Origin of the sequence: Hydrogenophaga sp., from assembly GCF_030656115.1 — a bacterium.
Classification (GTDB): Bacteria; Pseudomonadota; Gammaproteobacteria; order Burkholderiales; family Burkholderiaceae_C; genus Hydrogenophaga.
Map to the genome: position 1 here is coordinate 1 of NZ_JAUSOO010000133.1, position 56503 is coordinate 56503.

Annotated in this window: 48 protein-coding genes, 2 tRNA genes, 3 pseudogenes and 1 riboswitch (1 of these 54 cut by a window edge); of the genes and pseudogenes, 35 read left to right on the forward strand and 18 right to left on the reverse strand. The window is 61.7% G+C overall.

Features of this window, described 5'->3' with window-relative positions; genetic code table 11:
- Positions 1–88 precede the first annotated feature (88 nt).
- Entirely contained in the window at positions 89–1333 is a 1245-nt protein-coding gene (glyA, locus tag Q7J58_RS17075; protein ID WP_304830616.1) for a serine hydroxymethyltransferase, read from the reverse strand.
- 47 nt (positions 1334–1380) lie between these two features.
- A riboswitch (ZMP/ZTP riboswitch) is annotated at positions 1381–1557 on the reverse strand.
- Positions 1558–1639: 82 nt separating this feature from the next.
- Entirely contained in the window at positions 1640–2551 is a 912-nt protein-coding gene (locus Q7J58_RS17080) for a lytic transglycosylase domain-containing protein (RefSeq protein WP_304830618.1), read from the reverse strand.
- 728 nt (positions 2552–3279) lie between these two features.
- Here Q7J58_RS17080 and Q7J58_RS17085 point away from each other — a divergent pair.
- Both Q7J58_RS17085 and Q7J58_RS17090 read left to right on the forward strand, forming a co-directional pair.
- Positions 3280–3550 (forward strand): annotated as a pseudogene (locus Q7J58_RS17085) (reverse transcriptase domain-containing protein); the annotation flags it as partial.
- Positions 3551–4182: 632 nt separating this feature from the next.
- Complete coding sequence (locus tag Q7J58_RS17090; RefSeq protein ID WP_304830620.1) at positions 4183–6927, forward strand: DUF349 domain-containing protein; 2745 nt, start codon at positions 4183–4185, stop codon at positions 6925–6927.
- Between the two features lie 57 nt (positions 6928–6984).
- On the opposite strand, the gene Q7J58_RS17095 is transcribed toward Q7J58_RS17090, so the two are convergent.
- The 6 genes from Q7J58_RS17095 to Q7J58_RS17120 all read right to left on the reverse strand — a co-directional run bounded on the left by Q7J58_RS17095 (position 6985) and on the right by Q7J58_RS17120 (position 12495).
- Positions 6985–7863 carry a M90 family metallopeptidase gene (locus Q7J58_RS17095; RefSeq protein WP_304830622.1) on the reverse strand — a complete coding sequence of 293 codons (879 nt, stop codon included), beginning with the start codon at positions 7861–7863 and terminating at the stop codon, positions 6985–6987.
- Between the two features lie 12 nt (positions 7864–7875).
- Positions 7876–8706 (reverse strand): UDP-2,3-diacylglucosamine diphosphatase, encoded by an 831-nt coding sequence (locus Q7J58_RS17100; protein ID WP_304830624.1) that lies wholly within the window; start codon positions 8704–8706, stop codon positions 7876–7878.
- Positions 8707–8748: 42 nt separating this feature from the next.
- Positions 8749–9255, reverse strand: coding sequence for a peptidylprolyl isomerase (locus tag Q7J58_RS17105; RefSeq protein ID WP_304830626.1), 507 nt, complete (start codon positions 9253–9255; stop codon positions 8749–8751).
- Between the two features lie 2 nt (positions 9256–9257).
- Positions 9258–9887, reverse strand: coding sequence for a peptidylprolyl isomerase (locus Q7J58_RS17110; protein ID WP_304830927.1), 630 nt, complete (start codon positions 9885–9887; stop codon positions 9258–9260).
- 77 nt (positions 9888–9964) lie between these two features.
- Complete coding sequence (locus Q7J58_RS17115) at positions 9965–11287, reverse strand: L,D-transpeptidase (RefSeq protein WP_304830628.1); 1323 nt, start codon at positions 11285–11287, stop codon at positions 9965–9967.
- A gap of 167 nt (positions 11288–11454) precedes the next feature.
- Positions 11455–12495, reverse strand: a complete 1041-nt coding sequence (locus tag Q7J58_RS17120) for a tetratricopeptide repeat protein (protein WP_304830630.1) — start codon at positions 12493–12495, stop codon at positions 11455–11457.
- 276 nt (positions 12496–12771) lie between these two features.
- Here Q7J58_RS17120 and cysS point away from each other — a divergent pair, with 276 nt between their 5' ends.
- From cysS to Q7J58_RS17160, 8 genes and pseudogenes are all read left to right on the forward strand, one after another.
- Positions 12772–14160 carry a cysteine--tRNA ligase gene (cysS, locus tag Q7J58_RS17125; protein ID WP_304830632.1) on the forward strand — a complete coding sequence of 463 codons (1389 nt, stop codon included), beginning with the start codon at positions 12772–12774 and terminating at the stop codon, positions 14158–14160.
- On the forward strand, positions 14160–14810 hold the full coding sequence (locus Q7J58_RS17130; protein WP_304830634.1) for a DNA-3-methyladenine glycosylase 2 family protein: 651 nt from the start codon (positions 14160–14162) through the stop codon (positions 14808–14810). Before cysS ends, Q7J58_RS17130 begins: the two co-directional genes overlap by 1 nt.
- A 148-nt stretch (positions 14811–14958) precedes the next feature.
- Positions 14959–15948 (forward strand): acetyl-CoA carboxylase carboxyltransferase subunit alpha, encoded by a 990-nt coding sequence (locus tag Q7J58_RS17135; RefSeq protein WP_304830636.1) that lies wholly within the window; start codon positions 14959–14961, stop codon positions 15946–15948.
- A 106-nt stretch (positions 15949–16054) separates the two neighbouring features.
- Positions 16055–16951 carry a tRNA lysidine(34) synthetase TilS gene (gene tilS, locus Q7J58_RS17140; RefSeq protein WP_304830638.1) on the forward strand — a complete coding sequence of 299 codons (897 nt, stop codon included), beginning with the start codon at positions 16055–16057 and terminating at the stop codon, positions 16949–16951.
- A gap of 91 nt (positions 16952–17042) precedes the next feature.
- Positions 17043–18323 carry an aspartate kinase gene (locus Q7J58_RS17145; protein ID WP_304830640.1) on the forward strand — a complete coding sequence of 427 codons (1281 nt, stop codon included), beginning with the start codon at positions 17043–17045 and terminating at the stop codon, positions 18321–18323.
- A gap of 108 nt (positions 18324–18431) precedes the next feature.
- Entirely contained in the window at positions 18432–19553 is a 1122-nt protein-coding gene (locus Q7J58_RS17150; RefSeq protein ID WP_304830642.1) for an ISAs1 family transposase, read from the forward strand.
- A 131-nt stretch (positions 19554–19684) separates the two neighbouring features.
- Positions 19685–20881 (forward strand): annotated as a pseudogene (locus Q7J58_RS17155) (transposase); the annotation flags it as partial.
- A gap of 172 nt (positions 20882–21053) precedes the next feature.
- A tRNA-Ser gene (locus Q7J58_RS17160) sits at positions 21054–21146 on the forward strand.
- Between the two features lie 57 nt (positions 21147–21203).
- Here Q7J58_RS17160 and Q7J58_RS17165 read toward each other — a convergent pair.
- Entirely contained in the window at positions 21204–22502 is a 1299-nt protein-coding gene (locus Q7J58_RS17165; RefSeq protein ID WP_304830644.1) for a GGDEF domain-containing protein, read from the reverse strand.
- A gap of 393 nt (positions 22503–22895) precedes the next feature.
- On the opposite strand from Q7J58_RS17165, the gene Q7J58_RS17170 reads away from it, so the two are divergent.
- From Q7J58_RS17170 to Q7J58_RS17185, 4 genes are all read left to right on the forward strand, one after another.
- The gene (locus Q7J58_RS17170) at positions 22896–23756 is read left to right on the forward strand and encodes a GNAT family N-acyltransferase (RefSeq protein ID WP_304830646.1); all 861 of its coding nucleotides are present in this window, start codon (positions 22896–22898) and stop codon (positions 23754–23756) included.
- Positions 23757–23829: 73 nt separating this feature from the next.
- Positions 23830–24954 (forward strand): glycosyltransferase family 1 protein, encoded by a 1125-nt coding sequence (locus tag Q7J58_RS17175; RefSeq protein ID WP_304830648.1) that lies wholly within the window; start codon positions 23830–23832, stop codon positions 24952–24954.
- A 69-nt stretch (positions 24955–25023) separates the two neighbouring features.
- A complete protein-coding gene (ppk1, locus tag Q7J58_RS17180) occupies positions 25024–27102 on the forward strand; it encodes a polyphosphate kinase 1 (RefSeq protein WP_304830650.1) in 2079 nt (692 codons plus the stop codon).
- Positions 27103–27120: 18 nt separating this feature from the next.
- A complete protein-coding gene (locus tag Q7J58_RS17185) occupies positions 27121–27603 on the forward strand; it encodes a histidine phosphatase family protein (RefSeq protein ID WP_304830652.1) in 483 nt (160 codons plus the stop codon).
- Between the two features lie 211 nt (positions 27604–27814).
- Here the strand turns inward: Q7J58_RS17185 and Q7J58_RS17190 are convergent, their stop codons facing one another.
- Positions 27815–28405: a hypothetical protein gene (locus tag Q7J58_RS17190; RefSeq protein ID WP_304830654.1), complete on the reverse strand. Its 591-nt coding sequence runs from the start codon at positions 28403–28405 to the stop codon at positions 27815–27817.
- 654 nt (positions 28406–29059) lie between these two features.
- On the opposite strand from Q7J58_RS17190, the gene Q7J58_RS17195 reads away from it, so the two are divergent.
- Positions 29060–30067, forward strand: a complete 1008-nt coding sequence (locus tag Q7J58_RS17195) for a D-2-hydroxyacid dehydrogenase family protein (protein WP_304830656.1) — start codon at positions 29060–29062, stop codon at positions 30065–30067.
- A 214-nt stretch (positions 30068–30281) separates the two neighbouring features.
- On the opposite strand, the gene Q7J58_RS17200 is transcribed toward Q7J58_RS17195, so the two are convergent.
- On the reverse strand, positions 30282–30623 hold the full coding sequence (locus tag Q7J58_RS17200) for an IS4 family transposase (RefSeq protein ID WP_304830658.1): 342 nt from the start codon (positions 30621–30623) through the stop codon (positions 30282–30284).
- 350 nt (positions 30624–30973) lie between these two features.
- On the opposite strand from Q7J58_RS17200, the pseudogene Q7J58_RS17205 reads away from it, so the two are divergent.
- Positions 30974–31337: pseudogene (locus Q7J58_RS17205) on the forward strand (transposase); the annotation flags it as partial.
- Between the two features lie 102 nt (positions 31338–31439).
- Here Q7J58_RS17205 and Q7J58_RS17210 read toward each other — a convergent pair.
- Together Q7J58_RS17210 and Q7J58_RS17215 are read right to left on the reverse strand one after the other, a co-directional pair.
- Positions 31440–31516, reverse strand: a tRNA-Pro gene (locus tag Q7J58_RS17210).
- Between the two features lie 36 nt (positions 31517–31552).
- Positions 31553–32026 carry a MerR family transcriptional regulator gene (locus tag Q7J58_RS17215; RefSeq protein WP_304830660.1) on the reverse strand — a complete coding sequence of 158 codons (474 nt, stop codon included), beginning with the start codon at positions 32024–32026 and terminating at the stop codon, positions 31553–31555.
- Between the two features lie 225 nt (positions 32027–32251).
- Here Q7J58_RS17215 and Q7J58_RS17220 point away from each other — a divergent pair, with 225 nt between their 5' ends.
- Complete coding sequence (locus Q7J58_RS17220) at positions 32252–32533, forward strand: hypothetical protein (protein ID WP_304830662.1); 282 nt, start codon at positions 32252–32254, stop codon at positions 32531–32533.
- A 371-nt stretch (positions 32534–32904) separates the two neighbouring features.
- On the opposite strand, the gene phaP is transcribed toward Q7J58_RS17220, so the two are convergent.
- Entirely contained in the window at positions 32905–33447 is a 543-nt protein-coding gene (gene phaP / locus Q7J58_RS17225) for a TIGR01841 family phasin (RefSeq protein ID WP_304830664.1), read from the reverse strand.
- Positions 33448–33702: 255 nt separating this feature from the next.
- On the opposite strand from phaP, the gene Q7J58_RS17230 reads away from it, so the two are divergent.
- The 13 genes from Q7J58_RS17230 to Q7J58_RS17290 all read left to right on the forward strand — a co-directional run bounded on the left by Q7J58_RS17230 (position 33703) and on the right by Q7J58_RS17290 (position 46393).
- Positions 33703–34701: a histone deacetylase gene (locus Q7J58_RS17230; protein WP_304830665.1), complete on the forward strand. Its 999-nt coding sequence runs from the start codon at positions 33703–33705 to the stop codon at positions 34699–34701.
- Entirely contained in the window at positions 34698–35147 is a 450-nt protein-coding gene (locus Q7J58_RS17235; RefSeq protein WP_304830667.1) for a thioesterase family protein, read from the forward strand. The genes Q7J58_RS17230 and Q7J58_RS17235 overlap by 4 nt, the downstream gene beginning before the upstream one ends.
- Positions 35144–35869 carry a nitroreductase gene (locus Q7J58_RS17240; RefSeq protein ID WP_304830669.1) on the forward strand — a complete coding sequence of 242 codons (726 nt, stop codon included), beginning with the start codon at positions 35144–35146 and terminating at the stop codon, positions 35867–35869. The genes Q7J58_RS17235 and Q7J58_RS17240 overlap by 4 nt, the downstream gene beginning before the upstream one ends.
- Positions 35870–35908: 39 nt before the next feature.
- Positions 35909–36256: an FKBP-type peptidyl-prolyl cis-trans isomerase gene (locus Q7J58_RS17245; protein WP_304830671.1), complete on the forward strand. Its 348-nt coding sequence runs from the start codon at positions 35909–35911 to the stop codon at positions 36254–36256.
- A 202-nt stretch (positions 36257–36458) separates the two neighbouring features.
- Positions 36459–37457, forward strand: coding sequence for a D-glycerate dehydrogenase (locus Q7J58_RS17250; RefSeq protein WP_304830673.1), 999 nt, complete (start codon positions 36459–36461; stop codon positions 37455–37457).
- Positions 37454–38974 (forward strand): DNA recombination protein RmuC, encoded by a 1521-nt coding sequence (gene rmuC / locus Q7J58_RS17255; RefSeq protein WP_304830674.1) that lies wholly within the window; start codon positions 37454–37456, stop codon positions 38972–38974. The genes Q7J58_RS17250 and rmuC overlap by 4 nt, the downstream gene beginning before the upstream one ends.
- Positions 38975–38982: 8 nt before the next feature.
- Positions 38983–40137 carry an MFS transporter gene (locus Q7J58_RS17260; protein ID WP_304830929.1) on the forward strand — a complete coding sequence of 385 codons (1155 nt, stop codon included), beginning with the start codon at positions 38983–38985 and terminating at the stop codon, positions 40135–40137.
- 95 nt (positions 40138–40232) lie between these two features.
- Entirely contained in the window at positions 40233–43076 is a 2844-nt protein-coding gene (locus tag Q7J58_RS17265; protein WP_304830675.1) for a monovalent cation/H+ antiporter subunit A, read from the forward strand.
- 67 nt (positions 43077–43143) lie between these two features.
- Complete coding sequence (locus tag Q7J58_RS17270) at positions 43144–43530, forward strand: Na+/H+ antiporter subunit C (RefSeq protein ID WP_304830931.1); 387 nt, start codon at positions 43144–43146, stop codon at positions 43528–43530.
- Positions 43530–45197 (forward strand): monovalent cation/H+ antiporter subunit D, encoded by a 1668-nt coding sequence (locus Q7J58_RS17275; protein ID WP_304830676.1) that lies wholly within the window; start codon positions 43530–43532, stop codon positions 45195–45197. The genes Q7J58_RS17270 and Q7J58_RS17275 overlap by 1 nt, the downstream gene beginning before the upstream one ends.
- Positions 45194–45769 carry a Na+/H+ antiporter subunit E gene (locus Q7J58_RS17280; RefSeq protein WP_304830678.1) on the forward strand — a complete coding sequence of 192 codons (576 nt, stop codon included), beginning with the start codon at positions 45194–45196 and terminating at the stop codon, positions 45767–45769. Before Q7J58_RS17275 ends, Q7J58_RS17280 begins: the two co-directional genes overlap by 4 nt.
- Positions 45766–46041 carry a K+/H+ antiporter subunit F gene (locus tag Q7J58_RS17285; RefSeq protein WP_304830680.1) on the forward strand — a complete coding sequence of 92 codons (276 nt, stop codon included), beginning with the start codon at positions 45766–45768 and terminating at the stop codon, positions 46039–46041. The genes Q7J58_RS17280 and Q7J58_RS17285 overlap by 4 nt, the downstream gene beginning before the upstream one ends.
- Positions 46042–46051: 10 nt before the next feature.
- On the forward strand, positions 46052–46393 hold the full coding sequence (locus Q7J58_RS17290; RefSeq protein WP_304830682.1) for a Na+/H+ antiporter subunit G: 342 nt from the start codon (positions 46052–46054) through the stop codon (positions 46391–46393).
- Here Q7J58_RS17290 and Q7J58_RS17295 read toward each other — a convergent pair.
- The gene (locus Q7J58_RS17295) at positions 46332–47009 is read right to left on the reverse strand and encodes a TetR family transcriptional regulator (RefSeq protein ID WP_304830684.1); all 678 of its coding nucleotides are present in this window, start codon (positions 47007–47009) and stop codon (positions 46332–46334) included. The two genes, Q7J58_RS17290 and Q7J58_RS17295, sit on opposite strands and share 62 nt — an antisense overlap.
- Before the next feature lie 276 nt (positions 47010–47285).
- Here Q7J58_RS17295 and Q7J58_RS17300 point away from each other — a divergent pair, with 276 nt between their 5' ends.
- From Q7J58_RS17300 to Q7J58_RS17310, 3 genes are read left to right on the forward strand one after another with little or no spacing between them, the layout of a single operon-like run.
- On the forward strand, positions 47286–48431 hold the full coding sequence (locus tag Q7J58_RS17300) for an efflux RND transporter periplasmic adaptor subunit (protein WP_304830686.1): 1146 nt from the start codon (positions 47286–47288) through the stop codon (positions 48429–48431).
- A 12-nt stretch (positions 48432–48443) separates the two neighbouring features.
- Positions 48444–51602, forward strand: coding sequence for an efflux RND transporter permease subunit (locus Q7J58_RS17305; RefSeq protein WP_304830688.1), 3159 nt, complete (start codon positions 48444–48446; stop codon positions 51600–51602).
- On the forward strand, positions 51592–52995 hold the full coding sequence (locus tag Q7J58_RS17310) for an efflux transporter outer membrane subunit (protein ID WP_304830690.1): 1404 nt from the start codon (positions 51592–51594) through the stop codon (positions 52993–52995). The genes Q7J58_RS17305 and Q7J58_RS17310 overlap by 11 nt, the downstream gene beginning before the upstream one ends.
- Before the next feature lie 76 nt (positions 52996–53071).
- Here Q7J58_RS17310 and Q7J58_RS17315 read toward each other — a convergent pair whose 3' ends face one another.
- The 3 genes from Q7J58_RS17315 to earP all read right to left on the reverse strand — a co-directional run bounded on the left by Q7J58_RS17315 (position 53072) and on the right by earP (position 55922).
- Positions 53072–53956, reverse strand: a complete 885-nt coding sequence (locus tag Q7J58_RS17315) for a TIGR00730 family Rossman fold protein (RefSeq protein ID WP_304830692.1) — start codon at positions 53954–53956, stop codon at positions 53072–53074.
- A gap of 112 nt (positions 53957–54068) precedes the next feature.
- The gene (gene efp, locus Q7J58_RS17320) at positions 54069–54623 is read right to left on the reverse strand and encodes an elongation factor P (RefSeq protein WP_304830694.1); all 555 of its coding nucleotides are present in this window, start codon (positions 54621–54623) and stop codon (positions 54069–54071) included.
- A gap of 150 nt (positions 54624–54773) precedes the next feature.
- Positions 54774–55922, reverse strand: coding sequence for an elongation factor P maturation arginine rhamnosyltransferase EarP (gene earP / locus Q7J58_RS17325; RefSeq protein ID WP_304830696.1), 1149 nt, complete (start codon positions 55920–55922; stop codon positions 54774–54776).
- A 57-nt stretch (positions 55923–55979) separates the two neighbouring features.
- On the opposite strand from earP, the gene Q7J58_RS17330 reads away from it, so the two are divergent.
- Both Q7J58_RS17330 and Q7J58_RS17335 read left to right on the forward strand, forming a co-directional pair.
- A complete protein-coding gene (locus Q7J58_RS17330; RefSeq protein WP_291067047.1) occupies positions 55980–56204 on the forward strand; it encodes an AbrB/MazE/SpoVT family DNA-binding domain-containing protein in 225 nt (74 codons plus the stop codon).
- On the forward strand, positions 56201–56503 hold the 5' portion of the coding sequence (locus Q7J58_RS17335; protein ID WP_304830700.1) for a type II toxin-antitoxin system death-on-curing family toxin. Its footprint extends 93 nt past the window's final position; the window shows 303 of its 396 coding nt (coding positions 1–303); its start codon is at positions 56201–56203; the stop codon falls past the right edge of the window. The genes Q7J58_RS17330 and Q7J58_RS17335 overlap by 4 nt, the downstream gene beginning before the upstream one ends.

Here is a 56503-nt window from a genome sequence, read left to right on the forward strand (position 1 = left end):
CCCCAAATTTTCGGGCATTATTGGCCTCCAGCCCATATGCAGCGGGCGCAAGCAGCTATCAAAAGCATAGCGCTCGCCGACACCATGGTTAACGGTAAACCGGGAAGCGGCTGGTCAGTGCATTGACCTTGGCGCGCACCGCCTCAATGTTCGCCGCGTCGCGCGGGTTGTCGAGCACGTCGGCGATCAGGTTGGCGGTCAGGCGTGCTTCCTCGTCCCTGAAGCCGCGTGTGGTCATCGCCGGGGTGCCGATACGCACGCCGCTGGTGACCATCGGTTTTTCCGGGTCGTTGGGGATCGCGTTCTTGTTGATGGTCATGTGGGCAGCGCCCAGCACGGCCTCGGCTTCCTTGCCAGTGATGCCCTTGGCGCGCAGGTCGACCAGCATCACATGGCTTTCGGTGCGGCCGGAGACGATGCGCAGACCGCGCTGAGTGAGTGTTTCAGCCACGATCTCTGCGTTCTTCACGACCTGCTGCTGGTAGGTTTTGAATTCGGGCGTCAGCGCTTCCTTGAAGGCCACGGCCTTGGCCGCGATCACATGCATCAATGGGCCACCTTGCAGGCCGGGGAAGATGGCGCTGTTGATGGCTTTTTCGTGCTGAGCTTTCATCAGGATGATGCCGCCACGGGGCCCGCGCAGGCTCTTGTGGGTCGTGGACGTGACCACGTCGGCAAACGGCACGGGGTTGGGGTACACGCCTGCGGCGATCAGGCCGGCGTAGTGGGCCATGTCCACCATGAAGATGGCGCCCACATCCTTGGCGACCTTGGCGAAACGCTCGAAGTCGATGCGCAGGCTGTAGGCAGACGCACCGGCGATGATGAGTTTGGGTTTGGTCTCGTGCGCCTTGCGCTCCATGGCTTCATAGTCGATGGCTTCGTTGGCATCCAGGCCATAGCTCACCACGTTGAACCACTTGCCGCTCATGTTCAGGGGCATGCCATGCGTCAGGTGGCCCCCTTCGGCCAGGCTCATGCCCATGATGGTGTCGCCGGGTTTCAGGAAGGCCAGGAAGACGGCTTCGTTGGCCGACGCGCCGCAGTGAGGTTGCACGTTGGCCGAATCGGCGCCAAACAGTTGCTTCACGCGGTCAATGGCCAGTTGCTCGGCAACATCCACGAACTCGCAGCCGCCGTAGTAACGCTTGCCGGGGTAGCCCTCGGCGTATTTGTTGGTGAGCTGCGTGCCTTGCGCGGCCATGACGGCGGGCGACGCATAGTTTTCGCTGGCGATCAGCTCTATGTGGTGTTCTTGGCGGGCGTTTTCCGCCTGGATAGCGGCGAACAGTTCGGGGTCGGTTTGTTCAATCAGAATGTTGCGGTTGTACATATTGGCAGTCCTAGTGACGTGGAACCCTGCGCGGTGGTGACAAAGACAGGGGCTGCCCAGGCGAACGGCTGAACGCCCTTGCAGCGGTGGGCCTTGGGGCGGTACGCTTCCCAGTGGTTGTCCCAACCGCCAGAGATTTATGGGGCAGGGGGGCCACGTCAGCGCGTTGAGCCCCGGTGGAATTCAGCCAGGACCCGCGCCTATCGCCAGTTGCGTACCCCGAGAGTTTAGCCGAGCAGTCAATTCAGAGCACACCATCAGAAGATGGACTGCTGCGCGCTGGCCGGGTCGCCGTGTTGCACAGCATCAAGATGCTGCCAGTGGCGCATCTGCTGGCGTGGCTCGGGCTGGTGTTGTAACTTCGGCTTCCAGTTCATCCTGCGGTGTCACGTTCAGAAGGTCTGACTGTGCTGGTGCAACCACAGGGATGAGCCTGCTCGGTGGCGTGTAGATGGGCATGGGTTTGCCCAGCGCCACGCTCTGAATGCGCTGATGTTCGGCCATCACCTTGTTGATGTACCAACTGCCGTCGGTACTGACAGCGCCCACGTACAGCCGCAGGCCACCTTCGATAGACCCAGCTCGTTTGATGCATTCTTGGAGCACCTGCACACCTACCCGCAGATTGGAGACAGGGTCAAATGCTGCCAGCTGACCACCAAAATCTTCGTATTTTTCGGTGTGTACGCGGGTCAGCACTTGCATCAGGCCTTGCGCACCGACCGGGCTTTGTGCAAAGGGGTTGAAGCGCGATTCAATGGCCATAACCGCCAGAATCAACGTAGGGTCGAGGCGGACCTTTTTGCCGATTTCAAAGGCTTCGGCCACCAGCACGCTCAAGGGCTCGGGTGCCACTCGGTATTTGCGGCTGAGCCAGAAAGCCACGTTGGCTTGTTCTTTGGGCAGGGCCTTGGGCTCGGCTGCGGTCACCCGGTCGATAGCACTGGGTTCTGAGGCAAAGACCAAGGTGCCGGTCTCAGCCATGGTCGCAGCCCCCTGGCGTTGCAACAGCCAGCCCAACAGGTGCTGCTCGGCGCTGGCGCGGAGGTCACCACGCATACCCAGAACAATCAATGCAACTGTCAGTGTGGTGCCCAACAAGGCGATACCGTTGTGGGTGATGTCGAAGAAACCCCGGTACACATCGACGAGGGTGGTTTTAAGGGGGGCCAGCGCACGGGATGTGCTTTTGTCTGGCGTTGGGATTTGCGCGGTCATGTTGTCGGTCCTTTCTGCGCCGGTCTTCGTGTTTGGGTCGGATCGGCTGGATTGGGTCGCCATCGATGGCGCGACCTTGTGGGTCATGCGTTCGAGTTAGCCGGAGTCGGCAGCGGTTCGGGTTTACCCTCGATGGGCAAAGCGGCCGAATATTAGGAGGTTATTAATATCAAGTCAATGTTATTGATTGGTTTCATAATAACAAATATGTATATAACAATGGATGTTGACTGTTCTGTGCGTACTTTCCTAGCAGGCGCAGCAGTGCTGCCAAGGGCTTTAAGCGTGTGATTTCTAAAAGACCGTTTGTCGGTAAAAAACCACCCTTGGTGCTGGTGTGACAAATGGTCGATTGCCCGAACGGGGGCTGCACTTTCATTAAAAATTATCATCGTGTGCCTTGGTTTGTGCCCTTGCGGTGGTTTGCCAAGGGGAGTAACCTTCAGTTGCCAGTCATCGCGACAGGCATTGGCTGGTACCACGGTTCTTCCGTATGCCAGCCCCCAATGGGGGCAATCTCTTGCTCCCAGGCTGGAGAGACCGTTCCCTCTCTCCGCCAAAACCGACGGCATGAGCGTTTTTGCCCGCCGTCAACCCCGGTGGCTCATCCCACCGGGGTTTCTTTTTTTCTGGCAGCTGCGTGAACGTTTGCATGCTTTGGCTTGTTGGGTTGCCTGCGCCGTTTGGCCACACCCTGCGCACGCCCGACAGGATCCCAGCACAGCAGCACCCCTGTGAACTGGATACTTGATGCCGACATCAAAGGATTCTTCGATGCGGTCGATCAGCAATGGTGGATACGTTTTGTGGAACACCGGATCGGTGACGAGCGCATCATCCGCCTTGTGCGCAAGTGGCTCAAGGCGGGCGTTTTGGAGCAAGGGCAATGGCAACGCAGCGACATGGGAATCCCGCAGGGCGCGGTCATACCAGCCCCTGCTGGTCAATATCTATCTGCACGACGTCTTTGACCTGTGGGTCAGGCCGTGGCAAAAACGAGAGACCAAGGGCAAGGTGGTATGGTCGCAACAGTGTTTTGCCGTCAAACACCCGAGGTAGCAGCCGCATGCCCGAATTGGGCACGTACGGATCTGTGCGGGGTGTGCTCAGTAATGGGCGTCTCTACCGCGATTCCTTGAGGGCTGGCTTGGTTGGCGTTGCCTCCGGTGTTGAAATGGCGACTGCAAAATCAGGCCAATCTGGTGGTGACACCCGCTGAATACCCCGCACTGTCTGTGGGGCATCGCCAAAGACATTCGGCAAGCCGAAATGCAAGACCTGGCGCTCGCTGCAAAGACCGTGAGCGACGGCGCCATGCGAGAGCTGGCTGTGGCGCGCAACGTGGCGGTAAAGGTCTGTCTTGCTGTCGCAACTTGCCCGAAGGCCGCATGTTTTTCAGTGCACCTCAGGTGGCGCGGCAAGGTGAGCGGTGGATGAAACAGGCCGAACTGAAACGGGTGCCTCAATGAAGGGTGGTCGAAACCGTCCATCTTGCCTTATAAGTGTTTGAGATCTCGGTGAAATAGCAAACACGTTCATCGCCTCGGAGCCGCGTCAACACCGGCGACAATACGCACATGAGCCACTCCGTTGGGGTGTGGCCCGCTGAATCTTTGAAGTCCTTATTTATTATGTCGCTGTTTCCCCTGCGCAAGTCTTCGCCCCAGTCCAAAGTCCCTGAGTCTGCCGTGAGCACGCCTGTCCCGCCCAAAGTTACTGCAGCCCATCCGCTGGACACCGTGACCGGCGGCGCATTCAGTGCCCCCACGTCTGGCGAGCGTGCAGCGCGCATTCGTGAATGGCTGAGCACCGATCCTTCGCTGGAGCAAATGAACGAAGTGTTCAAAGAGCTGTCACACCGCGACCGTGGGGCAGCCAAACCGCTCAAGGAAAAGCTCGATGAGCTCAAGCGACAGAAATCTCAAGAGCAAATTGGTGTTGAGTGGGCGCAAAAAGCCCAGGCACTCCTGAACCATTCCCGCTTGAACTTGGCCGATGCCCTGGGTTGGCAGCGCGACGCTGCGCGCGCTGGGGCACCGTTGTCGCGCGAACCGCTTGCCTCTCTCAAGCAAGCCTTGGCCGAGCGTGTGAAAGCGATTGAAGACCTGCAACACAGGGTCCAGGTAGAGCGTGAAGCGGCCGTTCTGATCGCGCAGCGCATTGAGGTGTTGTCCACCAAGCCTTGGCGCGAAGCCCAGCACAGCACCGAAACGCTGCGCGGCGATGTGGCGCATTGGCAACAGCAGGCCAGCGCCTTGATGCAAGACACCCAATGGCCCAGCGTGGAGGTGAAGTTTCCGCCCATGTTGGAAGCCTCGCGCAACCAGCTCCAACTGGTGTGGGACGCTTTTGAGGCAGCCCTGAATCAGACCGTAGCTGCCGATGCCAACCCGCAGGCACCGCTGCCCGCCGTGCCTGTGTGGGCCGACGAACTGCGTGCTGCACGTGGCATAGATGCTGCCGTGCCGGCCGAGAAAGCCGCACACGATGCCCAAGCCGCCCAAGAAAAAAAGACCCGCGTTGCAGCCGACCTAGACAAGGCACTGACCGTGTTGGAGCGCGAGTTGGCCGAAGGCCACGGCAAAGCCACGCCCAAGGCGGCCGCCGATGTGCGCGCGGTGCTCAAGGCCCAGGGTCGTTTCCTGAGCGCCGAACAAGAGGCCCGCGCGCATGCCGCGTTGTCACAGGCCGGCGAGCTCGAAGGCTGGCAACGCTGGCGCGCCGACCAGTTGCGCGAAGAGCTGGTGGCCAAGGCCGAATTGCTGTTGCAAGCCCCCGAAGGCCAGCGCATGGGTGGTCGCAAGATGCAGGAAACGCTGCGCAGTTTGCGTGACCAATGGAAAACGACCGACCAGGGTGGGCAGTCCAACCAAGCGCTGTGGAAGCGGTTTGACGAAGCCTGCACCGAAGCCCACAAGGTGGTTGAAACCTGGCTGGCCCAGGTGCGCCAGCAGGCCGATGCCCACAAGGCCCAGCGCATGGCCATCGTTGAAGAGCTCAAGGCCTGGACCTCAGCACACGCTGAAAGCACCGATTGGAAGGCGCAAGTGCGTGCACTGCAAGCCTTCTCGGAACGCTGGCGCGAGGCCGGACACCTGAGTGAAAAAGCCTTTGCCGACATTCAGCCGGTCTGGAAAGATGTCATGCACAAAGCGCACGCCCGTTTAGAGGCTGCGCAAGCCGAGAGCACTGCACGCCGCCGGGCCCTGATTGAAGAGGCGGTCGCTCTGGGTGCAGCGCCTATGTTGCGGATTGACGCTGTCAAGGCGCTGCAGCAACGCTGGCAAGCCGAAGCCCACGCGGTGCCACTGGAACGCAAGCACGAGCAAAAGCTCTGGGAAGCGTTCCGCCAGCCGATTGATGAGGCCTTTGCACGCAAGAGCACGGAGCGAGAAAAAGCCTCGGCCGCCCTGAATGAACACGACCAGCGCGTGCTGGACGCGTCGCGCGCTCTGGAAGCCGCCAGCGCCAGCGGCGATGCCCAGCAAATCCGTGTGGCCATGGCCGAACTGGAGGCTGCATTGGCTGGTCAGCCTGTGGTTGCGCCAGTAGCCAAAGCCGTGGCAGCCACCAAACCCCAGGATCAGGCCGCAGCCGAAGCCGCTGCACCCGAAACCCATGCGGTTGCTGAGGTTGTAACTGAAGCCGCAAGTTCAGAGCAGTCTGCGGAGCCTGCCGTCACTGCCGCACCGGCTGTACAGCCCAAGAAGCTGGTGGCCATGCGCGGTGACGATCGCCCAGGCATGAAAAAGGCCGAACCTGCGGGTCGCGACGTCCGTCGAAATGACCGCCCTGGTGATCGCCGTGACGGCGCCCCCGGACGGCCTGACGCACGCGGTGGCCGCGATGCACGGAACACCGGTGCAGCGCCCATGCGCGACCAGCGCGATTGGCGCGAAGACCGTGAGCCCCGCGGTCCGCGCTTGGGCGACGCCGCATTCCGCGCGCAGCGCCAAGCCATTGAATCGGCTCAGGCCAGCTTGCGCAAACTGGCCGCGCAGGCCCATGGCGAGGTGCTGACACAGTTGATGGGCGCCTGGGAACAGCGCGATGCGCAGCTTGTGCCCACGGTGCAAGCTTTGGGCCCCCGCCTGACGCCGGCACTGCGTACCGCCTGGGTGGCCGCCGTATCCAAGTCCGCAGGTGTTCTGGCGGGTGAAACTTTGTTGCGCCTTGAAATGGCTGCCGAAGTGCCCACGCCTGCCGAACACTTGAGTGATCGCCGCATGTTGCAGTTGCAGCTGTTGACCCGTCGCAATGCCGCCAGTCCCACTGAGACCTGGGGTGAAGACGTGGCCAAGGTGCTCGCCAGCCCGTTCGATGCCGCCGTGGCTCGCCGCTTGCAAAACGTGCTGAAGGTGCTGCTCAAGCGCTGATTCGCGGCAAAGTCGCACCCCCGCCCAGTCCTGAGGCAGGGGTGTGAGAGACGGTGTTCAGCGGTCCGCTGTCTGGGGCCGAAAGAACCCGTCGTACAGCTGCAGCAGCTCAGGAAGCTCCTGGGCAAAGCGTTCGCGGCTGACAAAGTAGGCTTCACACGTCACAGCAAAGAATTCGGCAGGATCTTGGGCTGCGTACCCGTCGAGCCAAGGTTTCTCTCCGCCGAAACGTTCGGCAAGCGCCATGGTTTCGCGAAAACGGTCGTAGGCGTCTTGCATGGTTTTTCGCCAATGCTCCCGGGCTTCGGCGGGGTTGTTCAATCCCATGAACCCTTGGGGCAGAGGCGGTGCGCCGTCGGGGCTGTCGCCAGGACGCATGCGGTGCATGTCCATTTTGTGAACAAACTCGTGGATGACCACGTTGCTGCCGTGGGGCGCCGCTTGCGGCGCGTGCGCCACCTCTTGCCAACTCAGCATGATAGGCCCGCGGTCCATGGCTTCGCCCGCCAGGACCTCGCGGTAGCGGTGCACCACGCCGCTGCCGTCGGTCACTTCGCGCTGCGCCACCGCGGCGCCGGGTTGCACCACAATGCCTACAAAATCGCTGTACCAGTTCAGGGCTTCCAATGGGTCGTGCCCTGGGCCTTTGCTTCCCACGCCACCCATGTGCAGCAAGGGCAGGCAGGCTTGTGCTGCAATGGTGAGTGCCATGGCATCGGTGATCTCAAGCCCGTTCGCACCATGGAATTCTTTTTCCATCAAAAAATGTGCAGAGAGCTGGCGCAAATGCCGTTGCTCGCCCGGGCTGAGCGCAGCCAGAAAAGGGTGGTGCGCTATGGTGTGGCGCCACAAGGGTTCGGGCACGGCCGGAGGTCTGCGCAGCCCTCGTGGCAGCCAGCGCTGAATCGTTTCGGGAAGCCAGGAGGTGGGCGACATGGGTATGGGGTATCAGCAGAACAGTGGCTCGCGGTGCAAACCTTTTGCATCGAGTCGCAACACCTCGGCCCGTGGGGGTTGTGCGTTCAGGTCCCAGTCGCTCAGCACCACACGTTGCAGGCCACCGCCGACGTCGTGGTGCGCAGGGCGGTGGGTGTGACCATGAATCAGGGTCGTGCAGCCACTGCGCTCTAACCAGGTACGGGCAGCGGGGCCATCCACGTCGGCCCAGAGCGTTGGGTCGCCCGCCGTGTGGGCTTTGCGTGCCTGGCTTTGCTGGCGCAGTTCGCGTGCGGTGGTTTCGCGTTCATCCAGCGGGCGGGCCAGAAAGTCGCGTTGCCACGCCGTTTGGCGCACCATGGCGCGGAACCGCATGTAGTCCGTGTCGTCCAGGCAGAGCGCGTCGCCGTGGCTGAGCAGCCAGCGCTGACCGAGAAAAACCAACACCGTAGGATCGACCAACGCTTGCATGCCGCAAAGGCTCAGGGCTTGTGCGCCCAACAAAAAATCGCGGTTGCCGTGCATGAAAAAAACCGGCGTGTGCTGGCTGTAGGTCCGCAGCGCCGCAGCGCAGTCGCGCCAGAATCGGTGGTCTTCTTCAGCCTGCAGACTGTGTGGGCCGGCTGCTTGCAGCACGTCATCGCCGACCCACACTTCAAACAGATCGCCCAGAATGCAAAGCGCATCAGCCCTTTGGGCAGCAGGTCGTTGCAAAAACTGCCGCCAGACGTCAAACGTGGCGAGATCAGCGGCTTGCAGGTGCACGTCTGATATGAAATCAACCGCCTGCCAGTGCGCTGGGGCGTGCCATTCAGGAAAGAGGGGGTTGTGTGGCTGGTCCATTGAAAAAGGGGGCTGTGAGCCCCCTCTGGTATCGGTCGTTTTTTAGATCGCAACCGCTTTTTCGATCACCACGTCTTCTTTCGGCACGTCGTCGTGAAAGCCCTTGCGGCCGGTGGCCACGCCTTCAATCTTCTTCACAATGTCGGCACCCGACACGACTTTGCCAAACACGGCGTAGCCCCAGCCCTGCGCGCTGGGCGCGGTGTGGTTCAGAAAACCGTTGTTTGACACGTTGATGAAGAACTGGGCCGTGGCCGAGTGCGGGTCGCTGGTGCGTGCCATGGCCACGGTGTACTGCTCGTTCTTGAGGCCGTTGTTGGCTTCGTTCTTGATCGGCGCGTCGCTGGGCTTCTGGTTCATACCGGGTTCAAAGCCGCCGCCCTGCACCATGAAACCGGGAATGACACGGTGGAACACCGTGTTGTTGTAGTGGCCCTTGTTCACATAAGACAGAAAGTTGGCGGCCGACAAAGGGGCTTTGTCGGCATCGAGTTCCAGGGTGATGACGCCAAAGTTGGCGATGTGCAGTTCGACTTGGGGGTTGGCCATGGTCATTTCTCCAGAGTGGCTTTGAGGATGGTGATGGGGGTTTTGGGCACGTCGGTGGGGAAGGGGCCACCCGCGCCGGTGGGGGTGTCTTTGATTTTGTTCACCACGTCCATGCCAGCAACCACTTTGCCGAACACGGTGTAGCCATACAGTTCGCCAGCGGCCAGCAGGTTGGCGCGGACCACGTTTTCGTAAACCCGGCCTCGGTACTCAAAGCGGGGCACAGGGTCGCCGGGTGGAATGGGGGTGGGGTCGAGGAAGGCGTTGTCTTTCACATTGATGAAAAACTGGGATGAAGCCGAATGGGGATCGTTCGTGCGCGCCATGGCCACGGTGCCGAGCACGTTGCGCGGGCCACCGCGTTCCAGAGCAGCCTGGCCTTCGTGTGCGATGGGTGCCCGGGTGGTTTTTTGTTGGTAAGCGGCGTCAAAGCCACCGCCTTGCACCATAAAGTTGCTGATGACGCGGTGAAACACCGTGCCATCGTAGTGCTTGTCCCGCACGTACTGAAGGAAGTTGTCGACTGTTTTGGGTGCTTTGTCGGGGTACAACTCCAGCACGATGTCGCCCATGGAGGTGGTGATACGCACTTTGGGTGCGGTGTTTTGTGCCCAGGCACCCATGGGCGCCATGGTCACAGCCACGGTGGCGATCAGCAGGGAGCCGAACGGGCGACGCAGCCATCGCAGGGAGAGACGCTGTAGGTTCATCAAGGCGTTCCTTCAAAAAATATTTTCCACTGGTCGCTTTCACGAATCCAGTATTGGCGCTTGGTGGCACCACGGGTTTGGCCCATGGCGACTTCGCCAAACGTCACCACCATGGTGTCTTCGGTGTCGCGCCAACGCAGCATGGACACGTCTTTGAGTTCCAGTTGCCGCTGGCCATTGGAGCGAATTTCGTCTTCTATTCGAGGCCACCATTGGGCCAGATCGCGGCCTTGGCTGCGGAAACGGTCTGAGTAAAAGCCCTTCAGCTCGTTCAACTTGCCTTGGCTTTTGAGGCTGCGCCATGCTTCCAGGGTGGTTTCAAATGGCTGGCGGTCGGCATTCAGGGCTGCAGGCGCTACCCAGTGCAACTCGGGCGCTATGACCACCGGCGTGGTGCGAATTTGTACGGTGGAGAGCAGCCGCTCCAGATCGGGGTTGGACATTACCACGCAGCCGTCGGATGCCTGGGGCGCTCGCACAAACTGTTCGCGCGGCGTGCCGTGCAACCAGATGCCGCTGCCGGTCTTCCCGCGCTGGATGTCCAACGGGTTGGGGTAGTTGATGGGCAGTGCTCCCACGCCGTACAGATCGGGCAGGCCGGCTGGGTCGAGGTTGCTGGTGATGTAGTACACGCCCAGTGGCGTGCGCTTGTCGCCTTCCACCACTTTTTCAATACCCGAAAGACCCACCGAGATATAGTAGTCGCCCAGAAGACGCAGTTGTGGGCTGCGCTGGCCTTGTGCGTTGGCGGAAGCCCGGTTTTCAAAGAGATAAAGCCGCGAGCGCGATGCATCAATGGCAATGGCGTGGCGGCTTTGGGACGACAGCGCCAGAAACTGGGTGGGAATATGGCCCTCGGGTGGGCGTTCGGTGAGCGCACGCAGCCGACGGCGCGATTCATCGCGCAAGACTGCCAACTGCTCGGCCGCAGCCACGGCTTTGGTGTCGGGTACATCGCCCAGCAGGTGCACGGGCCGCGTTTGCAGCGTGAGCAGGTCGCCAAGCACCAACTGAGCCAACTGAAAGTTGGGGTGGGTACGCACCAGCGCTTCGGTTTTTGCGAGAGCATCGCGGTGCTGACCTTGGCCGATGAGCTGGTAGATCTCGATCAACGCTGCTTCAGCACGTCCCAGCAAGGGTTTTACCTGTTGAAAATCGCCATGGGTCAAGGGCTTGCTGGCCAGGCCGGAGGCCGTTTCATCCGAGAGGGTTCGCACAGCACCTTGCATTGTGATGAAGGCGCTGTCCATGATGGACTTGGGCGTTGCTGTGTCCACGGTGGCTGCGGCCACGGGCTCCACCACCGTACCTGGTGTGGTCACGCCAGACGGATCGCGGACCATGCCCGAAAGGAAGAACGCAAGCAGGGTTGCAGTAACCAACACCGCGCCAAGGCCCAGAACGGTGCTCCAGCGCCGGGCCGGTGGCGAGTTGAACCTCACCGATGGAAGCGTGGCATGTCCTTGCTGCGAGTTGCGCCGACGGAGCATCAAGAACCCGTGGATTCGCGCACGATCAACCACCGGTTCCCGGTTTTGACCATGTCGAGGGTTTTTCGACTGGTGACGTTGAGGGTGTCGGAGCTGTAGGCTTGGCGAAAGCGTGCGGTGGCGCGGTTGCCGTTGACCGTGATGTTGAGGTTGCTGATGTCCACGCCGATCCGCGCGCGCGGCACGATGCGCGCCTTGCGATCAGTTTCCCATTCGCTGCGCGACTGTCCGGCCGGGGGGGTGAAACTGGTGGAATAAGCACCCAAATAGCCGGACATGTTTTTAGAAGACCAGGCTTTGGCCCAGGCGCGAACAGCTTCTTCCACCGCATCTTCTTCGCCACGGTTGGTTTCGGTGGCTGTTGCCGGAGCGGGTTTGACCACCGCCGGTGTGGCAGCAGGCGCAACGGCTGGTGCGGTAACAGCAGCTGCAACTGCGGGTTCTGGCGCCGAGGCGGCAGGTCGCACACCCTTGGCGTCGGCCGCGAAGAGGTTGCGGATCAGGCTGAGCTTGGGTGCCACGGCAGCGTTTCCGGCATCAAGCTGCAGGGCCTTGCTGTAGGCCTGGCTGGCCAACTTGGCATACACATCGCCCAGGTTTTCATGGGCGGTGGCATAACTCGGGTTGGTGCGAATGGCCATTTCCAACGCCGCGCGGGCTTTGTCAAACTGGCTCTGTCCTGCGTACAGCACCGCGAGGTTGTTGTACGGCTCTGGCAGCTCCGGGAAGTCCCCCGTCAGTTTGCTGAAGGTGGCAATGGCTTCCGTGGTCTTGCCACTTTCGGTCTGTATCACGCCTTTGAGAAAACGCATTTGCGGATCGCGGGGCTTGCTGGTCAGGTACTGATCGGCTTTGGCCAAAGCTTCGCTGAGCTGGCCGGCACGAACCAGGCGGTTCACTTCGGCATAGTCGTCTGCTTGCGCTGCGACCATGGGCGATACCAGTGCGGTGGATACCGCTGCCGAGAGGGCGAGGCGTCGCAGCTGCTTGCCCAAGCTGGCGCGGAGGGTGTGGCCTGGCTGGTCAAACGGGTATGTCATGGCGAGGAGTAGGTGAAGTCGAAGAGCGGGCGGGTTCTGATTTGCCGCGCGTTGGAGTCCATGAAACACTGTTCGAAGGGCCGATTCCGCACGTTCGCACAGCGTTGGCTGGCTATACTGGCGGATTGTATCTGAGGGGTGTAGGCCCAATGTTTGCCACCGAATGGGTTCTCCGATCGGTCGCCCCTCTTGGGTAGACGTTGTCACACACAGCCTGACGCCCGTGGCTCTTGCGCCACCTGCGCTCCACCCCTGTACCCGAAAATCCGACCCTTCATGACTCTCAGAATTTACAACACGCTGTCGCGTCGACTGGAAGCATTTCGACCGATAGAACCCGGTCATGTGCGCATGTATGTGTGCGGCATGACGATTTACGACCTGTGCCATATCGGGCACGCCCGCATGATGATGGCGTTTGACGTGGCGCAGCGCTGGCTCAAAGTCAGCGGCTACCGCGTAACGTATGTGCGGAACATCACCGACATCGACGACAAGATCATCAAACGGGCGGTGGAGCGGGGCATTACCTTGCGTGCACTCACCGACGAAATGACCGCTGCCATGCACGCGGACACCGGTGCCTTGGGCATTGAGCCCCCCACGGTGGAACCGCGCGCCACCGCCTATGTGCCGCAGATGCTGTCGTTGATCGGGCAGTTGCAGACCAAAGGCCTGGCTTACCAGGCCGACAACGGCGACGTGAACTTTGCTGTTCGCCAATTTGACGGCTACGGCAAACTCTCAGGCAAGTCGCTGGACGATCTGCGTGCGGGCGAGCGTGTGGCCGTGGCGGGCGACAAAAACGATCCGTTGGATTTCGTGTTGTGGAAGTCAACCAAGCCCGACGAGCCCGCTGAGGCCCAATGGGACAGCCCGTTTGGACTGGGTCGCCCGGGCTGGCACATTGAATGCTCAGCGATGAGTTGCGCCACCTTGGGTGAAACGTTCGATATCCATGGCGGCGGCGCCGACCTGCAGTTTCCACACCATGAAAACGAGATTGCCCAATCCGAAGGGGCCTCTGGCAAGCCGCTGGCACGCTTTTGGATGCACAACGGGTTTGTGCGTGTGGACAATGAAAAAATGTCCAAGAGCCTGGGCAACTTCTTCACCATCCGTGAGGTGCTGCAAAAGTACGATGCCGAAACAGTGCGGTTCTTTATTTTGCGGGCGCACTACCGCAGCCCACTGAACTACAGCGACGTGCATCTGGACGATGCCCGCGCTTCGCTCAAGCGCCTGTACACCGCGCTGAGTCAGGTGGATGCGGCGGCGGCCATGCCGATCGACTGGAACCAGCCATTTGCCCAGCGTTTTCGCGCAGCCATGGACGATGATTTCGGTACGCCAGACGCCGTGGCCGTGTTGTTTGATCTGGCCAGCGAGGTCAACCGCAGCAAGGATGCAGCGCTGGCAGGTCTGCTGCGTTCGCTGGGAGGAACGCTGGGGTTGCTGCAGGCCGATCCGATGGCTTACCTGCAAGCCGGGGGCGCCGCCGCTGGGGTGCTGGACGAAGCGCAAATTCAAGAACACATTGCTGCGCGTGTTGCCGCCAAGCAGGCCAAGAACTTCACCGAGGCCGACCGCATTCGGCAGCTGCTGCTGGCCCAAGGCGTGGTGCTCAAAGATGGCCCTGCTGGCACGAGTTGGGAGCGTGCCTGATGGCTCAGGCTCCGCTGCCCGACGTGGGGCCGGGCGCACCGGCTTACTGGCAGGAGGCCTGTCGCCACCTCATGAAGCGCGACCGGGTGATGAAAAAATTGATCCCGCAGCACACGGGTGTGAGCCTGGAGTCGCGCGGCGATGCGTTTGTGACCTTGGCGCGCAGCATTGTGGGACAGCAAATTTCCGTCAAGGCTGCGCAGTCGGTCTGGGACCGGTTCGCCTTGTTGCCCCAAGCCATGGTGCCCGCGCAGGTGCTCAAGCTCAAGGTGGACGACATGCGTGCTGCGGGGCTGTCTGCCCGCAAGGTGGAATATTTGGTGGATCTGGCACTGCACTTTGCGAACGACCAGGTGCATGTGAACGCCTGGGCAGACATGGACGACGAATCCATCATTGCCGAGCTGGTCGCCATTCGCGGCATTGGCCGGTGGACGGCTGAAATGTTCCTGATCTTTCACCTGATGCGGCCCAATGTGCTGCCCTTGGACGACGTGGGTTTGCAAAATGGCATCAGCCGGTGCTATTTTTCAGGCGAGCCAGTGAGCCGCAGCGAGATCCGTGAAGTAGCGGCCAGTTGGGCCCCTTTTTGCAGTGTGGCAACTTGGTATATTTGGCGCTCGCTGGACCCGGCCCCCGTGGCCTACTGAAGAAAATTCTGCTCAGTTTGCCTGCTTGTTGTTCCTTGAGGCAAACCACCACCATCTTCTTCTCCATGAGGACCGTACCCGCAGCCCGGCACAATCGGCGCTGTGTTTTTTTGCCGGTATCACCACTCACGACCACAGGAGTTACACCTTGGCCAAAAAGAATTTTCTCGACTTCGAGCAGCCCATTGCCGAACTCGAATCCAAAATTGAAGAACTGCGTTATGTGCAAACCGAGTCGGCGGTGGACATTTCGGCAGAAATTGAACAACTGGCCGGTAAGAGCCTGCAGCTGACCAAAGACATCTACAGCACCCTCACACCGTGGCAGATCACCAAGATCGCGCGCCACGCCGACCGGCCCTACACGCTGGATTACGTGCGGGACATCTTCACGCACTTCCAGGAACTGCACGGTGACCGCCACTTCTCGGACGACTTGAGCATCGTCGGTGGTTTGGCCCGTTTCAACGGCCAGCCCTGCATGGTGCTGGGCCACCAAAAAGGCCGTGACACCAAAGAGCGTGGTCTGCGCAACTTTGGTATGACCAAGCCCGAGGGCTATCGCAAGGCCTTGCGCTTGATGAAAGTCGCTGAGAAATTTGGTTTGCCGGTGTTCACTTTTGTGGACACACCGGGCGCTTATCCCGGCATTGACGCGGAAGAGCGCGGTCAGTCTGAAGCCATTGGACGGAATATTTTCGAGATGGCTCAGCTTGAGGTGCCGATCATCTCCACCATCATCGGCGAGGGTGGCTCCGGTGGTGCCTTGGCCATCTCTGTGGCCGATCAGGTGTTGATGCTCCAGTATTCGGTGTACTCGGTGATCAGCCCCGAAGGCTGTGCCTCCATTCTCTGGAAAACCAGTGACCGCGCCAGTGACGCGGCCGATGCGCTGGGTATCACGGCCCACCGCCTGAAGGCGCTGGGGTTGGTGGACAAAATCGTCAACGAGCCCGTAGGCGGCGCCCACCGCAACCACAAGCAGATGGCTGCCTTTTTAAAGCGTGGACTGACCGACGCTTGGCGCCAGGTGGCGGACCTCAAAGTGCAGGAACTGGTGGACCGCCGTTACGCGCGCATCAACAGCTATGGCCGTTTTACCGACACCAAGGCCGACAGCAAAGCGGACAAACGCTGACATGAGCGCCAGCGCACCCTCCGCCAACCCCTGTGAACAGGCGTTGGAACGGTGGTGCGAGCGTTGGCAGCCCGGGCCTGGCAGGGCGTTGCAGGAGGACATTCGCATGGCTGTGGCCTACAGCGCCGGCGCCGACTCCACCGCGTTGCTGCTGGCCGCACACCGACGCTGGCCTGGCCGGGTCACGGCCTTTCACGTCCACCACGGTTTGCAGGCTGCCGCCGATGGCTTTGAAACCCATGCCCGAGCGTTCTGCGCGCTCCACGGCATCGCCCTGCAGGTGAGTCGGGTGCAGGCGGCGCACAGCCTTGGTGAGAGCCCCGAGGCAGCCGCTCGGGATAAGCGCTACACCAGCCTGGCTGGCATGGCGAAGCAAGCCGGGGTGGATGGCGTGCTGCTGGGTCAACATGCTGACGACCAGGCTGAAACCGTGTTGCTGGCGCTCAGCCGTGGGTCGGGCTTGCCTGGCTTGGCAGGGATGGCTGAGCGCTTTGAACGGCACGGAGCCGTGTTTGGGCGCCCTTTGTTGGGCGTGGCGTCTGCGGATTTGCGTGGCTGGTTGCAGGCGGTAAGCCATGCTTTTATTGAAGACCCGAGCAATACCGATGTGCGCTTTACGCGCAACCGCATTCGCGCGGTGTTGATGCCGGCCTGGAATGCCTGTTTCCCCGGCTTTCGCACCATGCTGGCCCGCTGCGCACGCCACGCTGCCCAGGCTCAAATTCTGCTCGACGACCTAGCCCAGCTGGATCTGATCCAGTCCGGGGAGCCGCCCGCCATGGCTGTTTTGCGGGTTCTGGGCCGGGAACGCCAGGCCAATGCACTGCGCTACTGGCTGCGTCACAGCCATGGCGTAGCCGCCAGCGCAGCGCAGTTGGACGAGTTGCTCGACCAGATCGCAGATTGCCGTACGCGGGGACATCGCATTCACCTCAAAATCGCCAGCGGCTTCGTGGATAGGTCGGGCGATCGGCTGATCTACACCCCCCCCGATATAATTTAAGGCTTTGTCTTAGGCGGGCAACCGACACCAGACTGCGTTGTCTGAGCGGGCCACGCCGTTTTCAACGACCTATCCAACCCAACCCAACCCGATGGCTTTGATTGTTCATAAGTACGGCGGCACCTCCATGGGGTCGACCGAGCGCATCCGCAACGTGGCACGCCGTGTCGCCAAATGGCACAAGGCCGGTCACCAGATGGTGGTGGTGCCCAGTGCCATGAGCGGCGAAACCAACCGCCTGCTGGGCTTGGCCAAAGAGCTGGCTCCAGCCAAAACCGACAGTGCCTACAGCCGCGAACTCGATATGCTGGCGGCCACCGGTGAGCAGGCCTCGTCGGCGTTGCTGGCCATTGCGCTGCAGGCAGAAGGCATGCAGGCCGTGAGCTACGCCGGCTGGCAAGTACCCATCAAAACCAACAGCGCCTTCACCAAAGCCCGTATCGAGTCCATCGACGACGCCCTCGTACGCGCCGATCTGGACGCCGGCAAAGTGGTCATCGTGACCGGTTTCCAGGGCGTAGACCCGGACGGCAACATCACCACCCTGGGCCGTGGCGGCAGCGACACCTCGGCTGTGGCCGTGGCCGCCGCCCTCAAAGCAGCCGAATGCCTGATCTACACCGACGTGGACGGTGTCTACACCACCGACCCGCGCGTGGTGCCCGAAGCGCGCCGCCTGTTGCGCGTGAGCTTTGAAGAGATGTTGGAAATGGCCAGCATGGGCAGCAAGGTGTTGCAGATCCGTTCGGTGGAGTTCGCCGGCAAATACAAAGTGCCCCTGCGCGTGCTCTCCAGCTTCACGCCCTGGGATATTGACTTGAATGAAGAAGCCGCATCTGGCACCCTGATTACTTTTGAGGAAGACGAAGAAATGGAACAAGCCGTCGTTTCCGGCATTGCCTTCAACCGCGATGAGGCCAAAATTTCGGTGCTCGGTGTACCCGATAAGCCCGGTATTGCGTATCAGATCCTGGGTGCCGTGGCCGCAGCCAACATCGAAGTCGATGTGATCATTCAAAACCTGAGCAAAGACGGCAAGACCGACTTCAGCTTCACAGTGCACCGCAACGATTTCCAGAAAACCATGGACTTGCTCAAGTCCAAGGTGGTCCCAGAACTTGGCGCTGCCGATGCTGTGGGCGACGCTCGCATCTGCAAAGTCAGCATCGTGGGTATTGGTATGCGCAGCCACGTGGGCGTGGCCAGCCGCATGTTCAAGTGCCTGAGCGACGAAGGCATCAACATCCAGATGATCTCTACCTCTGAAATCAAAACCTCGGTGGTGATCGACGAGAAGTACATGGAACTGGCCGTGCGTGCCCTGCACCGTGAGTTCGATCTGGATCAGACCGCTGATACCATTGCCGGTTGATGGGAAGACGTTGTATCTGGTGTGCAGGGCAATTGCATTTGAAGAAATTTGAGGGAAGAGGCCCAAAGCTGGTGTTCACTCAAGAATTTTCCATTGCAAGTGAACCTGATGCTGATACGAGCTTTCTCGATACTGCCCGACCCACGCACCGGTCCTGCACAGCGCCATGATCTCAAGGAGATGATCGTGATGACGCTGAGCGCCGTGCTGTGCGGGGCGGACAACTGGGTAGACGTCGCAGAGTGGGCCAGCGACAACGAAGACTGGCTCAAAAAATACCTTGTCCTGGAGCAGGGAACGCCCTCGCACGACACGTTTGGGCGCGTCTTTCGCTTACTCGACGCAGAGGTTTTTGAGCCATGCTTTCGCTGCTGGATACAAGGCATTGCAGGCCATGTCAAAGGCGTGATTGCCCTGGATGGCAAGACGTTGTGCGGCTCGCGCGATGGCGCCAACACGGCACTGCACATGGTCAGCGCCTTTGCCACGCAGAGCGGGCTGTGCCTGGGCCAAGAGGGAACGCGGGGCAAAGGCAACGAAATCGTGGGTATCAAGGCGCTGCTGGAGACGCTCGCGCTCAAGGACTGCACCGTGACGATTGACGCCATAGGCTGCCAGAAGGAAATCGCCGAGAAGATCATCAAGCAAGGCGGGGACTACCTGCTGGCGGTCAAGGCCAATCAGGGCACGCTCTTTGAGGCGGTGGCGGCGTTCTACGCCGAGGGCCAGAGGCACGGCTTTGGCAGCCTGGCGCCAAGCCGGTTCGAGACACTGGAAAAAGACCACGGGCGCATTGAGACGCGGCGCCATGTGTGGGTGAGCAAGCTCGACTGGATGGAGCCATCGCTGCGCGGGGAGTGGAAAAACCTAGCAGGTGTGGGCATGGTCGAGCGCCAGCGCGAGATCAAGGGCCAGGTGTCGGTGGAGCGCACGTTCTACATGGGCTCCAAAGGCATTTCATCGGCCCAGGCGCTGGCCGAGGCAGCCAGAGGGCACTGGGGGATTGAAAACCGCCTGCACTGGGTGCTCGATGTCACGTTTCGCGAGGATGAATGCAGGGTGCGCACCGGGCATGCGCCGCGCAATCTCTCGACGATCAGAAAGTTCGCCCTGACGCTGCTGCGCCAGGACCAGCAGTACCCCAAACGCAGTTTGCGCAGCCGCCGAAAAACCGCTGACCGCCTCACGGAGCACAGAGAATCACTCTTGGGCCTTCAGGCTCGGGCGTAAATGCAATTGCCCTGATCTGGTGTCAGCAATTCTCAATATGGCCGAACGGGAGCAAACTGAGGGTGTAGAGACTTCAGGCGGAGGCTGTGATGGCTGCAATGGTGAAGGGCAAGACGCTGGACTTTGCGCAAGTGATGCACCGGGTACGCGAGGTGCTGGAGCAGTTGCCCGATGCTCGCCGAGGCAAGAACCGGCACTACCGCATGACCGATGCGGGGGTGAGCGCGTTCTCGGTGTTCTTCATGCAGTGCGCCTCATTCCTGGAGTACCAGCGGCGCATGCAGCAAGAGCAGGGGCGCAACAACGTGCAGTCGATGTTCGGTGCGCATGATATCCCCAGCGACAACCAGATCCGCAACCTGCTCGACACGGTCAAGCCGCAGGCGCTGGAGCCGCTGTACGACGCACTGCTCGAAGGGCTGATGAACGAAGGCGTGATCGAGCGCTACCGGACCTTGCAGGGCAAGGTGTTGCTGGCCCTGGACGGGGTGACGTATTTTTCGTCCACGACGCTGCACTGCGCGCAGTGTTCGCAGCGCCGCCATGCGGGACGCACCCTGTACAGCCACAGTGCGCTCACACCCGTGCTGGTGCAGCCGGGCCAAGACAAGGTGGTGGCCCTGGCACCGGAATTCGTCACACCGCAAGACGGCAGCGCCAAGCAGGACTGTGAACTCAACGCGGCGCGGCGCTGGTTGCAGCGCCACGGCTCGCGCTGTGCTGAATTTGGCACGGTGGTGCTGGGAGATGACCTGTACTGCCATGAGCCGTTTTGCCAGGCGTTGCGCGCGCAGGGGCTGGACTTCGTGCTGGTGTGCAAGCCTGAATCGCACCCGACGACCTACGAGTGGCTGCAGATGCTCGAGCGCCGCGGCGATGTGCACAGCATGACCGTGCGCCGGGGCACCCCCCGCAAGGTCTATATCGACTGCTACCGCTGGGCGCACGCGCTGCCCCTGCGCGACGCCGACGGTGCTCTGACGGTGGACTGGTGCGAGCTGACCACCACCAACGAGGCGGGCAAGGTCCTGTACCGCAACAGCTTCGCCAGCTCCCTGCCCGTGGGTGCCCAGACGGTGCGCGAGATCGTCGCAGCCGGGCGTGCGCGCTGGAAGATCGAGAACGAGAACAACACGCTCAAGACCAAGGGCTACCGTTTCGAGCACAACTTCGGTCACGGCAAGCAGCATCTGAGCGCCACGCTGGCCAGCCTGATCGTGCTGGCCTACCTGCTGCACACCGTGCTGGACTGGCTCGATGAGCGCTTTGCGCACCTGCGCGAACTCATCGCCTGTCGTCAGCGCGTGTTCGACGACATGCGTGCGCTCGCCACCTACTGCCACTTCCCCAACTGGTCCGCCATGATCGCATTCATGATCCAGGGCCTGACAGACGGACCGCAGCCTGTGCCAGCGCCTCCTTGAACACAAATTGAGAATTGCTGATCTGGTGTGCAGTTGGTGCTGAAATGGCTGCAAACTGAGGCATAATACGAGCTTCGGAGCGATGACCGAGTGGCCGAAGGTGCTCCCCTGCTAAGGGAGTATGGGGTGTAGAGCCTCATCGAGGGTTCGAATCCCTCTCGCTCCGCCAAGTCAAACCCGCAATTCTCAAGAATTGCGGGTTTTTTGGTTTTTACTCCTGTGCAACTCAGATAGTTTGTTGGTCGCTGATGCCAGTGACACGCTGACCGCAAGGCAATGTTTGCGTGAGCAACTCGGCGTCTGTCTGCGTTGCCCAAACCACCCTGTTGCGTCCTTCAGCTTTGGCCCTGTACAGCGCCTTGTCGGCCATGTCCAGCAACGTCTCCAGGCTACCCTGGTCTCCAGGGGGTAAGCTGACACCACCAATGCTCACCGTCACGGACAGACCGGGCACACTGCTTTCCGTGTTGGCCAGTGCTGCGTTCTCCCCGCACATGGGATTGGCTGCAATCAGCCGCCGCAGTTTCTCAGCCAGGCGGCGGCCTGCCTCGGCCCCTTCTTGCGGCAGCAGCACCACAAACTCTTCCCCGCCAAGTCGCCCGACTACGTCGGTGCGACGCACGGCGCCCTGCATCAGGCCTGTGACATGGCGCAGCATGGCGTCACCAGCCAGATGCCCCCATTGGTCGTTCACCTGCTTGAAATGGTCCAGGTCCAGCACCAGCAGCGACAGCGAAGTGTGCTCGCGCTGCGCACGGGCCAGTTCCACCAACGCCCGGTCCCAAAGTGCACGTCGGTTGAGAAGGCCCGTCAGTGCATCTGTGGAAGCCAAAGTCTCTAGCTGCACCTGGTTGCGTGCTAGCCGGCGGTTGGTTTCGGCTAAAGCGCGCTGCAGCAGCTCGGTTTGGACAAAACGCCGCCACAGCAGCACCGATACCAAAAACGACAAAAGACTTGCACTTGCCGCGTTTACGCGTGCATTGGCCAGCGTATCAGGCCCACTGCTCACAGAGCCGAGCCCCCACGCCATCCATGCCCAAGCGGCTGCATACAGTACGGCTGCATGCGACGGGCGCAGCAGCAGCAAGATGGCCATTGCGGCGCATGCGTTGGCATATGCACTGATTGCGCTCCCCACCGCTTGATCCACCCAAGTCAGGTGGATGGCCCAGACCAGTACCGCACAAGCGGTCAGTTCGGGCAGCGCCCGAGCTAACGTCGATGGCCGTAACTGCTGCCGCGCTCGTTGTGCCACTGCCCACACGCCCACCATTGGCAGCACCATCAACGCATGGGCCCAAGCCACCTCATGCGCCCAGCCCGTGCGTACAGGGTAGTCCGCTTCGTACCAGAACCCAAAGTACGCCAAGTGACCCAAATTGAGCAGCACCATCAGCCAGCTGGCTTTGGCCAGGTGGTCTAAATTGATACGCAACGCTGCGTCAGCGACCGTTGCCGACTCACGCTGCCACCGAGCGATGGTGGTGCTAAGCGTGGTGTGTTCAGACTCCGGTAAGGCGGCCATACAGGTATTCAAGAGCAAAGAATGTCAACCACATTCGGCGAAAGATAGCATGGACCCAATGCGGTGAAATCATTCTCATTAACAAATTGCTTGATCCCAGAATAGCCAAATTCCATAGGGAAACATAGGACTTGCGGCCTTGATGCAAGGCTACGGGGCTGGTCGCGCATTGACAGCGTTTTGGGATGATGGTCTTGCACGGCGTGTATCACGCACGTGTGCGATGGCCGCGGGGAGTCCGGTATCAAACGTTATGACCCGAGCCACATGGACGTGGTTGGCGCTGAAAAAAGGGGTCATGAAAACGCCGCGCATTTGCCATGAGTGTGTCATGGAAGCCATTCAACAATAAAGGCTGTAATCACTTGGTGATTGACCAAAGGAGCATTTCCGATGAAAGAATTACCCACGCCTACACTTGATTTATCGCACGTGTCGACTTTGCGGAGCCTGTGCCAGCCCCTGCGCACTGACTTCAAGCCCCAACCCCTGATGGTCACACCTGCCGCTGTTCAGTCCGGTATCGAGGTCTCCTGGGCGCAGCATCAGGATGAAGTCCGTGAAGCTCAGAAGCTGCGCTACAGCGTGTTTGCGGGTGAAATGGGTGCGAAGTTGTCCAATGTACTGCCTGGGCACGATGTGGATCTGTTTGACGATTTTTGCGAACATCTGCTGGTTCGTGAAGCACTCACCCGCCAGGTGATTGGTACATACCGTGTGCTTACACCTGTCCAAGCCAAGCGCGTGGGCAGTACTTACAGCGACACGGAATTTGACTTGACCCGTCTGCGCAATGTGCGCGAGCGCATGGTGGAGTTGGGTCGCAGCTGCGTGCACCGTGACCACCGCCACGGTGGCGTGATCATGGCGCTGTGGGGTGCCTTGGCGGCCTTCATGGTGCGCAACCAGCTCGACACCATGATCGGCTGCGCCAGTATTCCCATGCAGCACGAAGGCCCGCACGGTATGGTGGGTGGTGGTCATGCTGCGGCCAGCATTTGGCGCCAGCTTAAGGTCAGCCACCTTGCACCCATCGACTACCACGTTCGCCCGCGTTTGCCCCTGCCCATTGATCGGCTGGACGGTACGCTGGATGTGGAGCCTCCCGCACTGATCAAGGGCTACCTGCGCTTGGGTGCCAAGGTCATGGGCCCACCCGCTTGGGACCCAGACTTCAACGCCGCCGACATTCCCATGATCATGCGTATTTCGGATTTGCCCATCCGATACCGTAAACACTTCTTGGGTGTCTGATTCGGGCAGTTGTGCATCCCGCGCTGATAAGTGCTGGATGCAGGGCGCACCAGTGCCAGAAAGGGAGACAAAAATGAAAATTCTGTTGATTACCGACGCCTGGAAACCGCAAGCCAACAGTGTGGTGACCACCTTGATGGAGTTGGTCCGGGAACTGCAGGCTCAGGGGCATGAAATTGTGGTGGTCCATCCCGGGCAATTCCGCACGTGGCCTTGCCCGGGTGTGGCTGGCCTCGGTCTGGCCTTGTTTGTGGGCCACAGACTCGGCCGTATGATGGATATTGCTCAGGCCGATGCCATTCACATTGCTACCGAAGGTCCTTTGGGTTGGGCCGCCAGGCGCCACTGCCTGCAAGGCCATCTACCTTTCACCACCGCCTTTCACACCAAATTTCCCGATATTTTGCGCACCACGCTGGGCATTCCCCTATCGTGGAGTTACGCGCTGTTGCGTCGCTTCCACCGCCCCAGCAGTGCGGTGATGGTGCCTACTGTGGGGGTACTGCAGATGTTGCAAGGCAAAGGTTTTCACAATCTGAACGAATGGACCCATGGCGTGGACACGCGCCTGTTTGCCTTTGCGCGAGAGGCATCTGAATACCCTTCTTTGGGGCACTTGGCCCGGCCGGTAAGCTTGTGCGTCGGGCGGGTGGCTGCAGAGAAAAATATTGAAGCCTTTCTGGATATGGATGTGCCCGGCAGCAAAGTGGTCTGCGGTTCGGGTCCCCTGGAGGTCACGTTGCGCGAGCGTTATCCCAACGTGCATTGGATGGGTGTAGTGCCCCGACACGAACTGGCCCATGTGTACGCTGCAGCCGATGTGCTGGTGTTTCCCAGTCGCTGTGAAACTTTTGGCCTGGTGATGTTAGAGGCCATGGCCAGCGGTCTGCCTGTGGCTGCGTACCCGGTGGACGGCCCCTTGCAGGTGGTGGGCAACAGCGCAGGCGGGGCACTGAGGGAAGACCTGCACGAAGCCTGGTCAGCGGCAGTCAAGATACCCCGGGAGCAGGCAAGGGCTCGTGCCGTGGTGTTTGGCTGGCGCTCTGCTGCCGAGCGATTTGTCTCGTTGTTGGCTGCAGTGCCGCACCGGGCGCAGACACTGCAGCGCTTTCGCCCCAACTTCGACACCGCAACCGCATCCGGAAGGGCGGTACAACATGCAAAACTGTCACACCAATGTCACCATACCGTTGAATAATCGTCAAATAGACGCGCTGGTGCTGCCTGTCGGAGGGATGGACCGCAGCCGCGCTATTCGATAGGAATCATGAGCGCCAACAGCCACCACAACCGCCTGCATTTTCTGGATCGCGATCACAGTATCCTGGCCTTCAATGAACGGGTTATGGACTGGGCGCGCCGCGCCGATGTGCCACTGCTGGAACGCCTTCGTTACCTGAGCATCGTCTCCAGCAACCTCGATGAATTCTTTGAAGTGCGCATGGCACCGCATCTGGCCGCTCGCAAAGCCAACGAGCAGCGTGGCTTGTATACCGTTGAATCACACGATCGGGTGTCGACCAAGGTGCATGCGCTGGTGGCACAGCAGTACGCCATCTACAACGACGAACTGTTGCCTTTGCTTGAAAAAAAAGGCATCAAGCTGGTGGCGCACGGTGAGCGTAACCCGCGCCAGCGCCGTTGGGTGAAAGAATTTTTTGTTCGCGAAGTGCAACCGTTGCTCATGCCGGTGGGTCTTGATCCTGCGCACCCGTTTCCTCAGGTGGCGAACAAGTCGCTCAATTTCATCGTGCGTCTCAATGGTAAAGATGCTTTTGGGCGCGAAAACGAAATCGCCATCGTCAAGGTGCCGCGTATTTTGCCGCGCTTTTTCCGGATGCCGCCTATCAAAGGCTCCAAGCAGACACACTTTGTCTCCATTTCCAGTCTGATCCGTTCTCACCTAGCCGACCTGTTTCCGGGGCGCCAGGTCACCGAGTTTTCCCAGTTCCGCGTCACACGCCATTCCGATCTGGCGGTGGACGAGGAGGAGGTGAAAAATCTGCGCACCGCCTTGCGCAAAGGGCTGCAGCAGCGCCACTACGGTGAGGCCTTGCGGCTGGAAGTCTCGGCTGGGTGCTCCGAATTCTTGGCCAATTTTTTGCAGGCTCAATTTGCGCTGCCCACTGAAGCGCTGTACCGGGTGCCTGGACCCGTGAACTTGGTGCGGCTGAACCAGTTGATTGACCAGGTAGATGCGCCTGCCCTGCGGTTTGAAAGTTTCCAGGGTGGTTGGCCGGTGCAGCTCACGCCGGGTCAGTCGTATTTTGAACGCTTGCAGCAGGGTGATGTACTGATTCACCAGCCCTATGAAAGCTTTGATGCGGTGTTGGCCTTTCTGCGCGAAGCGGTGGAAGACCCAAATGTGTTGGCCATCAAGCAAACTATTTACCGCACCGGTGCCAAGTCCGAGTTGATGAATCTGCTGCGTGAAGCCGTGCGACGCGGCAAAGAGGTGACGGCAGTGGTTGAACTCAAGGCGCGCTTTGATGAAGAGGCCAACATCAATTACGCTGAACGCTTGGAATCTGTGGGTGCACAGGTGGTGTACGGCGTGGTAGGGCTGAAAACCCATGCCAAGATGCTGCTGGTGACTCGGCGCGAAGAAGGTCGGTTACGCCGTTACGGCCACATATCAACGGGTAACTACAACCCCGGGACTGCGCGGCTGTACACGGACGTTAGTTATCTGACCGCCGACGATGCCCTCACCGCAGATCTGGAACAGATATTTCTGCACCTGGCCAGCCAGAACAGGCTGCCCAAACTCAACAAAGCGCTGATTGCTCCATTTCATCTTCACAAGTCCATGCTAGAAAAAGTGGAGGCGGCGGGTGCGGCTGCGCGCGAGGGCAAAGATGCTCGTGTTGTGCTGAAAATGAACGCGCTTACCGACGAGCCCTTGGCGCGTGCACTGGCGCACGCCTCGCAGCAGGGCGTCAAAATTGATCTCATCGTGCGCGGTGCCTGTATCTTGCCGGCACAAGTGCCGGGCGTCACCGACAACGTGCGGATCCGTTCGGTGATCGGGCGCTTGCTGGAGCATTCACGGGTGTGTTATTTCCGTGTTGATGAGGCAGAGGAGTTGTGGCTTTCAAGCGCCGACTGGATGAACCGCAACATGCTGCGTCGGGTGGAGTTGGCCTGGCAGGTGACAGACCCAGCGCTGCGCCACCGCATCATGGATGAGTGCATCAACACCTATCTGCACGACACGAAAGACGCATGGCTGCTTCAGCCTGACGGATCGTATGTGCCCGCAGGCCTGACTGGTACAGGCAAGTCTCGGGCTGTGATGCACTCGGCACAGGCCACACTGATGGCGCGCTATGGCAGCAAAGGCTAAGCACATCCGGGGTAATGCATGGATCTGATTCTGTGGCGACATGCCGAAGCTCATGAGCACCCTGATCCATTGCTGGGCCGCCAGGGCGATGGGAAAGACTTGGCCCGTCGCCTCACGCCGCGAGGTGAAAAGCAAGCCGCAAGAATGGCTGCTTGGCTTGATCGGCAGTTGCCGGCAGCAGCCCGCGTACTGACCAGTCCAGCTCAACGCACGGAGCAAACAGCGCTCGCGCTGGGCCGCAAATACAAAGTGTGTGAAGTTTTGGCTCCTGGAGGCGATCCACTTGCTTTGCTGGAGCTGGTTCAGTGGCCTCATGGCAAGTTGCCAGTGGTGGTGGTGGGTCACCAACCCACTCTGGGCCAGGTGATTTCGCGTTTGCTGGGCTTGAGCGAGGTTGACTGCCCGGTAAAAAAAGGGGCAGTTTGGTGGTTTCGTCAGCGTGAGCGCGACGGTGCGGTGCAGACTGTGCTGGTCACGGTCCAGACACCTGAGTTGCTTTAGGCGAGCAGACCAAGTCACCGTGAGTGAACGCGCCCCGTGCAGGGGCGTGCGAGGCGAAAACCTCCGGTGCAGCTTGGACTCGGGCGAAGGTTCGCAGCGCAGCAAATCGCTCAAAACGGTGGGTAAGCGCTGCGAGGGGAGCCTGCTGCGTCTCAAACCACCACCCTCTTCTGCAGCGATCACCGCAGAGGGCAGGGGTGGTTTTGGTACTTCAGTCCTTTGAAGGTGTTTCTTCTGCTACAGGTGTCTGTACGGCGGGCTTGATTGCTTCGATCGAAACCGCTGTTTTTGGTACCGGCGTGCGCTTGATCACTGACTTTCTAGCCGCGGCGGGTTTGACCACCACTGCGTTTGGGGCAGCCGTTTTAGCGATGATCGATTTGGTCGCTGGCGAACGTTTGGCTGGCGCTTTTACCGTTTGTGTTGAAGCTGGCTTGGTCACTGGTTTTGCCGCTGCTTGAGTCGCAGGTTTCACCGAGATATTTGGGGCGGCTTTCACCGCTTTGCGGGCAGCGGGTTCGCGGGTGAGCTTTGACGCTTGGGCTTCAGGCTCCTCGTTGATGGGGCGGCCCGTTTTCAGAGTGGGTACGGCGGCGAGGGCTGTCTTGTAGGCGTTGTCGTTCAAGCTTTGAAGCAATTTTAGGCCGGCGCGCAGCAATTCACTTTTTTTCACCGATGTGCCTAGCGCAATGGCTCGGGTTTTCATGTCTTCGATGAGCAAGAATTCGGCTTTGGGAATGGTAAAGCTGTCGCGAACAAGCTTGGACTTTTTGATGGGTGTCTTGTTGTGGGGGGTAGCCATAGGATGTTCCATAGAGTGATGTGTGGTCTGGAGCAACAGTATAAATCGTTTATACGGTTTATACTGTTGCTCCAGGTTGTGTCAAAAAGATAAAATTTCAGTGAGATGTTTGCTGGTGTGCAAGGCTCTATGACGTTTCGAGTGGGACTTGAGCATCCCAGCGAGTACACCATCTCAGTGGCTTGACAGCGTTTTGACCAAGTGCTCGAACGGATCCAGCGGAGAGTGGCTCGCCCACGAGATCCACTTCTTGAGCCCCGCCTGGGCCTCCTCAGGTGAGGTTGCCTGTACTGCGGCTTCGTAGATTTGGCGCAGTGCCGTCTTCATTCGCCAGACTCTTGCCGCTTTGAGGTGTGTGCTGCAAGGCACACGTGGTTTGCATGCGGCATCGCCCAGGTCAGGGAACGCCGGGTTTTGGCACCGAGCAAGCCCTGCTCCTGAGTCACAGCCTTGGTATTGGTCTTGAACTCGGCACTACCCGCCTGATCAAACAGCCTCGCGGGCAGCAACACCTTGAAAGGCTGCTTCTCCGCCCACGCCAGCCAGTTGACGAGCTCAGTTATGGGGTGCGGAATTTAGGGCCAAGGTCGGATTTGTGCAGAACGAGAGGGTTGTCGCAGGTCGTATTGACACGCAGGGGGCACAATAGAGTCTATGAATATAGTGATCCTTGATGACTATCAGGACGCCGTGCGCAAGCTACGCTGCGCCGATAAGTTAGAGCCGTATCCGACAAAAGTCTTTACCAATACGGTTAAAGGTGTCGGACAACTCTCGGTGCGCCTGCGAGATGCAAATATCCTGGTGCTGATACGAGAACGAACGCAGGTCACGAGACAACTTGTCGAGAAACTGCCCCATCTGAAACTGATTGCGCAAACCGGACGCGTCGGTACTCACTTGGATGTGACCGCCTGCACCGAACGGGGCATCGCCGTCGCGGAGGGGGTTGGCTCGCCCGTGTCCACCGCAGAGTTGACATGGGCATTGATCATGGCTTCTATGCGCCGCATCCCACAATACGCGGCCAACCTGAAACATGGTGCCTGGCAGCAGTCAGGTCTCAAAGCATCGTCCATGCCTGTTAATTTTGGTCTGGGCATGGCGCTCAGGGGAAAGACGCTGGGTATCTGGAGCTATGGCCGCATTGGCTCTTTGGTGGCAAGCTATGGACGAGCGTTTGGTATGCGAGTCATCGTCTGGGGTGGTGAAAACTCGAGAGCACTCGCACACGCCGATGGTTACGAAGTAGCGGTCAACAAAGAATATTTTTTCGAAGCCTCCGACGTGCTCTCGCTACACCTTCGCTTGGGAACAGGCAATACCGGGTGCGTCACGCTGGAAGACCTTTCGCGCATGAAGCCCACGTCTCTGCTGGTCAACACATCTCGTGCTGAACTCATTGCGCCAGAAGCCTTGCTGGCTGGTCTAAACCGAGGCCGTCCCGGAATGGCCGCTGTAGATGTCTTCGAATCTGAGCCGATTCTTCAAGGGCATGCGCTACTCAGGCTCGAAAACTGCATTTGTACACCGCACATTGGTTATGTCGAGCAGGACAACTACGAAACCTACTTTGCTGCTGCCTTTGACAACATCGTTAACTATATTAAAGGTACGCCAACCAGCATCGTGAACCCTGGTGCCTTGCAGGTTCGACGCTGACGCCGAGGACCTGCAAAGAATGCATTGGCTGCATGAGTCGCTTTCTCCACGGTAGTGGAGTTGGTGTCGCTGGGGCTGCGCCCGAGCTTGCATGCTGCGGCACAGAAGGCAGTCCATCGGCCGGTGTCGCTGGCGGCGGCTTTATGACAGGGTCAACCTATTTCCGGCAGTTGAAGTCATCTCGTTATAAACAAATCACCCCATCATCCCGAACTCACGGGCGAATCGGGCGCCCTGAACAAAGACGGCAATATCCCTCATGCCCAGTCAGAGTGTTTTGGCCCCCGGCGAGCCATCGCTCTTTCTGCCCAGAAAGCTCTCCCAGCTGGGCAATCAACAGGATCACCGTGTTGGCTGTCAGCACCGTCTTGGGCACCGCTTTCTTGTTCCGGATGAAGGGCGCACGCCATTCATCGGCCTCAAACAGCAGGTCCGTCGGTAAGTCCGGCAAGGTGCGCCCCAGGCGCATGAGGCGGTTGATGCGCCAGGCAATGACCATGTGTAGAGTCAGCGCCGTCTGCAGCTTTTTGATGTCACTGAGCTGGAGTTTTTCCACCTGCAACCCGGCTCTATTGCCCACTCCAGCGCCACGCGTGCCATCGCGCTCTCACCGGTGCATGTTTTTCGAATCGGGCAAGGAGTTCTTCTGGCATGAGCGGCATTCCATGTTTCTACTTCTCAAGTGGCAATTCCCCACAAAGACCTTGAAAGAGATGCTCTTTAGAGCCCGTTCACGATCTATCTGAGTGGCCTGAAAATACCAAGATGAGGAAGCAATACGACAGTGATATCAGCCGAGAGAAGTTCGAGGGAATTTTGCCTTTGCTGCATAGCGGACGGCGGCTGCACGAAGCCCACCACAGTGGATTTGTTTGAGGTGTTCTGCGCGGTGCACGCGTACGTTGCCAAATCCTGCCACATGCGATTGCGGGGACCGCCACCGAGGGAGCTATCAAAGGGGTCTTGCCGGCGATAAGCCACGGGAGATCCGTCTGGGGCAAGTCAAAAGCCTGCTGGCCGACAGTGGCTATGTGGGCAAGCCCTTTGCGCTGGGTGTGCGGGAGATCTTGGGTGATCAAGTCATAGTGCAAATGGCCAAGCGCAGCGAACTGCACAGGTTTGCGGTGATCCCCTGGCGGTGGGTGGTCGAACGCAGCTTTGCCAGGCAGGAGAAGAGCCGGCGGTTGTGGAAGAGCTGCGAGCGAAGATCAATGTCCGTCTGCAGTTCATCCACTTGGCTTTCCTGAGTGTGCGGCTCAGGAGAGCGTGAACATGCTTTTAGGTCTTCACGGCTTTAGCGGTAACGTCTATCCTACGGATGCCACAAAGAAAAACGGATTAGCTCAGTGCTGAGCTAATCCGTTGATTTTATTGGTCGGCGTGGCGGGATTCGAACTCGCGACCCCTTGCACCCCATGCAAGTGCGCTACCAGGCTGCGCTACACGCCGACAAGACTCATATTATAGACTGGGAATCGACAGATTTCAGACTCGCACCAGAAGAAGCTCGCGAATTTCTACCAGTTCACGCCGTATGTCTCCCAACATGGTCAGAGGAACACGATCAACCAAGTCCGACGAACGTTCGGTCGGGACTGCTTCAAAGTTTTCATCGAACAGTACTTGTGCATCCATGTCTGCTGCCAGCTCAGTGACATCCATTGCTTGATAAGCCCCGTGACGAAACCTGTCACGTTCGGTTTGAACGATCTCTTGCAGCTTGTTGCGTGCACCACTGATCGTGAACCCTTGGTCATACAGGAGTTCGCGGATACGCCGAATCATGAGCACTTCGTGGTGCTGGTAATAGCGACGATTACCACGCCGCTTCATCGGACGCAGTTGAGTAAATTCCTGCTCCCAATAGCGAAGTACGTGCGGCTTAACTCCACATAACTCACCAACCTCACCAATGGTGAAGTAGCGTTTGGCCGGGATGGCTGGGAGTTTTTTTTCCATATAAATCAAAGCTGTATAGCTCAAAACTTGGAATTAACTCTAACACAGCAAACGCTGAGCGGATGCGGCCCTGTGGTGCCTGACCGATGAGAGCATGGCGCTGTCCGAGAGTACGCTATCCACGAACAGTTTCATGCAGAGTTCAAGAGTGGCATGGACTTGGGGTGTTGGCCCCGCAGCAAATTTGACACCAACTTCCTGGTCTGTGCGTAGGCGGCGCTGTCCATGAGCATCCTGCGTTTGACTGGACAGAGCGCGTTGTTCTGGGAAGAGGCGCCACAAAGCCAAGCGCAGGCAGATGAAAGCTGTGATCTGATCTTACGCAGAGGTGGTCTGAATCTCTCTGTAAGTTGGAGGTTGGTACTGGTGCCATTGATGAGCGGTTTGATTCGCTGGGCAAAGGTGTTGTGCGTGGCTTTGACGCTGAGGCATTCGGGCTTGCAGGTGGCAACGACGGCCATGAAGACATGGTGGTTTTGGGTTCGCCAGGTCTGGGCACATCCTTGACATGCATCCACAAATCCTTGGGGGTTCCGTCCCTCCCAGGCAGAAGCCTCGCCGCCCAATCCCTCCAGGTCAGTTAAACCAATCAACCAACCTCCACGATTTCTGGGGCTGTTTACCTTGAGGCGGCCACTTTTTTGGGCAAGGTCACACCATGCTGGGCTGCGGACCAAAAAAAAGCCCCCGCTTTGCAGCGAGGGCTTAAGGGGTCCGATGAAATCGAATTTCGAAAAGGACCCGAGGAGACAACCAGAAAAAACAGTCTTGATGTTCAAGCGCCGCCTTTTGAGGTCAAGCGCATCGTGCAGTAGAACCAGTATCAACGCATTGACCGAAGTCAAGTGGCTGGATCAACCACACAATGGCCACTCAATTCAGCGCTTCTTGGCAACCGTCTTCGATGCGTTCACAGCGGAAGAGGTCACGGTGTTGAAGTTGGCTTCGGCCATTTCGGTGGCTTGCTTGACAGCCTTTTGAACCGATTCCATGGCGTTGTTGGCAGCAGACACGGCGCTCTTCATCACGGCCACGGCGGTTTCGGAACCGGCAGGTGCGTTCTTGGAAGCGTTGTCCACAACCGACATGAATTTCTTCTGTGCGTCGGTGGCCTGGGCTTCAGCAGCTTTGCCGAATTCGGCGCTGGTGCCCGAAGCGATGTCGTACAGGTGGCGGCTGTAAGCCACGGCCTTCTCGGCCAGAGGCTGCATCAGGCTGGCTTGCAGCGTCAGCAGTTCCTGTGCGTCTTTCACGCTCAGCATGGCCTGGGTGCTGTTGGCGGACTCGGACAGGGCAGCTTTGGTTGCTTGCACGTTGAGTTCGACCAGTTTTTCCACGCCTTCGAATGCTTTTTGGGTCAGGCCAAAAATGGTCTCGATGTTGGCTTTTTGGGCTGCAACGATTTGTTCTGCGGTCAACATATTCATACTCCTAAACTTTGAACTAAGGTTTAGTTGAAGGCTGCTGGGAACTTCGCGCTGTCTGTACGCTTTTGTTATTGTTCGCTTTGCTGCGCTGCAACATGAGACCCAATTATAGGGATAACCCCAGACTGTGCAAGCATTTTTTGTTGCGCTGCAGCATTTTAGGCCGTGGCTTCTAAAACCGGGTCTTGCCAACCCGGTTTCAAAGGGTTGACACAATCGAAAACTCCTTTCTCTCCAGTTTTCCAGTTCGTGCACGCTTTCTACGCCGACCATTTTGTGCTTCCGCTGCCTGACGGGCACCGATTTCCCATGGCCAAGTACGCCCGCCTGCGCGAGCGTCTGAGTTCTGAGTTGCCCCAAGTGCAGATGCACGAGGCGATGGCCGCGAGCGATGGTGAGCTGGCCCTGGTGCACACGCCCGACTACATCGCGGCGGTGGCGCAGGGGTCGCTGAGTGCCGCTGTCCAGCGAGAGATCGGGTTTCCCTGGAGCCCGGCCATGGCCGAGCGAGCGCGCCGGTCGGTGGGGGCCACGCTGCAGGCTTGCCGCAGCGCCATGGGCGGCGCGGGCCTGGCGGCGAACCTGGCCGGTGGCACCCACCACGCCTACGCCGACAAGGGCAGTGGTTTCTGTGTGTTCAACGACGCTGCCGTGGCCGCCCGGCTCATGCAGGCGGAACACGCACGCAGCCACCGGGCACGTGGGCCGTTGCGGGTGGCCATCGTGGATCTGGACGTGCACCAAGGCAACGGCACGGCCCGCATTTTTGCCAACGATCCGTCGGTGTTCACGCTGTCGCTGCACGGCGCCAAAAATTTTCCGTTTCGCAAAGAGCCCAGCGACCTGGACGTGGAGTTGCCCGACGGCTGCGATGATGCGACATACATGGAGGCGCTGGAGCGGGCGCTGGACGAGCTGACCCAGCGCTTCGAGCCGGGGCTGGTGATTTACCTGGCTGGCGCCGACTCCCACGAGGGCGACCGCCTGGGGCGGCTGAAGCTGAGCTACGACGGCATGGAGGCGCGCGACCGACGCGTGATGGACTGGGCCTGGCAGCGCCGGGTGCCTCTGGCCTTCACCATGGCCGGCGGCTACGGCCACGACATGGAGACCACCGTGCAGGTGCAGATGCACACCTACCGCACCGCACTGGCCTACCACCAGCGCTGGCAGGCGCTGCAGCCCACAAAGCCGCCGACCGAGGCGACAGCGCCACCCGTCGCGCACTGGCACAATGCCGCGCCATGAGCCACGCCGCACCCACCGCCCGCCCGCAAGCCCACCCGCGCAGCCACTACCGTGTGTTCCGCAGCATCGGCACCCGCTGGGCCGACAACGACGTCTACGGCCACGTGAACAACGTGGTGTACTACAGCTGGTTTGACACGGCGGTCAACGCCCACCTGATCGAGCAGGGCGCGCTGGACATCCACGCTGGCCCGGTGATCGGGCTGGTGATCGAGACCCAGTGCAATTACTTTGCTCCGCTGGCTTTTCCGCAAACCGTGCACGCCGGCCTGCGCGTGGCGCACCTGGGAACGTCCAGTGTGCGTTACGAGGTGGGCCTGTTTGCCGAAGACAGCGACACCGCCGCCGCCTGCGGCCATTTTGTGCATGTGTATGTGGACCGCGAAACGCGCCGCCCGGTGCCGCTGCCCGAACCCCTGAAACAAACCCTGGAGACTTTGCGATGACCCAAAATCCCGTTGCGACACCCGTGATCGACGCCGCCAGCGTGGACGCGGCCATCACCAGTCGCATGTCGGCGCGTGCCTTTTTGCCGCAGCCCGTGCCGCGCGCCACGCTGGAGCACATCTTGCAAGTGGCCAGCCGCGCACCGTCGGGCACCAACACCCAGCCCTGGAAGGTGTATGTGCTGCAGGGCGCCAGCCGCGACACACTGGTGGACCAGGTGTGCGCTGCCCACGACGCCATGCGCGCCGAACCCTCGCTGGCCGTGCAGTACCGCGAGGAATACGACTACTACCCCGAAAAGTGGGTCAGCCCCTACATTGACCGCCGGCGTGAAAACGGCTGGAGCCTCTACGGCCTGCTGGGCATCACCAAAGGCGACAAGGACAAGATGCATGCGCAGCACCAGCGCAACTACCGTTTTTTTGACGCGCCGGTGGGCCTCATGTTCACGCTGGACCGCGTGATGGGCCGGGGTTCTCTGGTGGACTACGGCATGTTTCTGCAAAACATCATGGTGGCTGCGCGCGGCCATGGTTTGCACACCTGCCCGCAAGCGGCTTGGAACGGCTTTGCCAAAATCATCCTGCCGCACATTGGCGCGGGCGAGAGCGAGATGCTGGTCTGCGGCATGGCGCTGGGTTATGCCGATCCAGCCGATCCAGTCAACGGTTTTCACACACCGCGCGAGACCGTGGCCAGCTTCACCCATTGGCTGGAATAATCCACGCCTCTCAACCATTTTCAATTCAAGGAAACCTTCATGATCACCACCCCCAGCGGCCTGCAATACGAAGACACCGTGGTCGGCAGCGGCGAGATTGCCCAGGCCGGCGGCCCCGTGCAGGTGCACTACACCGGCTGGCTGTTCAACAACGGCACCCAGGGCGCCAAGTTCGATTCGAGCAAAGACCGCGGTCAGCCGTTTGAATTCCACCTCGGTGGTGGCCAGGTCATCAAAGGCTGGGACGAAGGTGTGCAGGGCATGGCCGTGGGTGGCACACGCCGCCTGGTGATCCCGGCCGCGCTGGGCTACGGTGCACGCGGCGCGGGCGGCGTGATTCCGCCCAACGCGACGCTGCTGTTTGAAGTGGACCTGTTGGCTGTATAAGCAGCCCCCCTGCGCCGCTGTGCGGCTTCCCCCCAGGGGGACACCACCTGTGGCCCGGTAAAGCCGGTTCCACGGTGGTTGCTGGGCTGGGGCACGCGCTCCGTGTGGTGTTGCTTGAGGATCCAAGAGCCGCCTTGCGGTTTTTCTTGGGGTGAACCATTTGCAGTCTGGCCGATGAAACAGTTTTACCGGAGCACGCCACGTGACCCAACGCCCCTCCATTCTGGTGGCCCGCGCCATCTTCCCTGAAGTGATTGAGCGCCTGCGCGAACACTTCGACGTGGAAACCAATCACACCGACGCGCCGTTCACGCCCCAGCAACTGGCCGAGCGGCTGCAGGGCAAGGTGGCTGTGCTCACCACGGGCAGCGAACGCATTGGCGCGGAATTGCTGGCGGCATGCCCGCAGCTCAAGGTGGTGGCCAATATTGCAGTGGGCTATAACAATTTCGATGTGCCCGCTATGACGGCGGCCGGCGTGCTGGCCACCAACACGCCCGACGTGCTGACCGAGACCACCGCCGATTTCGGCTTTGCCTTGCTCATGGCCACGGCCCGGCGTGTCACGGAGAGCGAGCATTTTTTGCGCGCTGGCTTGTGGAGCAAGTGGGCGCTGGACATGTTTGCTGGCGCCGAGGTGCACGGCAGCACGCTGGGCATTCTGGGCATGGGCCGCATCGGGCAGGGCATTGCCCGGCGCGGCGCGCACGGCTTTGGTATGCAGGTGATTTACCACAACCGCTCCCGGCTCGATGCCGCCAGCGAGGCCGCGTGCCAAGCACGTTACGTGAGCAAGGCCGAACTGCTGAAGCAGGCCGACCACCTGGTGCTGGTGCTGCCCTACAGCGCCGAGTCGCACCACGCCATCGGTGCTGCTGAGTTGGCGCAGATGAAACCCACGGCCACGCTGATCAACATCGCACGCGGCGGCATTGTGGACGACGCGGCGCTGGCTGTGGCGCTGCGCGAGCGGCGCATTGCGGCGGCCGGACTCGACGTGTTTGAAGGTGAGCCTCAGGTGCATCCCGACCTGCTGACGGTGCCCAACGTGGTGCTCACGCCGCACATTGCCAGCGCCACCATCACCACCCGCAAAGCGATGGCCAATCTGGCGGCCGACAACGTGATTGCCTTTTTGACCCAAGGCCAACCCCTGACCCCCCTGAACCCCGAAGTGCTCCCGAAGGTGTTGAACGCATGACAAACGATGGGCTGGTGTGGGCACTGCTGGTGCTGGTGTTGCTCAACCTGTTGCTGGGCGTGTGGTTGCTGCTGCGCCGCCACCCCGTGGATACCGACGAAGTGGCACACCGCCAACAGCTGCTGGGTTTGCTGCAACAGCAAAGCCTGCAGATGGGCCAGCGCGTGGAGCGGGTCGAGAGCGAGCTGCGCCGCGAGATTGCCGATAACGCCCGCGGCGGGCGCCAAGAAATCCAGCAGACGCTGGCCACGTTTCAGGACACGCTGACCCGGCAAGACGCCGAAGCCACCCGCACGCAGAACACGCAGCTCGATGCCTTTGCCCAGCAGCTGCTGCAGCTGCGTGGCACGCTGGGCGACACACTCACGGCGCAACTCCAGGCCCTGGGCCTGGCCATGAACAGCCAGGCCGCCGAAGCCACGCGCACGCAAAATGCCCAGATCGACGCCTTTGCCCAGCAACTGGTGCAGCTGCGCGGCACGCTGGGTGACACGCTCACCCGCCAGCTGCAGGACATGAGCGAGGGCAACGCCCGCCGCCTGGCCGAAATTCGCACCACGCTTGACGGTCAGTTGGCCCAGCTGCAGCAGAGCAACGCAGCCAAGCTGGACGAAATGCGCGCCACGGTGGACGAAAAACTGCAGAGCACGCTGCAGGCCCGCCTGGGCGAGAGCTTCAAGCAGGTGGCCGACCGCCTGGAGCAGGTGCACAAAGGCCTGGGCGAAATGCAGACGCTGGCCCAGGGCGTGGGCGACCTCAAGCACCTGCTGACCAACGTGAAAACGCGCGGCATGTTTGGCGAGGCGCAACTGGCCGCGCTGCTGGAGCAAGTGTTGGCTCCCGACCAGTACGCCACCCAGGTCACCACCAAGCCCGGCAGCCGCAACGTGGTGGACTTCGCCATCAAACTGCCCGGGCGCGGTGACGACGGCGCGCCGTGCTGGCTGCCCATCGATGCGAAGTTTCCCAACGAAGATTACGAGCGGCTGCTCGACGCGCAGCAGCGCGCCGACGCCGAGGGCGCCGAGCTGGCGGCGCGCGGGCTGGAACAGCGCATCAAGCTGGAGGCCAAAAGCATGGCCGACAAGTACCTGGAGCCGCCGCACACCACCGATTTCGCCATCCTGTTCCTACCCACCGAAGGTCTCTACGCCGAGGTGCTGCGGCGCCCCGGCCTCATGGAGGTGCTGCAGCGCGAATACCGCGTCACGCTGGCCGGGCCCACCACGCTCATGGCCATGCTCAACTCCTTGCAAATGGGTTTTCGAACGCTGGCGCTGGAGAAGCGCAGCAGCGAGGTCTGGCAGGTGCTGGGCGCGGTGAAAACCGAGTTCGGCAAGTTTGGCGATGTGCTGGCCAAGGTGAAGAGTCAGACGCAGACCGTGCTCAACACGCTGGACAGTGCCGAAACCCGCAGCCGCGCCATGGGCAAGGCGCTGAAGGCGGTGGAGGCACTGCCGCAAGACAAGGCCAGCGCGCTGCTGCCGCTCGACCCTTCTGACGCTACCGAAGCGTGAATCCCTCGCTGCGCGCCAGCCTGTCGCGGCTGATTGCAGCCCAGATCAGTCTGCACGCCTGCATGACCGGCTTTCGCATGGCCGCGCCCTTGATGGCGCTGCGAGAGGGCCACAGCCCGGTGGCGGTGGGCATGTTGCTGGCGCTGTTTGCGCTGGCGCAGGTGTTTCTGGCTTTGCCGGCCGGGCGCTACGCCGACCGCCGGGGTCTGAAGAAGCCGGTGGTGCTGGCGGTGGGCGTGGCCACTGCGGGCGCCGCGTTGGCGGTGGCGTTTCCCATTTTTGCGGTGTTGTGCGTCACGGCGCTCACCTGCGGCGCGGCCACCGGCCTGGCCATGATTGCGCTGCAGCGCCACGTGGGGCGCTTGGCCAGCAACCCGACCGAGCTCAAGCAGGTGTTCAGCTGGATGGCCATCGGGCCGTCCATTTCCAATTTTGTCGGGCCCTTTGCCGCCGGCCTGCTGATCGACGCCTATGGCTTTCGGGCTGCTTTCCTGCTGCTGGCGCTGCTGCCATCGCTGGCCTGGTTCTGGGTGCGTGGCACGGTCGAGCTGGAGCCGGTGGCGCCCGAGCACCGCAACGTCAGCGGTTCGTCGTGGAACCTGCTGCGCGACGCGGGTTTTCGCCGCCTCATGCTCATCAACTGGATGCTGTCGTCGTGCTGGGACGTGCACACCTTTCTGGTACCGGTGATCGGCCACGAGCGTGACCTGAGCGCCACGGTGATCGGCGCCATCCTGGGTGCCTTTGCGCTGGCGGCCACCGCCATTCGCCTGGCCATGCCCTGGCTGGCAGCGCACCTGCGCGAGTCGGTGGTTATCGGCACAGCCATGGTGTGCACCGCAGGGCTGTTTGCGGTGTACCCGCTGGTGCAGGCCGCCTGGGCCATGGGCGCGCTGTCGGTGTTGTTGGGGCTGGCGCTGGGTTCGGTGCAACCCATGATCATGAGCACGCTGCACCAGATCACACCCCGGCACCGGCATGGCGAAGCGCTCGGTTTGCGGGCCATGGCCATCAACGGTTCGAGCGTGGTGATGCCGCTGCTGTTTGGCTCTGCCGGTGTGGTGGTGGGTGTGGCCGGTGTGTTCTGGGTGGTGGGCGTGGTGGTGGGGTTGGGTTCGCGTCTGGCCTGGACGCTGCATGTAGAAACAGCAGGGCCACACTGACATTGGGTCAGCGATAAATAGGCATTCATTCCACGACATGGACTGCACAGCGTCCTGCTCCTTTTAGAATCCAAGGCCAACCTGAAAGAAGAGCCGTGCTGTTATTCATTGTTTTGCTTCCTCTCTTGCTGGGTACCGCCGCCACGTTCTGGCTCGGATCTCGATCCCGTTTGCTGACTGCCCTGGCGGCAGGAGGCGTGACGGCGGCGAGTCTGGGCCTGCTGCTGAGCCACGCGCCAGCGGTGATGGCGGGCGAGGTCATCATGAACGCCTGGGCCTGGGTGCCCGAGATTGGCCTGAACCTCACCTTCAGGCTGGATGGCCTGTCGATGATGTTCGCCGGGCTGATCTTGTTTATCGGCTTGATGATCGTCATCTACGCGCACTTCTACCTGAGCCCCAAAGACTCGGTGGGCAAGTTCTACAGCGAGATGATGCTGTTCATGGCCGCCATGCTGGGCGTGGTGCTGTCGGATAACTTGCTGCTGTTGGTGGTGTTCTGGGAACTCACCAGCCTCTCTTCTTTCTTGCTGGTGGGCTACTGGAGCCACCGGGCCGATGCCCGTGCCGGTGCCCGCCAGGCCCTGGCCGTGACCGGCGGTGGTGGTCTGGCCATGCTCGGTGGTTTTGTGCTGCTGGGTCAGATCGCCGGCACCTACGAACTCAGCGCCATGCTGGGCAACGTGGCCGCCATCCAGGCCGATCCGATGTTTGTGCCCGCCTTGTTGCTGATCCTGATCGGCGCCTTCACCAAGAGCGCGCAGTTTCCGTTCCATTTCTGGCTGCCCGATGCCATGGCCGCCCCCACGCCGGTGTCTGCCTACCTGCACTCGGCCACCATGGTGAAGGCAGGCGTGTTCTTGCTCATGCGCATGTACCCGGTGCTGGCGGGTTCGGGCTGGTTCGAAGTGATCGTGACCACGGTGGGCCTGATCACGGTGTTGTTCGCGGCCTTCATTGCCATTTTCAAGCACGATCTCAAGGGCCTGCTGGCGTATTCCACCGTGAGCCATCTCGGCCTGATCACCTTTCTGGTCGGACTGGGCTCGCCGCTGGCCGCCGTGGCGGCGGTGTTCCATGTGCTGAACCACGCCACCTTCAAGGCCTCGTTGTTCATGATCGCCGGTATCGTGGACCACGAAACCCACAGCCGCGACATGCGCAAGCTGGGCGGTTTGTGGGCGCTGATGCCGTGGACGGCCACCCTGTCCATGGTGGCGGCCGCCTCGATGGCCGGCGTGCCCCTGACCAACGGTTTTCTGTCCAAAGAGATGTTTTTCACCGAAGCGGTGGTGGGCACGGCGGGCGTCTGGGCCTGGCTGGTGCCGGCTGCCGTGACGCTGGCCGGCATCTGCAGCGTGGCCTATTCGCTGCGTTTTGTGCACGACACGTATTTCAACGGCCCGTTGGGCGATGTGCCCAACACGCACCCGCACGAGCCGCCGTTGGGCATGAAGCTGCCGGCCATGCTGCTGGTGACCATGTGCATCGCTGTGGGCCTGCTCCCTGCCATCACCTTCGGTCCGCTGGTGGATGTGGCGGCCACGGCCCTGGCTGGCAAGCCGTTGCCCGAATACCACCTGTCCATCTGGCACGGCTTCAACTTGCCGCTGCTCATGAGCGCCATCGCGCTGGTGGCGGGTGTGGGGCTTTACCTGTGGCTGGCGCAAGGCAAGCGGCTGCACCGCATCGAGTCCGAGGCCTGGTTTGGTCCGGCCACCGGGCGGCAGATGTTTGACGGCTTGATTGATGGCCTGTTTTCCCTGGCCGGGCGCATTTCGCTGCGGCTGGAAAGCGGCTCCTTGCAGCATTACCTGGCCTGGACGGTGGGTGCCGCCATCGCCGTGGTGGCGGTCACCGTGCTCGGCAGTGGCACAGCCATGGGCACCGGCCCGCGCGAGCTGCTACCCGCCTCGCCCCTGGCCATTGCCATCTGGTTGCTGCTGGCGGCCACCACTGTGACCCTGATGGTGACGCACCACTTGCGGTTTCAGTCGGTGGTGCTGGTGGGTGTGGTGGGTCTTGTCACTTCGTTGACGTTTGTGAGCCTGTCGGCACCCGATCTGGCGCTGACCCAGTTGTCGGTCGAGGTAGTGTCCACCGTGCTGCTGCTCATGGGCCTGGCTTTGCTGCCGCAGCATTCGCCGCGCGAGTCCAGCAGTCTGCGCCGCGTGCGCGACGGCACGCTGGCGCTGGCCGGGGGCGCGGGCATGTCGTGGCTGGCGTGGGTGCTGCTGACCCGCGACCACGACTCCATTTCCTGGTATTTCCTGGAGAAATCCATGCCGGTGGGCGGTGGCACCAACGTGGTCAACGTGATCCTGGTGGACTTCCGAGGTTACGACACGTTCGGTGAAATCACCGTGCTGGGCATTGCCGCCATCGGCGTGCTGGCGCTCATGGAAGGCATGCGCACGCGCCGCCCCATGGCCGACACCGATGGCCGCAGCTGGACCTTTGCCGAGCAACCCCTGCTGCTGCGCGTGGCGGCCGCGGTGGTATTGCCGGTGGCGCTGGTGTTCACCATCTATATCTTCATGCGCGGCCACAACCTCCCGGGCGGTGGCTTCATTGCCGGCCTGATCACGGCCGTGGCGCTGGTGCTGCAGTTCATGTCCATGGGGCAGGCCAAGGCCGAATCGCTGTTGCGTGGCCAGGCTGGGCGCCGGTTCGTGAAGTGGATCGGTGCCGGCCTGGGCATTGCCGGGCTTACCGGTGTGAGCGCTTTTGTGTTCGGTCGTCCGTTCCTCACCAGCGCACACGGCCACCCGCACGTGCCTTTGCTGGGTGATCTGCCGCTGGCTTCTGCCGCGCTGTTCGACCTGGGTGTGTATCTCGTGGTGGTGGGTGCCACGCTGCTGACCATCTCGGTGCTGGGTTCCGTGAGCCGCGAAGGCGCTCAGCCTGCCAGCCAACGCCACCCGGAGTCTGCCGCATGAACGCCGCAACCAATCTTTTCCCATCCCCTTGCACCGCCGTGCGACGCACCGAGGAACCCACATGAGCATGGAATTTTTGTTGGCCACGGGCATTGGCTTTGTCACTGCCTGTGCGATTTACCTGATGCTGCGTGGGCGCACCTTTCCCGTGGTGCTGGGCTTGTCGCTGTTTGGCTACGCGGTGAACGTGTTCATTTTTGCCATGGGCCGCCTGTGGTCCAACGCGCAGCCCATTCTGGTGGGGGAGGGCCCGGTGGCCGACCCGCTGCCGCAAGCCCTGGTGCTGACCGCCATCGTGATCGGCTTTGCCACCACCGGCTTCGTGATTGAACTGGCCCTGCGCAGCCGCCATGAAAGTGGCAGCGACCATGTGGACGGGCACGAGCCTGGTCACGCGCCGGGTTACCGCGGGTCCTCGCCGGTACCCACGGCCAAGCGCGGAGGTCAGTCCTGATGTTTGATGTGATCTCTGCTTTCTGGCTGCAGCATGCCCCTGTGCTGTCGGTGTTGTTGCCGGTGTTCACGGCCGTGGCCTTGTTGTTGATCGGTGATCCGGCCGGTGCCGGCGGTAGCGAAGCGAGCAGCCGCCAGCGCTGGGGCCGCAGGCTGGCCATGGCGTCTGTGCTGCTGGGCCTGTTCATGGCGATCAACCTGGTGCGCCATGCCAGCGGCGGTGAGCTGCTGGTGTACCAGTTGGGCGAATGGCCTGCGCCGTTTGGCATCGTGCTGGTGCTCGACCGGCTGTCTGCTCTGATGGTGCTGCTGACCTATCTGGTGGCCGTCCCGGTGCTCTGGTACGCCACGGGCGGCTGGGACACGAGGGGCCGCCACTTCCATGCGCTGTTCCAGTTTCAGCTCATGGGGCTGTGCGGCGCCTTTCTGACGGGTGACCTGTTCAACCTGTTTGTGTTTTTCGAGGTGCTGCTGATTGCCTCTTACGTGCTGCTGGTGCACGGCCAGGGCCGCGAGCGGTTCCGCATGGGGGTGCACTATGTGGTGCTCAACCTGGCGGCTTCGGGGTTGTTTCTGATCGGGCTGGCCCTGGTGTACGCTGTGACCGGTACGCTCAACATGACCGACGTGGCCCTGCGCGTGGGCCAGCTCACGGGTGACAGCGCCGTGCTGGCGCGCGCGGCGGCGCTGGTGCTGCTGGTGGTGTTTGGCCTGAAAGCGGCCCTGGTGCCGCTGTACTTCTGGTTGCCCGGCACCTACGCATCGGCCAGCGCGCCGGTGGCGGCGCTGTTTGCCATCATGACCAAGGTCGGGGTGTACAGCATCATCCGCGTGCACTGGGGTATTTTTGGTGCCGACGCCGGTGAGGCCGCGTTTGCCGCCGAGGCCTGGTTGCTGCCGCTGGCCCTGACCACCAGCGTGCTCGGTGTGCTGGGTGCACTGGCCGCGCACAGCATGGGCCGTCTGGTGGCGTACCTCACCGTCTCCTCGGTGGGCACCATCATGGCCGGCGTAGGTTTGTATTCCATCGAAACCCTGTCGGCTTCGCTCTACTACACACTGCACAGCACGGTGGTGATCGCCGGGTTGTTCCTGCTGGTCGAGCTGATGGCCGCCCAGCGCGGGGATGCACTGGACAAACTGCGGCCCGCGGCGGCCGTGCGAGAGCCGGTGTTGCTGGGGCTGATGATGATTTTTGGCGCGGCTTCGGCCGCCGGTCTGCCGCCATTGCCGGGCTTCCTGGGCAAGCTGATGATTTTAGAGAGCTCTTCGGGCCTGCCAGCCCAGGCTTGGGTCTGGGCCGTGGTGCTCACGGTGGGCTTCTTCACCATTGTGGGTCTGGCGCGTGCCGGGGTCATCGTGTTCTGGCATGTGCAGCCCGACGAAGGCACGGGCAATTCCAGCTCGGGCTCCAGTGTCAAACTGCTGTCTGCCGTGTGGGCCTTCATGGCGCTGACGCTGGCCATGGCGGTGCTGGCGTCACCCGTGAAACGTTACACCGACGCTGCCGCCACCCAGCTGGCTGACCAGGCCGCCTACGCCCGCGCCGTGCTGGGTGTGACCGACGGTGCGCCCGCGTCCACCACCCGGCCTTACGATGGTGCCCGCGTTCCTGCCGCTGCGCCTACCCCCGCTGGAGCCACCCCTGGCACCGAGGAGACCCGATGAACCCAAACACCTCGTCACCCCATGCAACCCATCGCAAGCCGGGCTGGTTGAGCCATCCCTTGCTCTCCTTGCTGCTGGGCGCCAGCTGGCTCGCGCTGTCGCACAGCCTGGAGCCGGTGCACCTGCTGTCGGCTTTGCTGATCGCTCTGATCGTGCCGCGACTGCTGCACCCGTTTCTGGGCGAACATGCCCGCATCGACTGGTGGGCCGCCGTGCGGCTGACGGCGGTGGTGCTCAAGGACATCGTGTTGGCCAACATCACGGTGGCCAAGCTGGTGCTTGGCCCCTTGCCACGCATGCAGCCCGCCTGGTTGCCAGTGCCGCTGGCCTGCGACCACCCGCGCGTGAATGCGCTGTTTGCCACGATCATCACCACCACGCCTGGTACCGTGTCGTGTGTGGTTGACGAGCAGCGGCGCGAAATCCTGGTGCATGCGCTGACCTGTGACGACGCACAAGCCATGATCGATGACATGAAGACGCGTTACGAAGCACCACTGCTTCGCATATTTGGCCAGACGCCCCGCGCCGCAGGGCAGGGCGCAGGTACCAACACCGGGAGATCCGCATGACCGTACTGGACATTGCATTGAACATCGGCGTGGCTGCCGTCACCGTGGCCGTGGTGTTGTGTGCCTGGCGCCTGTTGCGCGGGCCCGAAATGACCGACCGCCTGCTGGCGCTGGACACGCTCTACATGAACGCCGTGGCGCTGATTGTGCTGCTGGGTATTCGCTGGAACACCGCACTGCTGTTTGAGGCGGCCTTGCTGGTGGCCATGTTGGGCTTTGCCTCCACCGTGGCGCTGGCGCGCTACCTGAGCCGCGGCGACGTGGTGGAATGAAGGAGTGAGCATGCATCCCCTGATCGAATGGACCGTTGCCGCGCTGATTGTCATCGCAGCCTTTTTCTTGCTGGTGGGCGCGATTGGCCTGGCCCGCTTGCCCGACTTTTTCATGCGGCTGCATGCGCCCACCAAGGCGTCCACCCTGGGTGTGGGCGGTGTGCTGATCGCATCCATGCTCATGGCCTTCAGCCAGGGCCGTCCTGGCATTGCCGAGCTGCTGATCACGCTGTTTGTGTTCGTCACGGCGCCAGTCTCGGCCAACCTCATGGCCCAGGCCGCGTTGCACCTCAGGTTGGCATCGCGTGCACCGGTGCCTGAAGACGCAGTGCCGGAGCGCCGCCCAGGCTAAAGCCCAGCCCGCGCAGGTAGGTGTTCATGGTGTGCTCGCCAACGGCTTTGAGATCGAACGCCGATGGGTCTAGCAGCCAGTTGTGCTTAAGGCCGTCCATCACGATGTGAAGCCCCAGACTGGCTGTGCTCAAGGGAACTGGCAGTCTCAGCCCGGTGCGGCCAGCTGCCTCGACCAGGATCGCTTCGGTCAGCGCCAAGTAGCGCTGGCGCATGCTGAGATGCCGTTCGCGGACGGCTGCCATCTCGGTGTTGTATTCCACTTGGTGTGTGAGCACCTCGAACACGCGCCGTACCCGCTCGTCTGTAGCGATCTGGTGCAGCACATGGCGCATGCCAGCGCGCAGCGCTTCCAGCGGCGCTTCCAACGCTTCGACCGGCGTGGCCTGGTCGGGGAAGCCGCATTCCAGGGGTAGGGTCGCCCGTTCCAGCATGGCGTTGAACAAGTCGGCCTTGTCTTTGAAATGCCAATAGATGGCCCCGCGTGTGGTGCCAGCTGCGGTGGCGATGTCGTTGAGCGAGGTGCGTGAAACGCCGCGCTCCTGAAACAGGTGCTCGGCAGCGTCGAGCAGGCTGTGGCGGGTGGCCTCGGCCTCGGCTTTGGTGCGACGAACCATGTTATGTCTCCTGTCGAATGACCCCGTATGGGTACAGGGAATTGTGTGCAATGGACTATATATACATTCGAGCATGTATGTATACTTCAACCCTTTGCCTTCGTTGGGTATCCCTGCGATGGTTATGTTGGCCGCTTTCCCGGTGGCTCCCCCGATTTCATGCCTTCAAGGATTCCCATGCCCGCCCAGAGTCCCCAGCTTCCCGCCTTGTTTAACCCCTCGCTGGCGACTCTTGGTCGCAAGACGGCGTGGGTCCGCCGTCTGTCGGTGATTTCTATGGCCGTGGTGCTCGTCGCCTGCGGCAAAACCGAGGCGCCCGCTGGCGGCGCACCCGGTGGTGGCATGCCGCCAGCCGAAGTGGGTGTGGTCACCGTGGCGCCGGGCGACGTGGGCCTGGTGACGGAATTGCCAGGCCGGCTGGAAGCCTCGCGCGTGGCGCAGGTACGGGCCCGGGCGGCGGGCATCTTGCAGCAGCGCCTGTTTCGCGAAGGCAGCGATGTGAAGGCTGGCCAGTCGCTGTTTCGCATTGACGCGGCGCCTTACCAGGCCGCGTTGCAAAGTGCCCAGGCCAGCCAGGCGCGCGCCCAAGCCAACCTGGCCCAGGCCACGGCACTGGCCGAACGCTACAAGCCGCTGGTGGCTGAAAACGCCATCAGCCAGCAGGAGTACGCCAACGCGGTGGCGGCCCAGAAAGGGGCCGAGGCGGATGTGGCCGTGGCCAAAGCCGCCGTGCAAACGGCCAGCATCAACGTGAACTACGCCAACGTGACTGCGCCCATTTCGGGGCGCATCGGCCGTGCGCTGGTGACCGAAGGCGCGCTGGTGGGGCAGGGCGAAGCCACGCAGCTTGCCGTGATCCAGCAGGTGGACCCGATGTATGTGAACTTCACCCAGTCGGCCGCCGAAGCCATGAAGCTCCAGCGCGCGCTGGAAAACGGTCAGCTCAAAGGCGCGGGCGCCGGTGCGGCCCGTGTGAAGGTGGTGCTGGACGACGGCCGCGAATACGCTCGCCCGGGCCGCCTGCTGTTTTCTGATCTGACGGTGGACGCCACCACCGGCCAGGTGACGCTGCGCGCCGAGGTGCCCAACCCATCGGGTCTGCTGTTGCCCGGCCTGTATGTGCGGGTGCGTTTGGAGCAGGCCACGGCGGGCAACGCGCTGACACTGCCCCAGCAGGCGGTGACGCGTTCGGCCCAGGGCGACTCGGTGATGGTGGTCGGCGCCGATGGCAAAGTGAGCCCGCGCCCGGTGAAGGTGGGCGGCCAGCAGGGTGGCCAGTGGGTCGTTCTGGACGGTCTCAAGGCCGGTGAACAGGTGATGGTGGACGGCTTTCAGAAGTTGCGCGGCGACGCGCCAGTAAAGGCCGTTCCTTGGGTGGAGCCCGGCAGTGCGGCCGCGACCGCAACCGCGCCAGCCCAATAAGGAGCGCCCGATATGGCCAAATTTTTTATTGACCGACCCATCTTTGCATGGGTGATCGCGCTTTTCATCATGGTGCTGGGCGCGGTGTCCATCACCCAACTGCCCATCGCGCAGTACCCGCCGGTGGCGCCGCCCGCTATCGTCATCAACGCGTCCTACCCCGGCGCGTCGGCCAAAACGCTGGAAGACAGCGTGTTGTCGGTGATCGAGCAGGAAATGAACGGCTCGCCGGGCCTGATCTACATGGAAGCCGTGGCCCAGGCCAACGGCACCGGTGCGATCACGCTGAGTTTTGAGCCTGGCACCAACGCCGACCTGGCGCAGGTGGACGTGCAAAACCGCCTCTCGCGCGCCACGCCGCGCCTGCCCTCGGCCGTGACGCAGCAGGGCGTGCGGGTGGACAAGTCACGCAGCAACTTCTTGCTGTTCGCCATTCTGTCCAGCGACGACCCGGCCTGGGACCCCGTGGCCCTGGGCGACTACGCCTCGCGCAGCGTGCTGCCCGAGCTGCAGCGCCTGCCCGGCGTGGGCCAGGCCCAGCTGTTTGGCACCGAGCGCGCCATGCGTGTCTGGATCGACCCCACCAAGCTGCTCGGTTTCAACCTGAGTGCCGCCGATGTAACCAACGCCATCCGCGCGCAAAACGCGCAGGTGTCGGCCGGTGAAATCGGCGCGCTGCCCAACGTGGCCGGGCAAGGTATTGCCGCCACCGTGGTGGTCAATGGCCAACTGGGCACGGTGGAGCAGTTTGGCAACGTGGTGCTGCGCGCCAATGCCGACGGTTCTCAGGTGCGGTTGAAAGACGTGGCCCGCATCGAACTGGGTGCGCAGGCTTACGCCACTTCGGCGCGCCTCAATGGCAAACCGTCCACCGGCATCGGCGTGCAGCTCTCACCCAGCGGCAACGCACTGGCCACGGCCGACGCGGTGCGCGCCAAGATGACCGAACTGGAGCGCTTCTTTCCCCAGGGCATGGGCTGGGCGATTCCGTACGACAGTTCGCGGTTTGTGAAAATTTCCATCGAGAAGGTGGTGGTTACCCTGGCCGAAGCCGTGCTGCTGGTGTTCCTGGTGATGTTCCTGTTCTTGCAGAACTTCCGTTACACCATCATTCCCACCATCGTGGTGCCGGTGGCGCTGCTGGGCACGTTCTCGGTGCTGCTGGCGTTGGGTTTCTCCATCAACGTGCTGACCATGTTCGGCATGGTGCTGGTGATCGGCATCGTGGTGGACGACGCCATTGTGGTGGTGGAAAACGTCGAGCGCATCATGAGCGAAGAGGGCTTGCCACCGGTGCAGGCCACGCGCAAGGCCATGGGTCAGATCTCGGGCGCCATCATTGGCGTGACCGTGGTGCTGATTTCGGTGTTCGTGCCACTGGCGTTTTTCAGCGGCTCGGTGGGCAATATTTACCGCCAGTTCGCCACCGTCATGGGTGTATCCATTGCGTTTTCGGCGTTCATGGCGCTGTCGCTCACGCCCGCCTTGTGCGCCACCTTGCTGAAGCCGGTGCAAGCCGGTCACCACCACGAGAAAAAGGGCTTCTTCGGCTGGTTTAACCGCGGCTTTGCGCGCACCGCCAAGGGCTACGAAGGCGGTGTGGCCAAGCTGCTGCCCCGCGCAGGGCGCACCCTGGTCATCTACCTGGCCATCGTGGCCGCCGCTGTGGTGGTCTATATGCGCCTGCCCACGTCCTTTCTGCCTGGCGAGGACCAGGGCACGATGCTGGTGAACGTACAGCTTCCACCCGGCGCCACGCGCGAGCGCACGTTGGACGTGATGCAGCAGGTGGAAGGCTTCATGCTCAAGCAGCCCGAGGTGCAGAGCATGGTCAGCGTGCTGGGCTTCAGCTTCTCGGGTCAGGGTCAAAACGCCGCGCTGGCGTTCGTGACGCTGAAAGACTGGTCCGAGCGCACCGGCCCCGGCAGTTCGGCCGAGGCTCTGGCGGGCCGCGCCTTTGGTGGGCTGGCCGGCATCCGCGATGCGTTCATCTTCCCGCTGAGCCCGCCGCCCATTCCCGAGCTGGGTTCCTCGTCGGGCTTCAGCTTCCGGTTGCAAGACCGCGCTGGCCTGGGCCGTGACGCGCTGGTGGCCGCTCGCGGGCAGCTGCTGGGCATGGCATCGCAAAGCAAGGTGCTGGCCCAGGTGCGCCCCGAAGGCCTGGAGGACGCGCCGCAGCTGCAACTGGACATTGACCGCGACAAGGCCAATGCACTCGGTGTGGGGTTTGACGCCATCAGCGGTGCCATTGGCACTTCGCTGGGATCGAGTTATGTGAACGACTTCCCCAACGCCGGGCGGCTGCAGCGCGTGGTGGTGCAGGCCGATGCACCTGCCCGCATGCAGCCCGACGACCTGCTGCGCCTGACGGTGTTGAACAACCGGGGCCAGGCCGTTCCCCTGTCGGCCTTTGCCACCACCCGCTGGGTCACCGGTCCCATGCAGACCGTGCGCTACAACGGCTACCCGTCCATGCGCATCAGCGGCAGCGCAGCCCCCGGTTTCAGCACCGGTGCGGCCATTGCCGAAATGGAAAAGCTGGCCGCCCAGTTGCCGCAGGGTTTTGGCTACGAATGGACCGGTCAGTCGCGCGAAGAGAAGCTGGCGGGTTCGCAGGCCATCATCCTGTACGCGTTCGCCATCCTGGCGGTGTTCCTGTGCCTCGCGGCGCTGTACGAAAGCTGGACAATTCCGCTGTCGGTCATTCTGGTGGTGCCGCTGGGCGTGCTGGGTGTGCTGCTGGCCACGTTGCTGCGTGGTTATTCGAACGACGTGTATTTCCAGGTCGGGCTGATCACCATCATCGGGCTGTCGGCGAAAAACGCGATTTTGATCATCGAGTTTGCCAAAGACCTGCAAGCCCAGGGCAAAGGCGTGGTCGAGGCGGCGCTGGCTGCGGCCCACTTGCGTTTTCGCCCCATCATCATGACCTCGATGGCCTTCACGCTGGGCGTGTTGCCGCTGGCCTTGGCCAGTGGCGCCGGTTCGGCCAGCCAACGCGCCATTGGCACTGGGGTGATCGGCGGCATGCTGACCGGCACCGTGCTGGCGGTGGTGTTTGTGCCTATCTTCTTCGTGGTGGTGCGTACGATCTTTAAAGACAGTGAACGACAGCACCGCGTGCACGCGGAACAAGCTGCCCACATGGGAGTGCATAGCGATGAACGATAACAAAACCTTGAGCCGCACCCGCCCGGCGAGACTGCTGACGGTGCTGGCTGCAGCCGCCGTGCTGGCCGGTTGCTCCCTCATGCCGGTCTACGAGCGGCCGGCTGCACCGGTGCCCGCCGACTGGCCCGGTGCAGCCGCTGGCGCAGCACCTGCAAGCCCGCTGGCGTGGGCCGACTTCGTGGCCGATGCTCGCTTGCGCGAGCTGATGGCGCTGGCGCTGCAAAACAACCGCGACCTGCGCGTGGCCACGCTCAACATTGAGCAGGTGCGCGCCCAGTACCAAATTCGCCAGGCCGACCAGGTGCCCAACCTCAACCTGGCCGCCAGCGGCAACCGCCAGCCGGCCAGCGGTGGCGGCATCAGCAGCAGCTACCAGGTGGGCCTGGCCATGAGCAGCTGGGAGATCGACTTTTTTGGACGCATCGCCAGCTTGAAAGAAGCGGCACTGGCGCAGTACCTCGCCAGCGAAGCCGCGCGCAACGCCGCCCAGACCAGTCTGGTGGCCGCCGTGGCCAGCACATGGCTCAGCTTGCAGGCCAACGACGAGCTGCTGGACCTGACCCGGCGCACGCTGGCCACGCGCAGCGACTCGTTGCGGCTGACCCGGCTGCGGTTTGACAACGGTGCCACGTCAGCGCTCGATTTGCGCCAGGCCGAGTCGCTGACAGCCGCCGCCCAGGCGGCCCTGGCTCAGCAATCGCGCCAGCGTGCGCTTGACCTGAACGCGCTGACCCTGCTGGTGGGGCAGCCGCTGCCCAGCGCGCTGGTGGCGCCCGCTGCAGCCCAGGCAGCGCAACCCCTGTTTCGCGATGTGCCCGCGGGCCTGCCGTCTGACCTGCTGGCGCGCCGGGCCGACATTCTCCAGGCCGAGCAGCAGCTGATGGCGGCCAACGCCAACATCGGCGCGGCCCGCGCGGCGTTTTTCCCGCGTCTCGCACTCACCGCCAGCGTGGGCACGGCCAGTGGCGATCTGTCGGGTCTGTTCAAAGACGGTTCCTGGGGTTTCACCTTGTCGCCTCAGGCGCTGCTGCCGATTTTTGATGCAGGGCGCAACCAGGCGGGTCTGGACGGGGCGCAAGCCGCCCGTGCCGTGGCGGTGGCGCAGTATGAAAAAGCCATTCAGAGCGCGTTTCGCGAAGTGGCCGACGCGCTGGCCGGCCGGGCCACACTGGGCGAGCAGTTGCACGCCCAGCAAGCCCAGGCCACCGCAGAGGCCGAGCGCTTGCGGCTCGCCGAGCTGCGTTACCGCAACGGTGTGTCGAGTTTTCTCGATGTGCTGGATGCGCAGCGGTCTTTGTTTGCCACCCAGCAGGGCCTGACCCAGACCCGTCTGGCCCAGCAACAAAACCAGGTGGCGCTCTACAAGGCGCTGGGGGGCGGCTGGAGCGAGTGATTCGGCGTATCTGGCCTGGGTTGGTGCTGGTCCGACCTTGGCCAAGCCCGGCCCGCGGCATCCAGTCTTTGATGTGTCAGACTTTGGGCAGGTCGTAAAACTGCACGATGTGCTCCCAGGCCTGCTGCGGATCGTCCAAGAAGACAAACAGCGTCAGGTCGTCGGCTGAAATGGTGCCTTCTTCAACCAGCAGGTCCAGGTTGAGCAGCCGCTTCCAGTAGTCGGTGCCAAACAGCACGATGGGCACCGGTTTGGCCTTCTTGCATTGCACCAGCGTGATCACCTCAAACAGCTCGTCCAGCGTGCCGAAGCCACCGGGGAATGCCACCAGCGCCTTTGCCCGCATCATGAAATGCATTTTGCGCAATGCAAAGTAGTGAAACTTGAAACTCAGTTCGGGCGAAATATAGGGGTTGGCCGATTGTTCGTGGGGCAGGGCGATGTTCAGGCCCACGTTGAGCGCGCCTTCGTCGTGCGCGCCGCGGTTGGCCGCTTCCATGATGCCCGGGCCGCCGCCGGTGCAGATGAACAGCCGGTCTTCGGGCATGCCGGCTTGTTCGCAGCGGGCGCTGTAGCGTGCCACGGTGCGGGCGAATTCCCGGGCCTGGTCGTAGTAAGGCGCATTGCGCAACAGCTTTTTGGCGCGATCAATGGCCTGCGCGTCGCCCGCTGCTTGCGCCTGGTCCAGCATGGCCTGTGCTTCGCTGGTTTCGCGAAAACGCGCACTGCCAAACACCACAATGGTGTTTTCAATGCCCAGCGCTTGCTGGGCCAGGTCGGGCTTGAGCATTTCGAGTTGAAAGCGCAGGCCGCGCGTTTCGCGGCGCAACAAAAACTCGGGGTCGGCAAAGGCGAGGCGGTAGGCGTCGGCCTGCAGTGGCGTGCCATTGTTGGCCTGCGCCTGCAGTTCGGCCCATGCGTCGGCCAGACGCCGCTCGTTCAAGTGTTGGATGTTTTCCATGGGTTTGTGTCCTTGTGGGTTCAGTTTGCGAAGCTTGGTGAAGCCGCAGTGAAAAAAATGCAAAAGGCTCCCGGGGGAGCCTTTTTAACGGATCGTCACAGCCGTGACCGGATCAGACGCGCTTGCGGTATTCGCCCGTGCGGGTGTCGATCTCGATCTTGTCGTCTTGTGCCACAAACAGCGGCACGGCCACTTCAAACCCGGTTGCGATCTTGGCGGGCTTGAGCACCTTGCCGGACGTGTCGCCTTTGACAGCGGGTTCGGTCCAGGTCACCACGCGCTCGACGCTGGTGGGCAGTTCGACCGAAATGGCCTTGCCGTCGTAGAACACCACTTCAACGGTCATGCCGTCTTCCAGGTAGTTCAGCGCGTCGCCCATGTTTTCGGCTTCGACTTCGTACTGGTTGTAGTCGGCGTCCATGCAGACATACATGGGGTCTGCGAAGTAGGAGTAGGTGCACTCCTTCTTGTCCAGAATGATCTGGTCCATTTTGTCGTCGGCCCGGCACACCACTTCGGTTGCCATGTTGTTCAACAGGGCCTTGAGCTTCAGGCGCACGGTGGCTGCACCACGGCCGCCACGAGCGTATTCGGTTTTCAGAACGATCATCGGGTCCTTGCCGTGCATGATGACGTTGCCGGCGCGGAGTTCTTGAGCGATTTTCATAGGGTTTCCAAGGGTTGGGCCGCGTGTTCCTAGCATGGGCACAAACCCGGGAACTGTGCTGATGGGGGGCGATCTGTGCGGCTAAGCAGATGGCTGGCAGAAGTCGGGCGCCGGGGTCTGGCGGTCCAGTTTTCTGCAAAGCCTCGAATTTTATCGCTTTTCGGCCACGAATTCGAGCAGCTGGCTGGTCAGGTCTGGCTGTGCCAGCAGGCGAGCACGCGCAGCCAGCACGCAGGCGCGCCAGCTGTCCACCACGTCCCAGCCCGGCCACACGTTGTGCGCCGGGGTGATGCCGTTCCAGATGCGGTGAAAGGCGCGCAGCGAATCGGGCGCCTGCAGCCAGTCCAGAAAGGCTTCCAGCTTGGCGTGGTGGGCATCGTCGTGCTGCGGGTAGATGTGCCACACCAGGGGCTTGCCGGCCCAGAGGGCGCGCACCAGCGAGTCTTCGCCGCGCACGAAATTCAGGTCGCAGGCCCAGAGCAGGTGGTCGTAGTCGCGCTGGGTCAGGCGCGGCAGGTGGTGCAGATTCGTTTGCCCCATTTGCAGGCCTTGCGCCTGTGCCGCGTTCACGGCGTCGGTGGCGCGCCCCGTGGTGACCAGCCAGTCGCTGGGGTGGTCTTGCCCGGCCTGTTGCAGCAGCGCGGGCAGGGCTGCGGGCTCGTAGCAGAACAGGCTGGCGCGTGGGCGCGCGGCGCATGCCAGTCCTTGGGCCACCAGCCAGGCTGCCGCGTTGAAGCTGGTCTGGCGTGCAGCCAGGTCGGTCTCGCGCAGCAGGCCACCGGTAGCCTGGGTGAAACCGGGGTAGAAAAACCACTGGCCCATGCCGCGCAGCGGCCCGCTGGATACCAGAGACGGCAGGCGGTGCGAGCGCTCCACATAGGCTTCGGCACTCATGTATTCCAGGTTGACCCACACCGGTAAAGTGCCACCTGCAGCGATGGCCGTCGCTCTGTGCGCCTGGACTTCGGGCGGCGGGTGGCAGCCGAAGGTTTCTATCCAGACGTCGGCTGGCACGAGGTGAGCCAGCAAGTCTGGCGCCAGCGGATCGGTCCAGTACAACACCTGGACGCCGTCCATGCGGCCTTCCAGCGCACCGGGGGCCATCCAGTGCAGGGCGCCGGGCTCGTCGATCCACAGCCGCACGGACTGCCCGCGCTCGGCCAGGTCGGCGCACAAGCGCCAGCACACGCCGATGTCGCCCAGGTTGTCCACGACGTGGCAAAAAACGTCCCAGATCAGCGCGTTCGCAGGGCGCTGGGCTGTGACCACGTTGGTGGGTGCGTTGATGGATGGGGACATGGTGTTGCGGTGCTGAAACCGTTAATATAACAACCGTTACAACGCAGAGGTTCCACCATGACCACACTCAAACTCACCCAGATCGGCAACTCGGTCGGCCTGATCTTGCCCAAGGAATTGCTGGCGCGGCTCAAGCTGGAGAAGGGCGACACGGTGTTTGTGACCGAAGCGGCCCATGGGGTCAACCTGTCGCCGTACAACGCCGATTTTGAAACCCAAATGGATGCGGCGCGAAAAATCATGAAGGAGCGTCGGCAAGTATTGCGCGAGCTGGCCAAATGACCGAGCACTGGATCTGGCTGGATCGCCTGGCGATGCTGGCTGTGCATGAGGAGCAGCTCGCCGAGCACGGTGGCGCCCCCGGTGTCCGGGACGAAGGCCTGTTCGATTCAGCGCTGAGCCGACCGCACAACCTGGCATCGTATGGCGAGCCCGATGTGGCGGCCCTGGCTGCGTCCTATGGCTATGGTTTGGCCCGCAACAACCCGTTTGTGGATGGCAACAAACGCACCGCGTTCGTGGCAATTGAGTTGTTTCTCTGGCTCAACGGACACCAACTCATGGCGGATGACGCCGATTGC

What these genes read in the sequence shown, in the direction of transcription:
- cysS (WP_304830632.1), top strand. Translation starts at nt 12,772, where the DNA reads ATGACTCTCAGAATTTACAACACGCTGTCGCGTCGACTGGAAGCATTT.
- Q7J58_RS17185 (WP_304830652.1), top strand. Translation starts at nt 27,121, where the DNA reads ATGGATCTGATTCTGTGGCGACATGCCGAAGCTCATGAGCACCCTGAT.
- Q7J58_RS17145 (WP_304830640.1), top strand. Translation starts at nt 17,043, where the DNA reads ATGGCTTTGATTGTTCATAAGTACGGCGGCACCTCCATGGGGTCGACC.
- glyA (WP_304830616.1), bottom strand. Translation starts at nt 1,333, where the DNA reads ATGTACAACCGCAACATTCTGATTGAACAAACCGACCCCGAACTGTTC.
- Q7J58_RS17300 (WP_304830686.1), top strand. Translation starts at nt 47,286, where the DNA reads ATGGCCGTGGTGCTCGTCGCCTGCGGCAAAACCGAGGCGCCCGCTGGC.
- Q7J58_RS17305 (WP_304830688.1), top strand. Translation starts at nt 48,444, where the DNA reads ATGGCCAAATTTTTTATTGACCGACCCATCTTTGCATGGGTGATCGCG.
- Q7J58_RS17245 (WP_304830671.1), top strand. Translation starts at nt 35,909, where the DNA reads ATGATCACCACCCCCAGCGGCCTGCAATACGAAGACACCGTGGTCGGC.
- Q7J58_RS17280 (WP_304830678.1), top strand. Translation starts at nt 45,194, where the DNA reads ATGAACCCAAACACCTCGTCACCCCATGCAACCCATCGCAAGCCGGGC.
- Q7J58_RS17095 (WP_304830622.1), bottom strand. Translation starts at nt 7,863, where the DNA reads ATGTCGCCCACCTCCTGGCTTCCCGAAACGATTCAGCGCTGGCTGCCA.
- Q7J58_RS17130 (WP_304830634.1), top strand. Translation starts at nt 14,160, where the DNA reads ATGGCTCAGGCTCCGCTGCCCGACGTGGGGCCGGGCGCACCGGCTTAC.
- Q7J58_RS17195 (WP_304830656.1), top strand. Translation starts at nt 29,060, where the DNA reads ATGAATATAGTGATCCTTGATGACTATCAGGACGCCGTGCGCAAGCTA.
- Q7J58_RS17285 (WP_304830680.1), top strand. Translation starts at nt 45,766, where the DNA reads ATGACCGTACTGGACATTGCATTGAACATCGGCGTGGCTGCCGTCACC.
- Q7J58_RS17080 (WP_304830618.1), bottom strand. Translation starts at nt 2,551, where the DNA reads ATGACCGCGCAAATCCCAACGCCAGACAAAAGCACATCCCGTGCGCTG.
- Q7J58_RS17275 (WP_304830676.1), top strand. Translation starts at nt 43,530, where the DNA reads ATGTTTGATGTGATCTCTGCTTTCTGGCTGCAGCATGCCCCTGTGCTG.
- Q7J58_RS17100 (WP_304830624.1), bottom strand. Translation starts at nt 8,706, where the DNA reads ATGGACCAGCCACACAACCCCCTCTTTCCTGAATGGCACGCCCCAGCG.
- ppk1 (WP_304830650.1), top strand. Translation starts at nt 25,024, where the DNA reads ATGAGCGCCAACAGCCACCACAACCGCCTGCATTTTCTGGATCGCGAT.
- Q7J58_RS17105 (WP_304830626.1), bottom strand. Translation starts at nt 9,255, where the DNA reads ATGGCCAACCCCCAAGTCGAACTGCACATCGCCAACTTTGGCGTCATC.
- rmuC (WP_304830674.1), top strand. Translation starts at nt 37,454, where the DNA reads ATGACAAACGATGGGCTGGTGTGGGCACTGCTGGTGCTGGTGTTGCTC.
- earP (WP_304830696.1), bottom strand. Translation starts at nt 55,922, where the DNA reads ATGTCCCCATCCATCAACGCACCCACCAACGTGGTCACAGCCCAGCGC.
- Q7J58_RS17120 (WP_304830630.1), bottom strand. Translation starts at nt 12,495, where the DNA reads ATGACATACCCGTTTGACCAGCCAGGCCACACCCTCCGCGCCAGCTTG.
- Q7J58_RS17235 (WP_304830667.1), top strand. Translation starts at nt 34,698, where the DNA reads ATGAGCCACGCCGCACCCACCGCCCGCCCGCAAGCCCACCCGCGCAGC.
- Q7J58_RS17240 (WP_304830669.1), top strand. Translation starts at nt 35,144, where the DNA reads ATGACCCAAAATCCCGTTGCGACACCCGTGATCGACGCCGCCAGCGTG.
- Q7J58_RS17215 (WP_304830660.1), bottom strand. Translation starts at nt 32,026, where the DNA reads ATGGAAAAAAAACTCCCAGCCATCCCGGCCAAACGCTACTTCACCATT.
- Q7J58_RS17170 (WP_304830646.1), top strand. Translation starts at nt 22,896, where the DNA reads ATGAAAGAATTACCCACGCCTACACTTGATTTATCGCACGTGTCGACT.
- Q7J58_RS17295 (WP_304830684.1), bottom strand. Translation starts at nt 47,009, where the DNA reads ATGGTTCGTCGCACCAAAGCCGAGGCCGAGGCCACCCGCCACAGCCTG.
- Q7J58_RS17110 (WP_304830927.1), bottom strand. Translation starts at nt 9,887, where the DNA reads ATGGCGCCCATGGGTGCCTGGGCACAAAACACCGCACCCAAAGTGCGT.
- Q7J58_RS17315 (WP_304830692.1), bottom strand. Translation starts at nt 53,956, where the DNA reads ATGGAAAACATCCAACACTTGAACGAGCGGCGTCTGGCCGACGCATGG.
- Q7J58_RS17150 (WP_304830642.1), top strand. Translation starts at nt 18,432, where the DNA reads ATGCTGATACGAGCTTTCTCGATACTGCCCGACCCACGCACCGGTCCT.
- Q7J58_RS17270 (WP_304830931.1), top strand. Translation starts at nt 43,144, where the DNA reads ATGGAATTTTTGTTGGCCACGGGCATTGGCTTTGTCACTGCCTGTGCG.
- Q7J58_RS17330 (WP_291067047.1), top strand. Translation starts at nt 55,980, where the DNA reads ATGACCACACTCAAACTCACCCAGATCGGCAACTCGGTCGGCCTGATC.
- Q7J58_RS17090 (WP_304830620.1), top strand. Translation starts at nt 4,183, where the DNA reads ATGTCGCTGTTTCCCCTGCGCAAGTCTTCGCCCCAGTCCAAAGTCCCT.
- Q7J58_RS17220 (WP_304830662.1), top strand. Translation starts at nt 32,252, where the DNA reads ATGAGCATCCTGCGTTTGACTGGACAGAGCGCGTTGTTCTGGGAAGAG.
- Q7J58_RS17165 (WP_304830644.1), bottom strand. Translation starts at nt 22,502, where the DNA reads ATGGCCGCCTTACCGGAGTCTGAACACACCACGCTTAGCACCACCATC.
- Q7J58_RS17290 (WP_304830682.1), top strand. Translation starts at nt 46,052, where the DNA reads ATGCATCCCCTGATCGAATGGACCGTTGCCGCGCTGATTGTCATCGCA.
- Q7J58_RS17310 (WP_304830690.1), top strand. Translation starts at nt 51,592, where the DNA reads ATGAACGATAACAAAACCTTGAGCCGCACCCGCCCGGCGAGACTGCTG.
- phaP (WP_304830664.1), bottom strand. Translation starts at nt 33,447, where the DNA reads ATGTTGACCGCAGAACAAATCGTTGCAGCCCAAAAAGCCAACATCGAG.
- efp (WP_304830694.1), bottom strand. Translation starts at nt 54,623, where the DNA reads ATGAAAATCGCTCAAGAACTCCGCGCCGGCAACGTCATCATGCACGGC.
- tilS (WP_304830638.1), top strand. Translation starts at nt 16,055, where the DNA reads ATGGCTGTGGCCTACAGCGCCGGCGCCGACTCCACCGCGTTGCTGCTG.
- Q7J58_RS17190 (WP_304830654.1), bottom strand. Translation starts at nt 28,405, where the DNA reads ATGGCTACCCCCCACAACAAGACACCCATCAAAAAGTCCAAGCTTGTT.
- Q7J58_RS17175 (WP_304830648.1), top strand. Translation starts at nt 23,830, where the DNA reads ATGAAAATTCTGTTGATTACCGACGCCTGGAAACCGCAAGCCAACAGT.